The 56,436-nt window shown below is 74.6% G+C and carries 56 protein-coding genes, 1 tRNA gene and 1 pseudogene (1 of these 58 running past the window's edge); 33 read left to right on the top strand and 25 right to left on the bottom strand.

Annotation, left to right across the window (positions count from 1 at the left end):
* Positions 1–116: 116 nt before the first annotated feature.
* Both mscL and ND486_RS05810 read right to left on the bottom strand, forming a co-directional pair.
* A pseudogene (gene mscL / locus ND486_RS30000) lies at positions 117–494 on the bottom strand (large conductance mechanosensitive channel protein MscL); the annotation flags it as partial.
* A 162-nt stretch (positions 495–656) separates the two neighbouring features.
* Positions 657–1,427 (bottom strand): FadR/GntR family transcriptional regulator, encoded by a 771-nt coding sequence (locus ND486_RS05810; RefSeq protein ID WP_208823789.1) that lies wholly within the window; start codon positions 1,425–1,427, stop codon positions 657–659.
* A 49-nt stretch (positions 1,428–1,476) separates the two neighbouring features.
* On the opposite strand from ND486_RS05810, the gene ND486_RS05805 reads away from it, so the two are divergent.
* From ND486_RS05805 to ND486_RS29580, 9 genes are all read left to right on the top strand, one after another.
* Positions 1,477–2,718 carry an MFS transporter gene (locus ND486_RS05805; RefSeq protein ID WP_307799602.1) on the top strand — a complete coding sequence of 414 codons (1,242 nt, stop codon included), beginning with the start codon at positions 1,477–1,479 and terminating at the stop codon, positions 2,716–2,718.
* Between the two features lie 159 nt (positions 2,719–2,877).
* A complete protein-coding gene (trpB, locus tag ND486_RS05800) occupies positions 2,878–4,140 on the top strand; it encodes a tryptophan synthase subunit beta (protein ID WP_208823786.1) in 1,263 nt (420 codons plus the stop codon).
* Positions 4,140–4,934: a tryptophan synthase subunit alpha gene (gene trpA, locus ND486_RS05795; protein ID WP_208823784.1), complete on the top strand. Its 795-nt coding sequence runs from the start codon at positions 4,140–4,142 to the stop codon at positions 4,932–4,934. The genes trpB and trpA overlap by 1 nt, the downstream gene beginning before the upstream one ends.
* Before the next feature lie 630 nt (positions 4,935–5,564).
* Positions 5,565–6,941: a ferric reductase-like transmembrane domain-containing protein gene (locus tag ND486_RS05790; RefSeq protein WP_083658629.1), complete on the top strand. Its 1,377-nt coding sequence runs from the start codon at positions 5,565–5,567 to the stop codon at positions 6,939–6,941.
* Between the two features lie 17 nt (positions 6,942–6,958).
* Positions 6,959–7,933: a DUF4142 domain-containing protein gene (locus ND486_RS05785; protein ID WP_251783153.1), complete on the top strand. Its 975-nt coding sequence runs from the start codon at positions 6,959–6,961 to the stop codon at positions 7,931–7,933.
* Complete coding sequence (locus tag ND486_RS05780; protein WP_251783152.1) at positions 7,930–8,862, top strand: hypothetical protein; 933 nt, start codon at positions 7,930–7,932, stop codon at positions 8,860–8,862. The genes ND486_RS05785 and ND486_RS05780 overlap by 4 nt, the downstream gene beginning before the upstream one ends.
* 1 nt (position 8,863) lies before the next feature.
* A complete protein-coding gene (locus tag ND486_RS05775) occupies positions 8,864–9,418 on the top strand; it encodes a hypothetical protein (RefSeq protein WP_251783151.1) in 555 nt (184 codons plus the stop codon).
* Positions 9,418–10,764 (top strand): DUF6529 family protein, encoded by a 1,347-nt coding sequence (locus ND486_RS05770; RefSeq protein WP_251783150.1) that lies wholly within the window; start codon positions 9,418–9,420, stop codon positions 10,762–10,764. Before ND486_RS05775 ends, ND486_RS05770 begins: the two co-directional genes overlap by 1 nt.
* Positions 10,765–10,801: 37 nt before the next feature.
* Positions 10,802–11,260 (top strand): Rieske (2Fe-2S) protein, encoded by a 459-nt coding sequence (locus ND486_RS29580; RefSeq protein ID WP_251783149.1) that lies wholly within the window; start codon positions 10,802–10,804, stop codon positions 11,258–11,260.
* A gap of 63 nt (positions 11,261–11,323) precedes the next feature.
* Here the strand turns inward: ND486_RS29580 and ND486_RS05760 are convergent, their stop codons facing one another.
* Positions 11,324–12,049, bottom strand: a complete 726-nt coding sequence (locus ND486_RS05760; protein ID WP_251783148.1) for a hypothetical protein — start codon at positions 12,047–12,049, stop codon at positions 11,324–11,326.
* A gap of 158 nt (positions 12,050–12,207) precedes the next feature.
* Here ND486_RS05760 and ND486_RS05755 point away from each other — a divergent pair, with 158 nt between their 5' ends.
* The 3 genes from ND486_RS05755 (at position 12,208) to ND486_RS05745 (ending at position 14,440) form a co-directional block, all read left to right on the top strand.
* Positions 12,208–13,344, top strand: a complete 1,137-nt coding sequence (locus tag ND486_RS05755) for a sensor histidine kinase (RefSeq protein ID WP_251783147.1) — start codon at positions 12,208–12,210, stop codon at positions 13,342–13,344.
* On the top strand, positions 13,341–13,991 hold the full coding sequence (locus ND486_RS05750; RefSeq protein ID WP_251783146.1) for a response regulator transcription factor: 651 nt from the start codon (positions 13,341–13,343) through the stop codon (positions 13,989–13,991). The genes ND486_RS05755 and ND486_RS05750 overlap by 4 nt, the downstream gene beginning before the upstream one ends.
* 308 nt (positions 13,992–14,299) lie before the next feature.
* The gene (locus ND486_RS05745) at positions 14,300–14,440 is read left to right on the top strand and encodes a hypothetical protein (RefSeq protein ID WP_208826422.1); all 141 of its coding nucleotides are present in this window, start codon (positions 14,300–14,302) and stop codon (positions 14,438–14,440) included.
* On the opposite strand, the gene ND486_RS05740 is transcribed toward ND486_RS05745, so the two are convergent.
* Entirely contained in the window at positions 14,427–15,902 is a 1,476-nt protein-coding gene (locus tag ND486_RS05740) for an aldehyde dehydrogenase (protein ID WP_251783145.1), read from the bottom strand. The two genes, ND486_RS05745 and ND486_RS05740, sit on opposite strands and share 14 nt — an antisense overlap.
* A gap of 95 nt (positions 15,903–15,997) precedes the next feature.
* Here ND486_RS05740 and pcaD point away from each other — a divergent pair, with 95 nt between their 5' ends.
* The gene (gene pcaD / locus ND486_RS05735; RefSeq protein WP_251783144.1) at positions 15,998–16,765 is read left to right on the top strand and encodes a 3-oxoadipate enol-lactonase; all 768 of its coding nucleotides are present in this window, start codon (positions 15,998–16,000) and stop codon (positions 16,763–16,765) included.
* Positions 16,766–16,843: 78 nt separating this feature from the next.
* Here pcaD and ND486_RS05730 read toward each other — a convergent pair whose 3' ends face one another.
* Positions 16,844–17,413: a CGNR zinc finger domain-containing protein gene (locus tag ND486_RS05730; protein WP_178376746.1), complete on the bottom strand. Its 570-nt coding sequence runs from the start codon at positions 17,411–17,413 to the stop codon at positions 16,844–16,846.
* 55 nt (positions 17,414–17,468) lie between these two features.
* On the opposite strand from ND486_RS05730, the gene ND486_RS05725 reads away from it, so the two are divergent.
* Both ND486_RS05725 and ND486_RS28855 read left to right on the top strand, forming a co-directional pair.
* Positions 17,469–18,413 carry a DMT family transporter gene (locus ND486_RS05725; protein WP_251783143.1) on the top strand — a complete coding sequence of 315 codons (945 nt, stop codon included), beginning with the start codon at positions 17,469–17,471 and terminating at the stop codon, positions 18,411–18,413.
* Between the two features lie 138 nt (positions 18,414–18,551).
* Positions 18,552–18,815, top strand: a complete 264-nt coding sequence (locus tag ND486_RS28855) for a DUF397 domain-containing protein (protein WP_308215811.1) — start codon at positions 18,552–18,554, stop codon at positions 18,813–18,815.
* On the opposite strand, the gene ND486_RS05715 is transcribed toward ND486_RS28855, so the two are convergent.
* Entirely contained in the window at positions 18,812–19,678 is an 867-nt protein-coding gene (locus tag ND486_RS05715; protein WP_251783141.1) for a helix-turn-helix transcriptional regulator, read from the bottom strand. The genes ND486_RS28855 and ND486_RS05715 overlap by 4 nt on opposite strands.
* Before the next feature lie 239 nt (positions 19,679–19,917).
* On the opposite strand from ND486_RS05715, the gene ND486_RS05710 reads away from it, so the two are divergent.
* Positions 19,918–20,118, top strand: a complete 201-nt coding sequence (locus tag ND486_RS05710) for a hypothetical protein (protein WP_251783140.1) — start codon at positions 19,918–19,920, stop codon at positions 20,116–20,118.
* Positions 20,119–20,166: 48 nt separating this feature from the next.
* A complete protein-coding gene (locus ND486_RS05705) occupies positions 20,167–20,484 on the top strand; it encodes a hypothetical protein (protein ID WP_251783139.1) in 318 nt (105 codons plus the stop codon).
* A 37-nt stretch (positions 20,485–20,521) separates the two neighbouring features.
* Here the strand turns inward: ND486_RS05705 and ND486_RS05700 are convergent, their stop codons facing one another.
* Positions 20,522–21,208: a thioredoxin domain-containing protein gene (locus ND486_RS05700; RefSeq protein ID WP_251783138.1), complete on the bottom strand. Its 687-nt coding sequence runs from the start codon at positions 21,206–21,208 to the stop codon at positions 20,522–20,524.
* Positions 21,209–21,357: 149 nt separating this feature from the next.
* Between ND486_RS05700 and ND486_RS05695 the strand changes: the two genes are divergently transcribed.
* Complete coding sequence (locus ND486_RS05695) at positions 21,358–23,667, top strand: heavy metal translocating P-type ATPase (protein WP_251783137.1); 2,310 nt, start codon at positions 21,358–21,360, stop codon at positions 23,665–23,667.
* Between the two features lie 101 nt (positions 23,668–23,768).
* Positions 23,769–24,647, top strand: coding sequence for an AraC family transcriptional regulator (locus tag ND486_RS29575; protein ID WP_251783136.1), 879 nt, complete (start codon positions 23,769–23,771; stop codon positions 24,645–24,647).
* Here the strand turns inward: ND486_RS29575 and ND486_RS05685 are convergent.
* Positions 24,548–25,822 (bottom strand): MFS transporter, encoded by a 1,275-nt coding sequence (locus tag ND486_RS05685; protein ID WP_251783135.1) that lies wholly within the window; start codon positions 25,820–25,822, stop codon positions 24,548–24,550. The two genes, ND486_RS29575 and ND486_RS05685, sit on opposite strands and share 100 nt — an antisense overlap.
* Before the next feature lie 90 nt (positions 25,823–25,912).
* Here ND486_RS05685 and ND486_RS05680 point away from each other — a divergent pair, with 90 nt between their 5' ends.
* On the top strand, positions 25,913–26,371 hold the full coding sequence (locus ND486_RS05680; protein WP_251783134.1) for an SRPBCC family protein: 459 nt from the start codon (positions 25,913–25,915) through the stop codon (positions 26,369–26,371).
* Positions 26,372–26,384: 13 nt separating this feature from the next.
* On the opposite strand, the gene ND486_RS05675 is transcribed toward ND486_RS05680, so the two are convergent.
* From ND486_RS05675 to ND486_RS05625, 11 genes are all read right to left on the bottom strand, one after another.
* Positions 26,385–28,421, bottom strand: a complete 2,037-nt coding sequence (locus ND486_RS05675) for a cytochrome c oxidase assembly protein (protein WP_251783133.1) — start codon at positions 28,419–28,421, stop codon at positions 26,385–26,387.
* 105 nt (positions 28,422–28,526) lie between these two features.
* Positions 28,527–30,116: a serine/threonine-protein kinase gene (locus ND486_RS05670; RefSeq protein WP_251783132.1), complete on the bottom strand. Its 1,590-nt coding sequence runs from the start codon at positions 30,114–30,116 to the stop codon at positions 28,527–28,529.
* Between the two features lie 158 nt (positions 30,117–30,274).
* Positions 30,275–31,558 carry a geranylgeranyl reductase family protein gene (locus ND486_RS05665; protein WP_251783131.1) on the bottom strand — a complete coding sequence of 428 codons (1,284 nt, stop codon included), beginning with the start codon at positions 31,556–31,558 and terminating at the stop codon, positions 30,275–30,277.
* 51 nt (positions 31,559–31,609) lie between these two features.
* A complete protein-coding gene (locus tag ND486_RS05660) occupies positions 31,610–31,978 on the bottom strand; it encodes a hypothetical protein (RefSeq protein ID WP_062399487.1) in 369 nt (122 codons plus the stop codon).
* Entirely contained in the window at positions 31,975–32,415 is a 441-nt protein-coding gene (locus tag ND486_RS05655) for a hypothetical protein (protein WP_062399489.1), read from the bottom strand. Before ND486_RS05655 ends, ND486_RS05660 begins: the two co-directional genes overlap by 4 nt.
* Positions 32,399–33,655 carry a molybdopterin-dependent oxidoreductase gene (locus ND486_RS05650; protein ID WP_251783130.1) on the bottom strand — a complete coding sequence of 419 codons (1,257 nt, stop codon included), beginning with the start codon at positions 33,653–33,655 and terminating at the stop codon, positions 32,399–32,401. The genes ND486_RS05655 and ND486_RS05650 overlap by 17 nt, the downstream gene beginning before the upstream one ends.
* Positions 33,652–34,275 (bottom strand): class I SAM-dependent methyltransferase, encoded by a 624-nt coding sequence (locus ND486_RS05645; RefSeq protein ID WP_224403837.1) that lies wholly within the window; start codon positions 34,273–34,275, stop codon positions 33,652–33,654. Before ND486_RS05645 ends, ND486_RS05650 begins: the two co-directional genes overlap by 4 nt.
* A complete protein-coding gene (locus ND486_RS05640; RefSeq protein WP_251783129.1) occupies positions 34,272–34,961 on the bottom strand; it encodes a DUF2064 domain-containing protein in 690 nt (229 codons plus the stop codon). The genes ND486_RS05645 and ND486_RS05640 overlap by 4 nt, the downstream gene beginning before the upstream one ends.
* Positions 34,958–35,605, bottom strand: coding sequence for a glycosyltransferase family 2 protein (locus ND486_RS05635; protein ID WP_308215810.1), 648 nt, complete (start codon positions 35,603–35,605; stop codon positions 34,958–34,960). Before ND486_RS05635 ends, ND486_RS05640 begins: the two co-directional genes overlap by 4 nt.
* Positions 35,606–35,683: 78 nt before the next feature.
* Entirely contained in the window at positions 35,684–36,742 is a 1,059-nt protein-coding gene (locus ND486_RS05630) for an NAD(P)-dependent oxidoreductase (protein ID WP_224403835.1), read from the bottom strand.
* A gap of 11 nt (positions 36,743–36,753) precedes the next feature.
* Complete coding sequence (locus tag ND486_RS05625) at positions 36,754–37,605, bottom strand: nucleoside phosphorylase (protein ID WP_251783128.1); 852 nt, start codon at positions 37,603–37,605, stop codon at positions 36,754–36,756.
* Between the two features lie 149 nt (positions 37,606–37,754).
* Between ND486_RS05625 and ND486_RS05620 the strand changes: the two genes are divergently transcribed.
* Complete coding sequence (locus tag ND486_RS05620) at positions 37,755–39,101, top strand: LCP family protein (protein ID WP_251783127.1); 1,347 nt, start codon at positions 37,755–37,757, stop codon at positions 39,099–39,101.
* A 9-nt stretch (positions 39,102–39,110) separates the two neighbouring features.
* Here ND486_RS05620 and ND486_RS05615 read toward each other — a convergent pair whose 3' ends face one another.
* Positions 39,111–40,064: a Ku protein gene (locus ND486_RS05615; protein WP_251783126.1), complete on the bottom strand. Its 954-nt coding sequence runs from the start codon at positions 40,062–40,064 to the stop codon at positions 39,111–39,113.
* 52 nt (positions 40,065–40,116) lie between these two features.
* Here ND486_RS05615 and ligD point away from each other — a divergent pair, with 52 nt between their 5' ends.
* On the top strand, positions 40,117–41,031 hold the full coding sequence (gene ligD, locus ND486_RS05610) for a non-homologous end-joining DNA ligase (RefSeq protein WP_251783681.1): 915 nt from the start codon (positions 40,117–40,119) through the stop codon (positions 41,029–41,031).
* Between the two features lie 52 nt (positions 41,032–41,083).
* Positions 41,084–41,707: a putative glycolipid-binding domain-containing protein gene (locus tag ND486_RS05605; protein WP_251783125.1), complete on the top strand. Its 624-nt coding sequence runs from the start codon at positions 41,084–41,086 to the stop codon at positions 41,705–41,707.
* On the opposite strand, the gene ND486_RS05600 is transcribed toward ND486_RS05605, so the two are convergent.
* The 4 genes from ND486_RS05600 to ND486_RS05585 all read right to left on the bottom strand — a co-directional run bounded on the left by ND486_RS05600 (position 41,704) and on the right by ND486_RS05585 (position 46,029).
* The gene (locus tag ND486_RS05600) at positions 41,704–42,648 is read right to left on the bottom strand and encodes a prephenate dehydrogenase (protein WP_208826053.1); all 945 of its coding nucleotides are present in this window, start codon (positions 42,646–42,648) and stop codon (positions 41,704–41,706) included. The genes ND486_RS05605 and ND486_RS05600 overlap by 4 nt on opposite strands.
* A 130-nt stretch (positions 42,649–42,778) precedes the next feature.
* Positions 42,779–43,342 carry a hypothetical protein gene (locus ND486_RS05595; protein ID WP_073575728.1) on the bottom strand — a complete coding sequence of 188 codons (564 nt, stop codon included), beginning with the start codon at positions 43,340–43,342 and terminating at the stop codon, positions 42,779–42,781.
* Positions 43,339–44,637, bottom strand: coding sequence for an amidase (locus ND486_RS05590; protein WP_251783124.1), 1,299 nt, complete (start codon positions 44,635–44,637; stop codon positions 43,339–43,341). The genes ND486_RS05595 and ND486_RS05590 overlap by 4 nt, the downstream gene beginning before the upstream one ends.
* A 42-nt stretch (positions 44,638–44,679) precedes the next feature.
* A complete protein-coding gene (locus ND486_RS05585; RefSeq protein ID WP_251783679.1) occupies positions 44,680–46,029 on the bottom strand; it encodes an MFS transporter in 1,350 nt (449 codons plus the stop codon).
* A 380-nt stretch (positions 46,030–46,409) separates the two neighbouring features.
* On the opposite strand from ND486_RS05585, the gene ND486_RS05580 reads away from it, so the two are divergent.
* Positions 46,410–46,559 carry a hypothetical protein gene (locus ND486_RS05580; RefSeq protein ID WP_157818417.1) on the top strand — a complete coding sequence of 50 codons (150 nt, stop codon included), beginning with the start codon at positions 46,410–46,412 and terminating at the stop codon, positions 46,557–46,559.
* Positions 46,560–46,620: 61 nt separating this feature from the next.
* On the opposite strand, the gene ND486_RS05575 is transcribed toward ND486_RS05580, so the two are convergent.
* Positions 46,621–47,832 (bottom strand): M20 family metallopeptidase, encoded by a 1,212-nt coding sequence (locus ND486_RS05575; RefSeq protein ID WP_178373168.1) that lies wholly within the window; start codon positions 47,830–47,832, stop codon positions 46,621–46,623.
* A 109-nt stretch (positions 47,833–47,941) separates the two neighbouring features.
* Between ND486_RS05575 and ND486_RS05570 the strand changes: the two genes are divergently transcribed.
* From ND486_RS05570 to ND486_RS05530, 9 genes are all read left to right on the top strand, one after another.
* Complete coding sequence (locus ND486_RS05570; protein WP_174525539.1) at positions 47,942–48,457, top strand: tRNA adenosine deaminase-associated protein; 516 nt, start codon at positions 47,942–47,944, stop codon at positions 48,455–48,457.
* Between the two features lies 1 nt (position 48,458).
* The gene (locus ND486_RS05565; protein ID WP_208826060.1) at positions 48,459–48,932 is read left to right on the top strand and encodes a nucleoside deaminase; all 474 of its coding nucleotides are present in this window, start codon (positions 48,459–48,461) and stop codon (positions 48,930–48,932) included.
* Positions 48,933–48,953: 21 nt separating this feature from the next.
* Positions 48,954–49,038: transfer RNA gene (locus ND486_RS05560), tRNA-Ser, on the top strand.
* 124 nt (positions 49,039–49,162) lie between these two features.
* On the top strand, positions 49,163–49,786 hold the full coding sequence (locus ND486_RS05555; RefSeq protein WP_251783123.1) for a maleylpyruvate isomerase family mycothiol-dependent enzyme: 624 nt from the start codon (positions 49,163–49,165) through the stop codon (positions 49,784–49,786).
* 112 nt (positions 49,787–49,898) lie between these two features.
* The gene (locus ND486_RS05550; protein WP_251783122.1) at positions 49,899–50,285 is read left to right on the top strand and encodes a hypothetical protein; all 387 of its coding nucleotides are present in this window, start codon (positions 49,899–49,901) and stop codon (positions 50,283–50,285) included.
* A gap of 250 nt (positions 50,286–50,535) precedes the next feature.
* Positions 50,536–52,860, top strand: a complete 2,325-nt coding sequence (locus ND486_RS05545) for a molybdopterin cofactor-binding domain-containing protein (RefSeq protein ID WP_251783121.1) — start codon at positions 50,536–50,538, stop codon at positions 52,858–52,860.
* 10 nt (positions 52,861–52,870) lie between these two features.
* Entirely contained in the window at positions 52,871–53,341 is a 471-nt protein-coding gene (locus ND486_RS05540) for a (2Fe-2S)-binding protein (protein WP_251783120.1), read from the top strand.
* A gap of 392 nt (positions 53,342–53,733) precedes the next feature.
* A complete protein-coding gene (locus ND486_RS05535; protein ID WP_251783119.1) occupies positions 53,734–56,085 on the top strand; it encodes a molybdopterin cofactor-binding domain-containing protein in 2,352 nt (783 codons plus the stop codon).
* Positions 56,086–56,095: 10 nt separating this feature from the next.
* Positions 56,096–56,436: the 5' portion of a (2Fe-2S)-binding protein gene (locus ND486_RS05530; RefSeq protein ID WP_251783118.1), read on the top strand. Its footprint extends 130 nt past the window's final position; 341 of the gene's 471 nt are visible here — the first part of the coding sequence; it begins with the start codon at positions 56,096–56,098; its stop codon lies beyond the right edge, outside the window.

The raw sequence follows: 56,436 nt of genomic DNA, 5'->3' as shown, positions 1-56,436 counted from the left end.
GACGGGGGCGCCGGACGGCCCTGCGGCGGGCCGGGCGGCATCGGCGGCGCCGGTGCCGGCGGCTGTCCGACGGCGCGGGGTGCCGGGGCGAGGGCCCGCTCGCGGTCCCGCTCGGCCTGGTCGCGGAGCAGGTCGCGGATGTCCTTCAGCAGGTCGAGGTCGGTCTCCAGGGCCGGGTCCTCGGCGTCGCGCTTGCGGCGCTCCTGGAGCCACTTCATCGGGAAGACGACCAGGAAGTAGATGACCGCGGCGGTGATCAGGAACGTGATGACGGCGTTGAGGAAGCTCGCGTAGTCGAGCTGCACCTCGTCGGTCAGGGGGATCGTGCCCGGGGGCACGGCGTTCTCCCCGCCGGAGAACAGCCGGAGCAGCGGCTCCAGGAACGCCTTCGTGAAGGCGGTGACCACGGCCGTGAACGCCGCACCGATGACGACGGCGACCGCCAGGTCGATCACGTTGCCACGCAGCAGGAATTCCTTGAAGCCCTTCAGCACGCCGGAGCACTCCTCGAGATCGGGTCGGGGGCGGGGGGTGGGTCCGGCGAAGGAGGCTAACCGGACCGTGACCTCCGTGCCGGGCCTGCGCCCGCACGGTGCGGCCCGGCGCGGCGGACGGGACGCGCCGGTCGACGGGCGGCCCGGGTGGGGGATCGCGGGTCAGGCGGTGGGCCCGGCCCCGGCGTCCGGGCCGCGCTCCCCGGCGGGGCCCTGCGGGGTGACCGGGCGGGCCGCGATGAGCCGGTCCAGGAAGTCCCCCGCCTCGCGGGCGGCACGGTCCACGTCGCCGTCGGCGATGGCCTCGACGATCCCGGTGTGGGAGATGTCGTCCTCGGTGCCCGCGGTGCCGGGCATCGTGGTCTTCACACTGTCCGCGACCGCCTCCACCACACCCCGGTAGAGCTCGACGAGCAGGTCGTTGCCCGCACACCGGACGACGGCCACGTGGAAGTCGGTGTCCGCACGGGCCGCGCGCTCCAGGTCCGCGGTGTCCGGCTCCTCCCCGCGACGGCCGTACGCCGCGACGGCCGCGACGGCCCGGTCGCGCCCGGCCAGCGCCGCCCGCAGGACGGTCAGGTCGGCGTCGGTCCGGCGGGCGGCCGCCATCCGGGCCGCCTCGACCTCCAGGGTGCGGCGGACCTCCAGCACCTCGCGCAGCTCCGGGCCGCACAGCGTGCGCAGCGCCCCGGACAGCTCGGTGGTGGCCCGCACGTAGGTGCCGTCGCCCTGGCGCACCTCCAGCAGGCCGCCGTGGGCGAGGGCGCGGACGGCCTCGCGGACGGTGTTGCGGCCGACCTCCAACGACGAGGCCAGCTCCGACTCCGGCGGTATCCGGGCACCGACCGGCCACTCCCCGCCGGTGATGGCGGAACGGAGCTGGTCGATGACCTGGTCGACCAGGCCACCGCGGCGCGCTGTGACGAGAGGCACCGGATCATCCTTCCATCCGAACATCCTACGTCTGTAACAATACTGTTTCGTGAGCATTGCTGAGCAGGAGACACGCGCGGAGGAGACCATCGCCACCGGACGGGCCGAGGAGACCGGGCCGTCGCGCCGCGGTGCGCTCGTCGGGACCCCGCTGCTCGTCGTGGGGGTGGCACTGGCCGCCTCCAACCTCCGCCCGGCCGTGACCTCGATGTCCTCGGTGCTCGGCGAGGTCCGTGACGGCCTCGGCGCCTCCGCGGTCTGGACCAGTGTGCTCACCGCGGTGCCCACCATCTGCTTCGGCCTCGCCGCGATCGCCGCCCCGCTGCTCTCCCGCCGGCTCGGCATGGCCCGCGCGATCGGCCTCGCGATGGCGGTGCTGACCGCCGGGCTCGTGCTGCGCGTCGTCGACGGCCCGTGGGTCGTGCTCGGCGGCACCTTCGTCGCCGCGGCGGGCATCGCGATCGGCAACGTGCTGATCCCGGTCGTGGTGAAGCAGTCCTTCCCGCACGCCGTCGGCCGGGTCACCGGCGTCTACACCGCCGCGCTGGCCGCGGGCGGTGGGATCGGCGCCGCGTTCACGCCGCCGCTGGAGCCGCTGCTCGGCGGCTGGCGCGGTGCGGTCGGGGCGTGGGCGCTGCTGTCGCTGGCCGCGCTGGTCGTCTGGACGATCGGGGCCCGGCACGGCGAGCCGGAGCCGGTCGTGCGCACCGACGCGGGGGAGCGGCGCCCGATGGTGCGCCGCCCGCTGGCCTGGGTGGTCACCGCGTTCTTCGGGCTCCAGGCCTGTGTCGCCTACGTCGCGATGGGGTGGCTCGCGGAGCTGTTCGTCTCGGTCGGGGTCACCCGCACCGACGCCGGGCTGATGCTCGCCCTGATCAACCTGATCGGTATCCCGCTCAGCTTCGTCATCCCGCCGATCGCGCTGAACCGGGCGTCCCAGTCGGGCTGGATCGTCGGGCTCGCCTGCTGCTCGCTGGCCGCCGTCGCCGGGCTCGCGATCGCCCCGGCCGCCGCGCCCTGGCTGTGGACGGTCCTGCTCGGCGTCGGCATGGCGGTCTTCCCGCTGGGGCTCGGCGTGATCGCGCTGCGCACCCGCGAGGCCGCCGAGACCACCGACCTGTCGGCGATGGCGCAGGGCTTCGGCTACCTCATCGGCGCGACCGGCCCGTTCCTGTTCGGGATCCTGCACGGGCTCACCGGGTCCTGGACGCCATCGCTGGTGCTGCTCGGCGCGGTGATCGTCGCCGAGATGGTGCTGGGCTGGGTCGCGGGACGCCCGCGCTACGTCTGAGTCCCGCCCGCGCGGCGCCGGGCCGCTGATATATGAGAGCCCCCGGTGCCGCGTCCGTCGTCGTGGGCCCGGTGTACCGTCGTGACCGCCCGATCTCCCGGCGCATCCCCGCCCGGCGGCGGCCCGAGATCGGGGTCCTCGATCCGTCAGGGAGTACTCGTGACCGACACCGCCCTTCCCCCGGCCGGGGACACGGCGCGGCTGGTCGACCAGACCGGCCCGTACTTCGGCCGCTTCGGCGGCCGCTACGTCCCGGAGGCGCTGGTCGCCGCGCTGGACGAGCTCGAGCAGGCCTATCACACGGCCATGTCCGACGAGGCCTTCCAGGCCGAGCTCGCCGAGCTGCACCGCACCTACTCGGGCCGCCCGAGCCTGGTCACCGAGGCGCCGCGGTTCGCCGCGCACGCCGGCGGCGCGCGCATCCTGCTCAAGCGCGAGGACCTGAACCACACCGGCTCGCACAAGATCAACAATGTGCTGGGGCAGGCGCTGCTCACCAAGCGCATGGGCAAGACCCGGGTCATCGCCGAGACCGGTGCGGGCCAGCACGGCGTCGCCTCGGCCACGGCCGCCGCCCTGATGGGCCTGGAGTGCGTCGTCTACATGGGCGAGGTCGACACCGAGCGCCAGGCGCTCAACGTCGCCCGGATGCGCATGCTCGGAGCGGAGGTCCGCCCGGTCACCTCGGGCACGCGGACCCTCAAGGACGCGATGAACGAGGCCATGCGCGACTGGGTGACCAACGTGGCCGACACGCACTACCTCATCGGCTCGGTCGCCGGGCCGCACCCGTTCCCGGCGATGGTGCGCGACTTCCAGCGGATCATCGGCGTCGAGGCGCGGCAGCAGGTCCAGGACCTCACCGGTGCCCTGCCCGACCTGGTCTGCGCCTGCGTCGGCGGCGGCTCCAACGCGATGGGCATCTTCCACGCGTTCCTCGACGACACCTCCGTCGAGCTGGTCGGCTTCGAGGCCGGCGGCGACGGCGTCGACACCCCGCGGCACGCGTCGTCGATCGGCGGCGGTGACGTCGGCGTCCTGCACGGCTCGCGCAGCTTCATCCTCCAGGACGAGGACGGCCAGACCCGCGACTCGCACTCCATCTCCGCGGGCCTGGACTACCCGGGCGTCGGCCCGGAGCACTCGTGGCTGCACGACATGAGGCGCGCCCGCTACGAGTCGGTCACCGACGCCGAGGCGATGGAGGCATTCCGCCTGCTCTGCCGCACCGAGGGCATCATCCCGGCCATCGAGAGCGCGCACGCGCTGGCCGGTGCGCTGCGCGAGGCGACGCGCCTGGGCGAGGGCAAGGTCGTGCTGGTCAACCTGTCCGGCCGCGGCGACAAGGACGTCGACACCGCCGCGAAGTACTTCCAGCTGATCGACGACGAGGGCAACGCCGTGACGGACGGAGCGGTCTGATGGGCAGCGTGGCGCAGCGGATCGAGCAGGTCCGCGCCGAGGGCCGGGCCGCGCTGGTCGGCTACCTGCCGGTCGGCTACCCGACCGTCGAGGGCTCGGTCGAGGCGATGCGGGCGATGGTCGCGGGCGGCGTCGACGTCGTCGAGATCGGCCTGCCCTACTCCGACCCGCTGATGGACGGCCCGGTCATCCAGCGCGCCACCCAGCAGGCGCTGGACAACGGCGCCCGCAGCCGGGACGCGTTCACCGCCGTGCGCGCGGTCGTCGACGCCGGCGCCCCGGCGCTGGTCATGACCTACTGGAACCTGATCGACCGCTACGGCGTCGAGCGGTTCGCCGCCGAGCTCGCCGAGGCCGGCGGCTCCGGGCTCATCACCCCGGACCTGCTGCCCGACGACTGCGAGGACTGGCTGACCGCTTCGGAGTCCCACGACCTGGACCGCGTGTTCCTCGTCGCGCAGACGACCACCCCCGAGCGGATGCGGATGACCGTCGAGGCCAGCCGCGGGTTCGTCTACGCGGCGTCGCTGATGGGCGTCACCGGCGTCCGCTCGGTCGGCGTCGAGGCCCGCGACCTGGTCGCCCGGACCCGTGAGGTCGCGACCCTGCCGGTGTGCGTCGGCCTCGGCGTCCGCACCGCCGAACAGGCGGCCGACGTCGCCGGCTACGCCGACGGCGTCATCGTCGGGACGGCGTTCGTGCAGGCGCTGGAGTCCGGCGGGCCGTCCGCGGTCGAGTCGCTCGCCCGCGAGCTCGCCGAGGGCGTCCGCGCCGCGGAGCGCGTCTCCGCCTGACCCTCCTCCACCGGCCGCGTCCGCCCCGCGTGGGCGGGCGCGGCCGTCGGGTGTCTCCGGGCCGTCGGTCGCAGCTCCCGACCGTCCACCGGCCGATCGACCGGCCGTCCGCAGCGGTCCCGCCGGGCTCCGGGGTGCCCGGGGCTGCCGTCTCCGGCTGTGCCGGCGTGCGCGATCGCGCCGCCGGAGGCCGACTGCGCGGGACCAGCGGTGGTCGCGCGCGGTGAACGTCGTGTCCCTGAGAGTCATCGCGCCGGTCGGTCGTACGTCCGTACTCCGACCGGAGCGATCGGTCCCCGCCCGCCGGACACCGACGACCGGACGGCGGTGCGCGCTCTCAGGAACGCAACCCCGTCCCGGTGGGGTTCCTATGTTCGTGTCACCGCACCGCGGCCCGCTCCCCCTGGATGCCGCGGCGGTGGCCGGGGCTCCCCACCCGGCCGGTTCCACGAACCGGAGTGATCCGATGACCCGCCCCGCCCTGCGCGGACGCGCCCCCGGCGTCCGCCCGACCGTAGCGTCGCACCCGCGACCGGCCCGAGGCCGGTCCGTGACGGTCCACCGCTCGCGCACCCACCACCCCCGCCCGCTGCGGGCACCCTCACCGGCCGGGCGCACGCCCGGTGACCGGTGACCCGCCCGGTTCCGCATCCGGTCACCGCACCCCTGCGGCGGGACACCCCGCCGCCCGCCGACGCCTGGCTGGCGCACCGCCGCGCCCGCACGGTGTGGGGATCCGTGCTGGTCACGGTCCTCGTCGGCCCGTCGTTGATCTGGATGCTCCGTTCCGGACCGCAGCCGCTGCTGCACCAGCTCTCGGTGCTGACCGGGCTGCTCGCGCTGTCGGCGATGGTGATCGTCGCGGTGCTGCCGTCCCGGGTGCGCGGGCTCTCCGGCGCCCTCGGCCTGGAGACCCTGCTCGGCCTGCACCGCAGGCTCGGCGTGCTCGCCGGGGTACTGGTCGCGCTGCACCTCGCCTGCGTGGTGGCCGACCACCCCGAACGTGTCGGGCTACTCGTGCCGCTCGCCGCACCGGCCCGCGGCCAGGCCGCCACCCTCGCGACGATCGCGGTCGTCGTGCTGCTGGTGCTCGCACTGCGCGGTGTCCGGTCCGGCTCGCACGAGGTGTGGCGCTGGCTGCACCTGAGCCTGGCCGCGGTCGTCGTCGGCGCGTCGTCGCTGCACGTGCTGTGGCTGAACAACCTGGTCGGCGACGCCGTCATGGGGCCCGTGCTGGGCGGGCTCGGCCTGCTGCTCGTCGCGGTGCTGGTGCTGCGCTGGGGCGCCCGCGCGGCGACCGGCGAGTTCCGGGTGCACGTCGTGCGCCCGGAGAGCCCGACCGTGTCGACGCTCGTTCTCGCCCGGCCCGGCCGGCACGCCGGGCCGTGGTTCCGGCCCGGCCAGTTCGCCTGGCTGCGGCTGGAGCGGATGTCGGTCGAGGAGCACCCGTTCACCATCGCGTCGTCGGCGTCGGACCGCGGGCGGGTCGAGTTCACCGTGCGACACACCGGTGACTTCGCCGGGCGGCTGCGCGAGCTGCGCCGCGGCGACCCGGTCTGGGTGGACGGCCCGTACGGCTCGTTCACCCCGGACTCGGTGCCGTCCACCGGGCTCGTGCTGATCGCGGGCGGCGTCGGGATCACCCCGATGATGAGCATGCTGCGCACCGCCGCCGACCGCGGCGACCGGCGGCCGTACCGGCTGGTCGTGCACGCCCGCGACCGCGCCGACCTGCTGTTCCGGGCCGAGCTCGCGCACCTGCGCACGCTGATCGACCTGCAGGTCACCGAGGTGCTGCGCCGCCCGTCGGCGGACTGGTCCGGGGCGACCGGGCCGATCGACACCGCGCTGCTCGCCGCCGTCCTGACCGACCTCGACGACCCGGCCCGCCGGCTCGACTACTTCGTCTGCGGCCGACCGCAGCTCGTCGGCGACGTCCTCGCCACCCTCACCGCGCTCGGTGTCCCGGACGACCGGGTGCACACCGAGCAGTTCGCCCAGGTCTGAGAAGGGGAGGAGAACCCATGTCCCGCCGGATCCCCGGCCCGCTCCGCTGGTCGGTGCTCGCCGCACTGGCCGCGGTCGCCGCCGTCGTGCTCGCCCAGTACTGGGTGGCGACGTCGGCCGCCACCGACCAGCAGCAGGGATGGACGCAGACCCGGTGGGGTCCGCTCGGCCCCGCCGACCGCGACCTGCTGCAGAAGGTGCGCCTCGCCGGTCTCTGGGAGGCCCCGACCGGGCAGCAGGGCGAGCAGCAGGCCACCTCGCCCGCCGTCCGCGAGGTCGCCCGCAAGCTCGGCGTCGAGCACCACGACCTGGACGAGCTGGTCCGCTCCACCGCCGAACAGCTCGGGGTCCTGCTGCCCAGCAGGCCCAACGACCAGCAGATCGGCTGGATGAACGACCTGACCGCCCGCACCGGGACCGACTACGACCGCCAGTTCGTGCAGATCCTGCGCGCCGCGCACGGCTCGGTCCTACCGGTGATCACCGACGTCAAGGTCGGCACCCGCAACGAGCTCATGCGGCAGTTCGCGAACGAGGCGTCGGTGTACGTCACCCGGCACATCGGCTATCTGGAGTCGACCGGTCTGGTCGACTACGCGGCGCTGCCCGCCCCGCCCGACCCGGTGCCGACCGGGACCCGCACCGCGTCCGACGTCGTCGTGCCGGCGCTGGTGGTCGGGGTCGCGCTGCTCGCCGCGGGCGGGCTGCTCATGACCCTGCACCGGCGCGGCCGCCCGGCCCCCGGCCCGGCCGCCGCCCTCGTCCCCGCCCCGCGCCACCCCCGCGACGGCGCCCGGCGGGCCCTGCCGGTCGGCCCACCCGACCCCTGGGACGAGCTGGCGCACGTGCCACCCGTCCGGCCGCAGCCCGATCCCGGGCCCGGCCTCACCGACGCCACCCCCCACGACCTCGACCTGGACACCGACACCGGAGCGCCGCCCTCCCGCACCACCGGAGCGCACCGCACCGCCCCGAGGAGCCGATACCGATGAGATCCACCACCAGCCGCAGCAGGACGATCGCGGTCACCGCGCTCGCCCTGGGCCTGCTCGTCGCCGGGCCCGCCGCGTACGCCGCCGGGGCCGCCTCCGCCGACCGGAGCGACCGGCCGGCGAACGTCGCCTCCGGGCCGTCCGACTCGACCGGCTCGTCCGGAGGGTCCGGCTCCTCCGGCTCCTCCGAGGGTGCCTCCGGATCCGGGAGTTCCTCCGGGGGCGGGGAGCACGACCACGCCGGGCACACGGGCTCCGGCTCATCGGGCTCCGGCTCATCGGGCTCCGGTGACGGGGCCGGTGACAGCGCCGGGGCCGGTGGCGGCTCGGCCGACCAGGGTGCCGGCGGCGCGGGCGACGGGGAGAAGAAGGGCGCGCAGTCGGCGCTCGACATCCTCGCCGTCGACTGCTCCGGCAGCCGGCTCACCGCCCACGACGGCTTCCAGAAGGCGCCCCGCTGCGTGTCCACCGCGTTCGGCGAGGTCGCCGACGCCGACCGCAGCCCGTCGCTGCTCATCACCCAGGCCCCGACGAAGGTCCGGCCCGGGGAGTCGTTCCGCCTGACCGTCAGCACCCGGAACCTGGTCCGCGACCGGTTCCTCCCCGCGGCCCAGGGCGGCTACTACGCCGAGGCGTCCCTGCTCGACGGCCAGGGACTCCAGCGCGGCCACTTCCACACCGCCTGCCGGATCCTGCCCGACCCGGGCGAGGCACCGGACTCGTCGCCCGATCCGCTGTTCTTCCAGGCCACCGAGGACGGCGGTGGAGCCGCACGGCCGGACAGCGTCACGATCGACGTGCCCGGGGTCGAGCAGACCGGCGAGCTGCAGTGCTCGTCGTGGGCGGGGGACGGGTCGCACCGCACCCCGATGATGCAGCGGGCCAACCAGACGCCCGCGTTCGACTCGGTCCGGATCGAGGTGGGCTGACATGCGACTCTCCGGACCCCTCCTGACCATGGTCGCCGTGGGCGCGGTCGCCGCCGGGGCCGCGACGGCCAACGTCGTGCTCACCGCGGAACCGGAACCGCTGCCCGCCGCCGTCGAACAGGCCGCCGGCTCGTCCGCCCTCCCGGCGGCGCCCGCTCCGACGGCCGCCCCGGCACCGGCCGCGACCGGCGAGGTCGTCTACAAGGGCCGGTCGACGAACGGGAAGGTCACCGTCGACATCTGGGTCACCGACGGCGCCGTGAAGGCCTACGTCTGCGACAACCGCGGCATCGAGTCCTGGACGAAGGGCACCGCGACCCCCGGCGGCACCACCCGCCTGACCGGAGAGGACGGCGCGGAGGTCGAGTACACCGTCGCCGACGGCGTCGCCACCGGCACCGCCCGCGCCGACGGGAGGTCCTGGGACTTCACCGCGACCCGGACCGACGCCTCCGACCCGGCCCCGGCCGCGACGCCGGCCCCCGCACCCGCCGATGCCCCGGCCGAGGCGCCGGCCCCGTCCACCGGCGGCAGCGGCTACGGCGGTGGGTACTGATGTCCCCCCGCGCGCGGCACGCGGACCGCGAGCTCACCGACCCGGTCGGGTTCGCCCCGGTCTCCGCGGACATCCCGAGCCCCCGCGGCCCCGGGCACAGCGGGGGCTGGGCCGCCGTCCCGGAGCCGTCCTGGGCACCCGACCACGACCCCGACGGCGGCGCGGACCGGTGGGCGGGCACCGCCGACCGTCGCCGTGACGCCGTCGCCGGGGACCTGTTCACCCCGACCGGCCCGCTCACCCCGCCCCCGGGCGGCGGCTCGGGCGCCCACGGGGTCACCACGCCGCGCCGCCCGGCGCCCGCCGCCGGGGCCGCGCGTCCCGGCCGCCCGCGCCGGGCCGCCGGTGACGACCCGCCCTCCGGATGGTCCGAGGGCGCCGACGACACGGCCTGGTCCGGGAGCACCCCCGGCCGCTCCCGGCCCGCCGGCGCGGCCCGGCTGCACTGGTCCGACCACGCCGACCACGCCGACCACCGTGGCCGGCCGGCAGGCACGGCCGACCACCCCGACGCCTACGAACCGCTCGCCGGCTACGCCGAACCCGGCCGCTACGACCGGACGGGCTACGGGACGGGCGACGGGGCGACCGCCGGCGCCGACGTCCGTACCGGCGCCCCGGCCGAGGACCCGGCCGCCGCGTACCGCGAGCGCCCCGCACGCCCCGCCGTCCGCGACCGGGCCGACGGCGACGACGGCCCCGCCCGCAGGCCCGGTCGGCGCGGCCCCGGCCGTCGACGGTCCCGCGCGACGGCACCCGACCCGGCGCGCGCCCGTCGCCGCCCCGACGCCGAGGCGGCCCACGACGTCGCGGTCCCGGCGGAGGGCCTGTCGTGGCGAGTCGTGGCAGTCCCCGTCGTGGTCGGGTCGCTGATCGCGGTCGCGCTCGGCGTCTGGGCCCGCCAGCACGTCGGCACCGGCGTCGCGGTCAACCTCGCCGGCTTCTCCAGCGGCGCCGCGGCCAAGGCGTGGCTCGGTTCGGCCGCCCTGGTCCTCGCGATCGTACAGGGCGTCACCGGCCGGATGATGATGCGCGGCTACGCCGACCCGGTCACCGCGGTCGCGCACCGCTGGTCGGGCCGCGCCGCGGTGCTGGTGACCGTGCCCGTCGCCGTGCAGTGCCTCTACGCGTTCGGCTGGTCCGGCGCGACGACGTCGGCGCTGCTGCACTCCGCGCTCGGCTGCCTGTTCTACGGCGCGTTCGTCACCAAGATGCTGCTCCTGCGCCGCCCCGGCGTGCCGGGGTGGCTGCTCGCCGTCGCGGGCGGGGTGCTGCTCGCCGTCCTCGCCGGGGTCTGGCTGACCTCGGCGCTGTGGTTCTTCGCCGGCCACGGCCTGTCGTTCTGACCCCCCGACCGCTCCCACCGTCCCCCGGAGGTCCCCCGTGTCCCCGATCCCGCGCCGCCGGCTCCTCGCCGGCGCCGGTGCCGCCGTGGCCTGCTGCGCCGCGGGCTGCGCCACCTACGGAACCCCGCGCGACACGGCACCCGCCGCGCCCGCACCGACCACCCCCGCCCCCGCGGCGGCCGCCCCGAGCAGCAGCGCCGCCGCGGCACCGGCCGGCATCGCCGCCGTCGACGACGTCCCGGTCGGCGGCGGCCGGGTCTTCGCCGAGCAGAAGGTCGTCGTGACCCGCCCGGACGCGGACACCGTCCTGGCGTTCGACGCGACCTGCCCGCACCAGGGCTGCCTCGTCGACCAGGTCTCCCCGGCCGGCATCTCCTGTCCCTGCCACGGCAGCCTGTTCGCCGTCTCCGACGGGGCCCCGCTCGACGGCCCCGCCCGGGCCCCGCTCACCTCGCGACCGGTGCGGGTCGAGGGAGGACAGGTGGTCCTGGCCTGACGGTCCCGGCGTGACGCCGGGCCCGCACACCCCCCCGGTGTGCGGGCCCGCCGTCGAATGCGGTCAGACCGCCCGGCCCGCCGCGACGACGTCCGGGGACCCGCGCCGGATCATCCGCACACCGAGCACCACCAGCGGGGCGCCGCACAACACGGTCAGCGCGGCCGTCGCGACGACGCCGACCATCGAGCCCAGCATCGGCGCGAGGAACCACATCGCGAGCCAGCCCGGCACCGCCCACCAGCCGATGACGCCCGCCCGCGCCAGCCCGGCCATCAGCACGGCCGGCCCGAGCAGGCCGAACACCTTCCCGGTGAGCAGCCAGACCTGCACCCAGGGGACGCCCGCGTCGAGGCTCTCCAGCACCGCACCCGCGACGTCGGGTCCGACCCGGTTCGACATCGACGCCAGGTAGTGGTCGCTCAGCAGGAGCCCGGACATCTGCACCGCGCCGAAGGCCGTCGCCGCCGCACCGACGGTCGTCAGGCCCCGGCCCCGGCGACCCCGCACCATCGCCACCGCGGCGAACGCCCCGAACACCAGGGCGACCCACCCGTAGTGCAGGAAGGCCGCGGAGATCCCGGTGATCACCGGGTCCGCGCCGAGCGAGGCGGCGTAGTCGGACCCGGAGTCGCTCGCCTGCGGCGGTGAGGTCGCGAACCCGCCCGCCACGAGCAGCGGGGTGAGCACGAGCAGGCCACCCGCGATCCGGAGCGGCCACACGGAGGCCGCGGCCCGGTCGGTGGCGGCGTCGGCCGGAACGGCGGTGGCGGGCGTGGTGGTGGACATCGGTGGACTCCCCGTCCTCGGCGGGCCCGCCGGTCGCGGCGCCCTGAGCAGCGACGACGATGCCGCCGGACCCTGCCCCGGCGGATCGTCCCGGCCGGCCGACCCGGCGGGCCCCGGAGAGGATCCGCAGGGCCCGGATCGCCGCTAGCGTCGCGGGCGTGCGCCTGCCGAAGCCGTCGATGCCGTGGGCGTTCGCCGTGCCCGCGGCCGGGCTGTGCGCGGGCGCCGTGCTGGCCGAGGCCGGCGGCGACCCCGAGGGCGTGGGTCTGGTGCCGTCGACGTGGGGGCTGGCCGCGTTCGTCGCCGCGGTGTTCCTGCTGGCCGCCCGCGTCCCGGTCGCCGGGCCGCCGCTGATGCTGGTGCCGTTCGCGTGGCCGCCGCTGTTCGGTGGCGGCGCGGGCGGTGCGCAGCTGATCGCGCTGATGCTGCTGCTGGGCCACCTCGGCTACCGGTGCACCGCACGGATCGCGCTGGGCGTCTACGCCGCCACCGCCGGATCCGCCGGGCTCTACGTCGGCATCTGGCTCGGCTCGCCCTGGGAGATCGCGTTCTACCCGTTCGTCCTCGGCGCGGCCACGGCGATGGGGGTGCTGCTGCGCCGCGAGGAGCTGCGGTCGGTGCAGCTGCGGGCGATGACCGCCGAGCTCGCCGCGCAGCGCGACGCGCTGGCCGAGGCCGCCGTCGCCCAGGAACGGGTGCGGATCTCCCGGGAGCTGCACGACGCCGTCGCCCACACCGTGTCGGTGATGACTCTGCAGGCCGGGGTGGTGCGCCGGCGGATGCCCGACGGGTCGGCCGAGCGCACCGCGCTGGAGTCGGTGGAGCAGCTGGGCCGCCGGTCGGTCGACGAGCTGCGCCGCGTCGTCGGGCTGCTGCGCGAGGAGGCGCCCGGTGCGGCCGAGCCCGCGCCGTCGCTGGCCCGGCTCGAGGAGCTCGCCGCCGACGTGCGGGCGGCCGGGACCCCGGTCGTCGTCGACGTCCGCGGGCGGCTGCGGGACCTGCCCGACGACCTGGACCGGTCGGCGTTCCGGATCGTGCAGGAGGCCCTCAGCAACACCGTCCGGCACGCGGGGACGGCGACCGCGCACGTCGTCGTCGACCATTCCGACGGCACGCTCGTCGTCTCCGTCCACGACGACGGCACCGGCGCCCCGGGACCGGACCGGGCCGGGTACGGGCTGGTCGGGATGCGGGAGCGGGTCGAGCTGTTCGGCGGCGAGCTGACGACCGGGCCGCGCCCGGGCGGCGGGTTCGCCGTCCACGCCCGCTTCCCGCTGGAACGGGGGACACCGTGATCCGGGTCGTGCTCTGCGACGACGAGGCGCTGGTCCGCGCGGGCCTGCGGATGCTGCTCGACGGGGAGACCGACGTCGACGTCGTCGGGGAGGCCGACGACACCGCCTCCGCGGTCCGGGGGGTGCGGGCCCTCGACCCGGACGTCGTGCTGATGGACGTCCGGATGCCCGGCGGGGGTGGGCTCGCCGCCGCCGCGGAGCTCGCCGCGGCGGGCTCGACCGCCCGGGTACTGGTGCTCACCACCTTCGACGACGACGCCGTCGTCGACGCGGCACTGCACGCGCGGGTCGCCGGGTTCCTGCTCAAGACCTCCCCGCCGGAGCAGCTGCTCGACGCGGTCCGCCGGATCGCCGCCGGCGGGGGACAGCTCGACCCGGCCGTCGTGCCGCGGGTGATCGCCCGCTACGCCGAGGCCCCCGCCCCGTCGGCCCGGGCCGAGGAGCTGTCCCGGCTGACCCCGCGGGAGACCGACGTGCTGCGCGAGGTCGGGCGGGGCCTGTCGAACGCCGAGGTCGCCGCCGCCCTGCACCTGGGCGAGACGACGGTGAAGACCCACCTGGGGCGGGTGCTCGACAAGCTCGGCCTCCGCGACCGCGCCCGGGCGATCGCCTTCGCCCACGAGAGCGGGCTGCTCGGCGACCGCTGAGAACCCTGCGCGCGAACGGCGGGTGCGACTGATCCGGACGGCCGAACGCATTCCCATCCGTCGCGCTCGCGGGTACGTCCGCCGGTCGGGGTCTCAGCTCGCGAACTGCGGCCCCCGGCGGTCCGTAGCGTGCGGTCCGCACCGGTTCCGTGGTCGCTCCCCGACTTCCGCGCCGCGCGACACGCCGCCGGATCCGGCGACGCTCCCCGTCGCCGGACCCGCGCGTCCTGGCCGCGGTGCCGGAGGACCGCCGTGCCCGGGACCTCGACCCCGGGCACGGCGGTGCACACCGCCGACGGAAGGTCCCCATGAGCACGTCCGAGACCCGTACCGACACCCCCGCCGCCCGCGTGCCCGCCCCGCGTCGTGCCGACCGCGGCGAGCGCTGGACCGAACGGCTGGGCTGGGAGGAGTCCCCGGACCGGGGGTCCCGGGTCAGCCGAGGGTGAACGGGTCGCGGGTGCCGCCGGACAGCTCCACCCACACCGACTTGTTCTCCAGGTACTCCTCGACGGCCGCGACGCCGTTCTCCCGGCCGAGCCCGGAGTGCCCGAACCCGCCGAACGGGACGCTCGGCGCCACCACCCGGTAGGCGTTGATCCACACCGTGCCGGCCCGGATCCGTCCGGCGACGCGGTGCGCGCGGTGCACGTCCTTCGTCCACACCGCGCCGGCCAGGCCGTACGGGGTGTCGTTGGCCAGCTTCACGGCCTCGTCCTCGTCGGTGAAGGTGAGCGCCGCGAGCACCGGGCCGAACACCTCCTCCCGGTAGACCGTGGACTCGGGCGTCACCCCGGTGATCACCGTCGGCTGCACGAAGTAGCCGCCCAGCCCGGACTCCGCGGCACCGCCGTAGGCGATGGTGTTGCCCTCCGCCTTCGCCGTCTCCAGGTAGCCGAGGACCTTCTCGTACTGCGGCCCGTTCGCGACGGGGCCCATCTCGGTCTCCTCGGCGTTCGGGTCGCCGAGCGCGATCGTCGCCGCGCGCTCGGCGACGAGCCGGACGAGCTCGTCGTGGACGTCGGCGTGCACGATCAGCCGCGACCCCGCCATGCAGGTCTGGCCGGTCGCGGCGAACACGCCGGCGATGATCCCGTTCGCGGCCGACTCCAGGTCGGCGTCGGGGAACACGACCTGTGGCGACTTGCCGCCGAGCTCCAGGGTGACCTTGTTCAGGTTCGCAGCGGCCGCCTTCGCGATCGACCGCCCGGTCGCGGTGGAGCCGGTGAACGCGACCTTGTCGACGCCCGGGTGACCGGCCAGGTGCGCGGCGGTGTCCCGGTCGTTCGTGGTGACGACGTTGACCACACCGGCCGGGATCCCGGCCTTCTCGACCAGCTCGGCCCACCTGAGCGTCGAGGCGGGCGAGTGCTCCGACGGCTTCACGACGATCGTGCAGCCCGCGGCCAGCGCGGGCGCGACCTTCCAGGTCATCAGCAGCAGCGGGGAGTTCCACGGCGTGATCGCCGCGACGACGCCGACCGGCTCCTTGCGCGTGTAGACCAGGTAGTTCGGGTTCGGCGCCGGGATCTGGCGGCCCTCGATGGTCGGGGCGATCCCGGCGTAGTAGTGGTACCAGCCGCCGAGTCCACCCAGCTGGCCGATCATCTCCCGGTACAGCTTCCCGGAGTCGTTGACCTCGGTCCGGGCCAGCGCCTCGGCGTTCTCGGTGATCAGGTCGCCCAGCCGGCGCAGGCAGGCGGCGCGGGCGAACGGGGTCATCGCGCCCCACTCGCCGTCGAGCGCGGTGCGGGCGGCGGCGACGGCGGTGTCGACGTCGTCGGGGCCGCAGTCCGGCACGGTCGCCCACGGCGCTCCGGTGAACGGGTTCTGCGTCTCGAAGGTGCGGCCGGACGCCGCGTCGGACGGCTTCCCGCCGATGAGCATCCTGAAGGTCTCGAGCTCGGCCATGGACGGTCCTCTCTCCAGCGGCTCCGATGGCGCACGTCCTCGCCGGTGACCCTACGAACCCGGGCCGCGATCCGCAGCCGGTGCAGGATGGGCACATGGCACTCGATCTGCACCATGTCGTGGACGGTCCGGCCGACGGACCGGCCGTGCTGTTCGGCCCGTCGCTGGGGACCGACCTGCACCTGTTCGACGCCCAGGTGGCGGCCCTGTCCGACCGCTTCCGCTGCGTCCGGTTCGACCTGCCCGGCCACGGCGACTCGGCCCCCGTCACCGGTGACCTCACGATCTCCGAGCTCGGCCGCGGCGCGCTCGCCGCCGCCGACGCCGCCGGGATCGGGGACTTCCACTACGTCGGCGTCTCGATCGGCGGGGCGATCGGCCAGTGGCTCGGCGTGCACGGCGGGGAGCGGGTGCGCAGCATCGCGGTCCTGGCGACGGCGGCGCGCTTCCCGAACCCGGACTCGTGGCCGCAGCGCGCGGCGACCGTGCGGGCCGACGGCACGGCCGCGATGGTCGGTTCCCGGCCCGGGACCTGGTACGTCGAGACCTGGGCGCAGCGAGACCCGGCCGGTGAGCAGAGCCTGCTGGACATGCTGCGCGCCGCGGACGACGAGAGCTACGCCGCCTGCTGCGCCGCCATCGGCGCCTTCGACATCCGCGCCGAGCTGGGTGCGGTGTCGGTGCCGGCGCTCGTCGTGGCGGGGGCGGACGACCCGGCGACGCCGCCGTCGTCGCTGCACGAGATCGCCGACGCGATCCCCGGCGCCCGCTACGCCGAGGTCGCCGACTCGGCACACCTGCTGAACTACGAGCGCCCCGACGAGGTGAACGCCCTGCTCACCGAGCACCTGACCGGCAGCTGACGTCGATCAGTACCTGAGCGCGGTCCCGACCGGGGCGCACCGCTCTCAGGTACTGATCGACACGGCGAGGCCGGGGTGTCAGGGCGTCCGGGTGGCGCGGCGGGCGCGGTAGGCGGCGACGTGCGCGCGGTTCGCGCAGTTGCCGGTGTCGCAGAACCGCTTGGACCGGTTGCGGGACAGGTCGACCAGCACGGCGTCGCAGTCCTCGGCGGCGCAGCGACGCAGCCGGGACAGGTCGTCGCCGCGCACCAGGTCGACGACCGACATTGCGATCTCCGCGCCCATCCGGTCCGCGAGCGGCGCGTCCTGGGGCGTGACGTGCAGGTGCCAGTCCCAGCCGTCGTGCCGCGCGAGGTGGGGGCGCGCGTCGGTCTCGGCGAGGATCGCGTTGACCAGCGTGACGGTGCCGTCGCGATCGGGGCCGTCGTCGTCGCCGTGGGCGGGCCACAGTCCGGCCAACCGCTCGCGGAGCGTACGCACGGCCCGGCGCTCGTCGTCGGAGCCGGCGCGGCGCCCCGAGTACGGCTGCTCGGCCAGCCACGCCGCGAAGCCCGGCACGTCGTCGAGCGGGTCCGGCTCGGCCCGACGGGTGTTCACCAGCGCCGCGGCCGCCGCGAGCAGCACCTGGGTGTCATGGGCGAATTCCATGTTGACCCCTGACATGGTCGGTTCCTAGTGTCAGGAGTCTATGGGTACTTCGGTCGTGACACGGGATCACATGGTCCGCGGGCTGATGTGGGCGCTGGTCTCGGCCGCCGCGTACGGCTTCTCCGGACCGCTCGGCGCGGCGTTCCTGGAGGCGGGCTGGTCGCCCGGACTCACGACGCTGCTGCGCATCGCGGGCGCCGCCGTCCTGCTGCTCCCGGTCACGGTCGTGATGCTGCGCCGGTACCCGCTCAGCGCGCCGAACGCCCGCAAGGTCCTGCTCTACGGCCTGGCCGCCGTCGCCGGTGTCCAGCTGTGCTTCTTCCAGGCGCTGCAGCACCTGTCGGTGGGCGTCGCGCTGCTGCTGGAGTTCCTCGCACCCGTGCTGCTCGTCGGCTGGACCTGGGCGCGGACCCGGCGCACCCCGGCCGTGGTGACGCTCGTCGGCTGCCTGGTCTCGCTCGCCGGGCTCGTGCTGGTCGTCGACCCGTTCGGACCCCAGCGCGTCGACCTGACGGGAATCCTGTGGGGCCTCGGCGCGGCGGTGTGCGTCTGCGTCTACTTCCTGCTGCCCGGCGGCGACGACGAGGGCGGTGTCCCGCCGCTGCTGATGATCTCCGGGGCGATGGTCGTGGGCGCGGTGACGCTCACCGTGACCGGTCTGCTGGGCATCACGCCGTGGCGGGTGGGGGAGTCCAGCGGCCGGCTGGCGGGCGTCGACGTGCCCTGGCCGGTGCTGCTGGGGATGCTCGTCGTGCTCGCGACGGCGCTGCCGTACCTCACGGGGATCATCGCCATCCGCCGGCTCGACACGCGCGTCGCGTCGTTCGTGGGGCTGTCCGAGGTGATGTTCGGGGTGCTGGCGGCCTGGGTGCTGATCGCGCAGGTGCCGACCCTGGTCCAGGTGGGTGGTGGGGTGCTGATCCTCGGGGGGATCGTGCTGATCCGGCGGGCGGAGAACCGGGTGGCGGCGACGCCGAGTGAGATCGCCACCCAGGGCTGAACCCCGTGTCGTCCGACTGCCGCTGTCGGTCCTGTGTCACGGGCGGGCGACGGCTGCGGAATGCCGCTAACGGACCGAGCGCCCGGAACGAACGAGTGAACAACTCGCCCGGCCCCCCACTCGTTGTGCGAGACGTCGGTGTTGCTCCCCCTCGCCGACAGTGCTGCCGGCCCCGACCGGCGAGATGCGAAGCCGAGGTCGAGAGTGTCCGACGGTCAGTTCGTCACCAGTTCCTTCTGTGCAAAGGGTGAATGCGTGGCAGTCGCGGCCGACGCGATCGGCGTGCGCGTCCGGTCGACGACCGCGGAGGCGGTCGTCGTCGGATTCACCGACGACGAGTGGTCGGCCTTCGTCCGTGGGGTCAAGAACGGCGAGTTCGACCTCGACCGCCTGCGCGGTTAGGACCGTCCCGCGAATCTCCGATCCAGCATCCTCCGGCTGTCGTCCGGGGACATGGCCCGGTCGAGGAGCCGCTGCCAGATCTGCTGGTAGTCGGCGACGGCCTGTGGAGTGTCGATGAAGACGTCGTTCTCCGTGCCCTCGACGTTGACCATCGGCCAGTCCGTCTCGGGGTGGCGAGGTGTGAAGACGGAGAACGTGCTGGTCGCGCTGGTCCAGCCGGCGCGGAACGGCAGGATCTGCAGCGTGATGTTGGGCTGGTCGCCCCGGCGGATCAGCTCGCCGATCTGTGCCCGCAGCACCTCCTCGTCGGCGCACCGGTGCAGGGCGACCTCGTCGAGCAGGACGTGCAGCTCGAGGGGTGGTGCCTCTGTCCGGTCCGGTTCGATCACATTCTGACGACCCATCCGGATCTCCACCATGCGTTCGATCTCGACGTGCTCCTGCCCGGCGAACACCTCGGTCAGGAGCAATCGTGCATAGTCCTCGGTCTGCAGCAGTCCGGAGATCGGGATGCTGAAGGTGCTCTTGGCGCGCGACTCGGCTTCCAACGAGATGAGCATGTTGAGGTCCACCCCGGACGGAGCAGGACCCAACGGCTCCCACCAGCCCGGAGCCTTCGCGTCGTTCGCCCATCCGAGAATGCGATCGCGTTCGGTGTCCGAGGCCTCGTAGATCTCCAGCAGATCGCGGACGTCACGGAACTTCGGTTCCACCTGACCCGTCTCGATGCGGGACAACTTCGAGGCCGACACCTCGAGGAGTTTCGCGATCTCCGAGAGCTGCCGATGGCGCGCCACGCGGAGCTGCTTCAGGGCCCAGCCCAGACGTTTGCGGATGACGAGTGGGCCGTGTGCCGCGGTCATGACCACGCGTCCTCCGGTGATTCCTGCGGATGGTCCCTGGCGATGCTAGTCCGGATGCAATTGCAGACCGGATGTTGCTTTCAGTCTGGTGCATCCGGGCGTTCGCACCGCATACTCGACTCCCAGATCCTGGACAGCGGTCACCACCGCTGAAGGGGGTGCGCCATGCACGACCATGACGGCACCACACACGGTCCCGAGATCCCCACCCCGCTGCACCGGAGCGGAGGTGGCACACCATGACCACCTCGCTGATCCTCGTCGGCGGAGTCCTCGCCCTCGTCTGGTTCTCCGTGCTCATCGGCATGTCGATGGACACCGAGAGCCAGCGACGTCAGTGGAAGCGGGTCGCCGCCGAACGCCGGGACCGCTGGGAGGAACGGCAGCTGCTCCTCCGCAGCTGTCCCCGGTTGGACTGCCCGCTGCGTCGGCCCGGCTGACCTGCCGACAGGCGTTCCGGGCCGACCGGGTCCCCTACGCTGCGGGGCGTGATGGAGGTCGTCGACCACGAGCCGCACTGGTGGTTCCTGCTCCGCGACGGCGACCGGCACTACCTCGATGTGAACTGCGAGCACAGCTTCATCGGCTACGCGATGCTCGTCGAGCTCGACGACGGCGAGCGCCGTGCACACGAGGCGGGCGGGCACGCCTACCTCGGCCGCCTCGCCGAGGACATCAACGCGGACGCGCCGGTACTGCGCGACAGCCGCTCGCCGTATCGCGACCGGAACCTGTCGCGGTCGCTCGGTCCCGCGGTGACCGACGCCGTCCGTCGGTGGCGTGCGGCGGGCGGCACCGCTCCCTGACCCGCGTCCCGTCGTCGCACCCCGGCGGCCCCGGGCCTCAGCCCGCGGCCACCGCCTGCGCGACGGCCTGCGGGGTCGCGTCGACCTGGGTGCCGTCGACCTTCACGGTCGGGGTGCCGGACACGCCGTCGCGCAGCGACTGCTGGGTGATCTGGGTGACCCACGGCGCGTAGCGCTGGTCGTCGACGCACTGGGCGAAGTCGCCGCCCGCGCCGGCCTTCTGCCCGAGCGCGACCAGCTGCTCGTTCGGGAGCCCGGCGCCGCCCTCGGCGGGCTGGTTGTCGTAGAGCTCCTTCTCGAACTGCGGGAACACCCCGGCCGCGGCGGCGCATCCGGCCGCGGCGCCCGCACGGGTCGAGTACCGGGTCGACGACGCCCGGTCCAGGATGGCGATCGGGTGGTAGACGATCTTCGCCTGTCCGGAGGACACGATCCGGTCGAGCGTCTGCCCGGCCTGTGCCTCGAACTGCCTGCAGATCGGGCACTGGAAGTCGAGGTAGACGTCGATCGTCTTCGGGGCCGCCTCGTTGCCGACGGTCACGCCCTGCGCGGACGCGTTCGGCGGGACCGCGATCCCGCCGCCGGAGTTCTTCCAGTAGACGCCGACACCGACGACCGCGGCGAAGGCCACCACGACGATCAGCGCGATCACCGTGAACTGCGACGGTCCCTTCCTCGCGGTGAGCGGGTTCTTCGCCGCCGCCTTCCGCTTCCCGGTGGCCATCAGGGTTCCTCCTCGGACGTCCGCGTACCCCCACTCCCGACGACCAGTTGTACGCCCTGTCGCCCCGCAACGGTTCAGTGGGGCGCCGGTCCGCCGCAGGTCAGGGGCCCGGGTGGCGGATCTTCGATCGCGTGTAGAACCATGGGGTCGTGAGTACCGACAGCGCCGTGGACCGGACCGTGGGGGAGACGGACGTCCGTACGGTCGAGCTCAAGATCGACGGCATGACCTGCGCGGCCTGCGTCGGACGGGTCGAGCGCAAGCTCGGCAAGCTCGACGGCGTCGACGCGACCGTCAACCTCGCCACCGAGCGCGCGCTGGTCCGGTACCCGTCGGCGACCCCGGTCGCGACCCTGGTCGAGACGGTCCGCAAGGCCGGTTACGGCGCCACCGAGATCCGCCCGACCGACACCGGCGACGAGGCCACCTCCGACGACTCCGCGCTGCGACGGCTGCGGACCCGGATGGCCGTCGCGCTCATCCTGTTCATCCCGCTGGCCGACCTGTCGCTGGCGATGTCGCTGGTCCCGTCGCTGCGCTTCCCGTACTGGCAGTGGGTGGTCGTCGCGCTGGCGCTGCCCGTCGTCGGCTGGGCGGCGTGGCCGTTCCACCGCACCGCCGTGCTGAACCTGCGCCACGGGACGACGTCGATGGACACCCTCGTCTCGCTCGGCGTGATCTCGGCGTCGGCCTGGTCGCTGGGGGAGATGGCCTTCCTCGACACCCGCCAGACCCTCACCGGGTGGGACGCGGTGCTGCACCCCTCCGGCCCGCTCTACCTCGAGGTCGCCGCCGGGGTCACGACGTTCGTGCTGGCCGGGCGGTACTTCGAGGCCCGCGCCCGCCGTACCGCCGGGCGTGTCATGCGCTCGCTCGCCGCACTGGAGACCGACGAGGTCACCGTCCTGTCCGGGGGGACGGAGTCCCGCATCCCCGTGCGACGGCTGCGGGTCGGCGACCGCTTCCTGGTGCGGCCGGGCGAGCGGGTCGCCGCCGACGGCGTCGTCGAGACCGGGCGGGCCGCCGTCGACACGAGTGCGATGACCGGCGAGCCGGTCCCGGTCGAGGTCGGGCCGGGCGACGCCGTCACCGGCGGCACGATCGCCTCGGGCGGGCGGCTGGTCGTCGTCGCCGAGCAGGTCGGCGCGGACACCCGGCTCGCGCGGATGATCGCGGCCGTCGAGCGGGCGCAGACCGAGAAGTCCGCGACGCAGCGGCTGGTCGACCGGGTGTCGTCGGTGTTCGTGCCGGTGGTGCTGGCACTGGCGCTGCTCACCCTCGGGGGCTGGCTGCTGGCCGGCGCCGGCTGGGCCGGCGCGCTGGCGCCCGCGATCGCCGTGGTGATCATCGCCTGCCCCTGCGCGCTGGGGCTGGCGACGCCGACCGCGCTGATGGTCGCGACCGGCCGCGGCGCCGAGCTGGGGATCTTCGTGAAGGGGCACCGGGCGCTGGAGACCACCCGGGCCGCCGACACCGTCGTCCTGGACAAGACCGGCACGCTGACGACCGGGCGGATGGCCGTGGTCGAGGTCGCCGCCCTCCCGGGTACGGACGCGGCGCAGGTGCTGGCCCGCGCCGCCGCGGTCGAGAGCGGCTCCGAACACGCCATCGCCGCCGCGATCCGGGCCCACGCCGGGCCGGACGTCCCGGCGGTGGAGGACTTCGTCGCGCTGCCCGGGCTCGGTGCCCGCGGCACCGTCGACGGCCGCACCGTCTCCGTCGGGCGACCCCCGGAGGACACGGGCGCGCTCGCGCCGCGGCTCGCGGAGTGGGAGGCGGCCGGGCACACCGTCGTCGCCGTGCACGTCGACGACGCCCTCGCCGGGCTGGTCGCGCTGGCCGACCCGGTGAAGGAGTCCGCACCGGTCGCGGTGGCCGAGCTCGTCGCGATGGGGCTGCACCCGGTGCTGCTGACCGGTGACCGGCCCGCCGCGGCGCACGCCGTCGCCCGGGCCTGCGGGATCACCGAGGTCGTCGCCGGGGCGCTGCCCGACCGCAAGGTCGACCAGGTCCGTGCGCTGCAGGCGCAGGGCCGCACCGTCGCCATGGTCGGCGACGGCGTGAACGACGCCGCCGCGCTCGCCGCGGCCGACCTGGGCATCGCCGTCGGCTCGGGCACCGACGTCGCCCTGGAGGCCGCCGACGTCGTGCTCGTGCGCGACGACCTGCGCGTGCTCCCGGCGACCGTCGAGCTCGCCCGCGCCACGATGGGCACCATCCGCGGGAACCTGTGGTGGGCGTTCGGCTACAACACCGCGGCGATCCCCATCGCGATGGCGGGCCTGCTGAACCCCCTGCTCGCCGGGGCCGCGATGGCGCTGTCGTCGTTCCTGGTGGTCACCAACAGCCTGCGGCTGCGGAAGGCGGCGAGCTGGGCCGACGGCACCCTCGGCGGGACGCGCACCCCGGTCGGCGAGGAGTCGACCGACTACGTGGAGCCCACGGTCCACACCCCCTGACCGGTCCCCACACCCGTCGCAGCGGGTGTGGACGGCCGCCGGAGGGTGTGGACGGGCGTGGTCGCCGGAATACGGCGCCCCGTCCCGCGGCTGATCCGGGGGTGACCGCACCCCTGCCCGATGCGATCGACACCCGTCTCGACCGGATGCTGGCCGGCATGGAGTGGGAGCTGCAACGGTCCCGCCGGTCCCGGGTGACCGACGGCGCGACGGCCACGCTGCTCCGCGACGCCGCCGGGTTCGTCTTCCTGCACGACGGCCGCGCCTCGGTCCGCACGACGACCGGCTGCTGGACGGCCGTCGCGGCGGGGGACCTCGTCCTGGTCCCGCGGCCGGGGGACCTGACGGTCCGCGGCGAGGACGGGGCGGACCTCACCGCCGTCGTGTTCGCCGGTGCCCCGGCCCGCCCCCGCGACGACGGCACGCTCCCGCCCGCACTCGTCGCCCGCGCGTTCGGGCCCGCCGAGCCCGGCATGGCGACGCTCGTCCGCGGGATGGAGTGCGGGTGGAGCACCGTCGGCGGGCGGGTCCGCAGCGGCGACACCGTGATCTGCAGCCGGATCGCCACCACGATCGCCGTGACCGCGGTGCGGATGTGGGTCGAGCAGCAGCCGGCCGGTACCGACCGGTGGCTCGCCTCGGCGCTCGACCCCCGGATCGCCCGCGCCCTGCACGCCATCCACACCGACCCGGCCCGCCCCTGGACGGTCGCCGAGATGGCCCGGGAGGCGACCATGTCGCGGGCGGTCTTCGCGGCCCGCTTCGCCGAGGTCGTCGGCCGGACCCCGGCGGACTACCTGGCCGCCACCCGGGTCGACGCCGGCCGGGCGCTGCTGGCCGACGGCAGCGCCACGGTCGCCGAGGTCGCCCACCGGGTGGGCTACCGCTCCGAGCTCGGGTTCGCCCGGGCGTTCCGCCGGGAGTCCGGGATGTCGCCGTCCCGGTGGCGCTCGTCGGTCCGGTCCTCGCCCGCGCCGTAGGGCGGGTCCTGCGGGGCGGAGCCGAAGGTCAGGCCGCCGACCGCGGCCGCGACGGCCGCACCGGCGAGGGTCGCGCGCACCCCGAGGCCGTCCACGAGGAGCCCGCCGGCGGCGGCCCCGATCGTGATGGCGAGCTGGAACCCGGCGACGAGCAGGCCGCCCCCGGCCTCCATGCGGGTCGGCGCGACACGGGCGATCCAGGTCGTGACCACCGTCAGCCACGCCCCGAACGACAGCCCCCAGACGGCCACGCCGACGACGACCACCGGCAGCGCCGCCGGGAACGCGGCGACCGCGGCGACGCCGGCCGCGAGCGTCGCCGGGACCGCGAAGCGCACGACCCGCAGGTGGCGGTCGACGACCAGCCCGACGAGGACGTTCCCCACCACGCCGCCCGCGCCGAACACCGCCAGCAGCACGGCCACCCCGCCGGCGTCGAGACCCGGAACGGTGCCGAGTGCCGGGCGGATGTAGGTGAACGCGGCGAAGTGCCCCAGGACGGTGAGCACGTGGCCGGTGAGCCCGCGCCCGATGCCGGGCGCCCGCAGGGTGTCGAGCAGCGGACGGAGACCGTCCGAGGCGTCCGGGGCCACGGCCGGGAGCGCCGACCGGATCGCGACCGCGGTGACCGCGGACAGCACGGCGACGCCGACGAACACGGCCCGCCACCCGGCCACCGACCCGAGCAGGACGGCCAGCGGCACACCCGCGACCGTCGCGACGGTCGTCCCGGTGTTCACGAGCATCACCGCGCGGCCGAGCCGCCCGGGCGTGCTCAGCCGGGCCGCGACGGCCAGCGACATCGCCCAGAACCCGCCGATCGCGGCACCGAGGAGCAGCCGCGCCAGGAGCAGCACGACGAAGTTCGGCGCCACCGCGACCGCCAGGTTGGAGGCCGCGGCGGCCACGGCGAGCGCGGTCAGCAGGGCCCGGCGGTCGAGCCGGGGCAGCAGCACCCCGATCGTCGGGGCGACGAGGAGCCCGACGAACGCCGTCGCCGACACGGCCTGCCCGGCCTGGCCCTCGGTGATCCCGAGCGCGGCGGCCATCGGGGTCAGCAGGCCGGGCGGGAGGAACTCGGCGAGGACGAGCACGAAGCTCGTCATCGCCATCACGGCGACCGCGCCCCAGGCGGTGCGTCCGGGGCGGGTCGTCGGTACGAGGGTGTCGGTCATGCCCCCAGGTTTCGCTTCGGAACGGTCGTCGGCCCATCGGATCGTCCGGCGGAGCAGACCGAGCGTCCGGATCCCGCTACGGTCGACGCCGTGAGCAGCTACGTCGTCGAGCGCCGGACCGTCGTCGACGCCCCCGCGGACCGGATCCACGACCTGGTCGCCGACCTCCACGCCTGGCGGTCCTGGTCGCCGTGGGAGGACCTCGACCCGGCCCTGGAACGCCGCTACGACGGTGCCGAGCGCGGCACCGGCGCCCGCTACTCCTGGTCGGGGAACCGGAAGGCCGGCCGCGGCACGATGGAGGTCGTCACCGACACCCCGGAGCGGATCGAGATCCTCGTGAGCTTCGAGAAGCCGTTCCGTTCCACCAGTACCTCCGCGTTCCTGCTGGCCCCGGCCGGTGCCGGGACCGAGGTCGTCTGGCGGATGACGGGTGAGCAGTCCGGGGTGGCCGCGCTGGTCGGCCGGATCGTGCCGATGGACCGGCTGCTCGGCGGGGACCTCGAGAAGGGCCTGACCCGGCTGAGGGCGACCGCCGCGACGGCGTGAGCGCGACCGGCGCTCAGCCGCCCCGGCGCATCTGCTCCAGCATCGCGTTGTAGGCCTTCAGCTCGGCGTCGTCGTCCCGCTCGGCCTGCCGGTCCTTGCGGGCCGCCTCCCGGGAGTCGTCGCGCGACCACTGCACCACCAGCGTGACCATCACCAGCAGCATCGGGATCTCGCCCGTCGCCCAGGCGATGCCGCCGCCGGTGCGCTGGTCGTCGAGCAGGTCCAGCCACGGCAGCCCGACCTGGCGGTAGAAGTTCTCCCCGAGCACCGTCGAGGAGCTCATCACCGCGACGCCGAAGAACGCGTGGAACGGCATCGTCGCGAGCATGACCGCGAGCCGCCCCAGGTGCGGCAGCCGGTGCGGGGCGGCGTCGACGCCGATCAGCGGCCAGAAGAACAGGTAGCCGACCAGCACGAAGTGCAGGTTCATCAGCTGGTGGGTCCAGTGGAACCGCAGCGCCCCGTCGAACAGCGGGGTGAAGTACAGGACGTAGAACGAGCCGACGAACAGCACCGCCGCGAACGCCGGGTGGGTCATGACCTTCGCGACGCGCGAGTGCACCGCGGCGAGCAGCCACTCACGCGGGCCGGGCGGGTTGCCGCGGCCCGCCGGGCGCAGCACCCGCAGCGCGAGCGTGACCGCCCCGCCGAGGCTCAGCAGGATCGGCGCGAGCATGTTCAGGGTCATGTGGCTGATCATGTGGACGCTGAACATGGACGGGGAGTAGAAGCCCAGCCCCGACGACGTCGCCAGCAGCAGCGTCGCGCAGCCCAGCAGCCAGGCGACGGTGCGCCCGACCGGCCACACCACCCCGCGGGACGCGAGCCGGCGCACGGCCACCAGGTACAGCCCGGCCAGCACCAGCGCACCGGTGCCGAACAGCAGGTTCCAGCGCCAGTCGGTCAGTACCGCGAGCGCGGAGAACGGCCGGTCGACGTCCCAGCCGATCAGGGTCTGCAGCGCCGAGTCGTCGGCGACGACGAACCGCGGCGGCACCAGCCGGATGCTCGCGACGCCCAGCGTCGCCACCACCGCCCCCAGCACCGCGACCACCGGCAGCAGCCGGCCCGGCGCCGGTCCGTCCGGGGCGGTGACGAGCCCGCGGACCAGCAGCGCGGTCAGCGGGACCAGGGCCGCGAGCAGGACCGCGACGACCACGGCGACCTGCACGTAGGCCGACCCGCCGAGCGGACCGGCGTCGGTCACCACCAGCTGGAAGACGATCTCGCCGGCCAGGTACACGACCCCGCCGACGGCGAGCAGCCCGCGGACCCGGCCCGCGGTCCGTCCCTCGACGACGCCGCCGTGCGCGCGGAACGCGACCAGCGCGGCGACCAGCCCGAGCCAGGCGGTCCCGGCGACGGCGCGCAGCACGTTCGCATCGCCGCTCCAGTCGTGCCCGGCCCCGGTCGCGGCCGGGTGGACCGCGGCGGGCACCGCCATCGCGCACGCGGCGACCAGCCCGAGCGCGGCGACGGCCTTCCAGCTCAGCGAGAACGCCGACCCGAGGGCGACGAGCAGCAGCAGTGCTCCGGCGAGCGCCCAGCCCAGCGGCTCCTCGATCGTCGCGGCGGCGCCGAGCCACCCGAACGGGCCCACCGACGCCAGGACGCCGGGGGAGTTGCCGGTCATGTCGGCCACCGACAGCCAGCCCGCGGCGATCGCCGACACCCCGGCGACGGTGGCGGCCAGGGTGCCCCGGCGCAGCGCGCGGTAGCCGTGGACGTCGACCGTCCCGGACCCCTGTGGCGCCGCGACCAGGCCGCCGACCAGCAGCGACCCGGCGGCGAGCGCGGTCGCGGCGACGGCCAGGACCTTCGCGACGACCGTCGCGGCCTTCAGGCCCGGCTCGGGCACCGGCAGCCCGCTCTGCCGCCAGAAGCCGTCGTCGCCGATCGAGACGGCGACCGCGACGCCGGCGCACAGCAGCACCAGGGCGACCGTGAGCGCGGTCAGGAGGGCACGACGGTCGCGCCGCGCCGGCACCGCCGGTGCGGGCTGCGCACCACCGGCCGCATCGGTCGTCGCCTGCTCCGTGCTCGCGCTCACCGAGAACCCCTCCGCAGGTGGTCACCGGGCACGTACCGCGCCCGTGTCACCTCCGATGGTCCCCGTCCGGCCCGGCGCGCGCCGCACCGGGTCGGACGGGTCACGTCAGTTCCCGGTGATCCCGGACCACCAGCGCTGGATCGACTCCCAGAAACCCTGCGCGTCCTGACCGATCTGGCCGGGATCGGGCAGGTTCGACGGCAGCGACGGCAGCTCGCTCGGCAGCGACGGCAGGTTCGACGGGAGAGAGGGCAGACCCGACGGCAGACCCGGGATGTTGCTCGGCAGCTGGATGCCGCCGTCGTTCTCGCTGGTCGGGGCCTCGGTCGTCGTCTCGGTGGTGGGCGGTGCGCTGGTCTCGGTGGTCGGCGGGGCCTGGGTGTCGGAGTCGCCGTTGCCGAACAGCAGGAACCCGAGGAGCAGCACCAGCAGCGCGACGACGAGCGCGCCGATCGCGATCCACTTGCCGATCCCCGACGAGCCGAGGTCACGCGGTTCGGGCTCCGGCGGCGCGACGACCGGCGGAGCGACGGCGGCCGGCTCGGAGAGGATCTCGGCGACGCGGCGGGCGTCCGGGCGTCGCTGCGGGTCGGTCGCGGTGGACCGGTCGATCGCCGTCCGCACCGGTTCGGGCACGTCCGCGGGCACCACCGGGGCGCGGTTCACGCGCTCGGCGGCGCCCTGCAGCCCCTGGCCCTGGTACTCCTGCCGCCCGGTCCAGGCCTCCAGCAGCACGAGGCCGAGCGCGTACACGTCGGTCGGCGGCCCGACCGGTCGGCCCTGGACCTGCTCCGGCGACAGGTACGCCGGCGTCCCGATGATCTCGCCGGCCGCGGTGTGGCCGTCGGCGCCGAGCAGGGCGGCGATGCCGAAGTCGGCGAGCCGGGCCCGGCCGTCGGAGTCGACGAGGATGTTCGACGGCTTGATGTCGCGGTGCGTGACGCCCTGCGAGTGGACGTAGGCCAGGGTCTGGGCGACCTCGGTGCCGATCCGGCGGATGTCCTCGGGTGGCAGGTCCTCGCGGGCGATGACGTCCTTGAGCGTGGGCCCGTCGACGAGCTCCATGACCAGGTAGGCGCGGTCGGCCTCGACGGCGAAGTCGTGCACCGCGACCAGCCCCGGGTGGCGCAGGTTCGCCATGACCTGCGCCTCCTGCTCGAAGCGCTGGTCCGCGCTCGGGTCGTCGGCCGCACCGAAGATCTTCACCGCGACCGGCCGGTTGAGCCGGGTGTCGGTGGCCCGGTGCACGTCGGACATCCCGCCCTGGCCGAGCAGCCCCTCCAGCCGGTACCGGCCGCCGAGCAGCTCGGGCTCGGTGATGGGGGCGGGCATCATCCGGGTCGCGTCCGGGCGCGACGGGCGCGGCGCGCCGTGGGCGGCGGTCGGCGGGGCGCCGAGGTGGTGGGTCGGGGCCTCTCCGGGCCCGAGGCGCCGGGTGCCGTCCGCGGGGGCACCCGGTCCACCGGGGCCCGGGCGGCCGGGGCCGGGGGGCGGGCCGACCCGGCGGGTGGCGTCCGGCGCGTTGCTGCGGGTCGCCGGGTCGTCGTCGGCGCGGCGCGGCGCGGGCCGGGCCCCGCCGACGCGACGGGTGGGGTCGGGCCCGGGGCCGCCCGGCGGCCGCTGCCGGCGGTTCCCCGTCCGCCACGGGTCGGACGCATCCCTGCGGGTGCGCTCCGGATCGTCGCCGCGGGTCACGGGCCCTCCCGGTCTGCTGGTACAGCCGGGCCGCGGGTGCGTGCACCGGCCGTCCGCCGTCGTGGCGGACCTCCTGGCGGCGACCGTACCGTCCGGAACCGGTCACCCCGGTGGACGGCACGCTGCCACCACCCGGTGATCCTCCCGCCCCGGAGCCCTCAGCGCGCCGTGACCGGTGTGCGCAGGTCGGCCGCGGGGAACGGGGGCCGGTCGTCGAGACGGACCGACAGCTTCCCGGCGGCCCGCCAGGCACGGGCGGTCAGGTCGCGGTCCTCGTCGGTCACGAGGTTGCCCATCACCCGCAGCGCGACGGTCATCAGGGCCCGCGACCGCATCCCGACCGGCCCGGCCAGCGGCAGCAGCCGCGGGATCGTGATGAGCCCGGCGAGCCGCCGCGCGATCGAGAACGCCAGGCCGTAGTGCGAGCGCAGGGTCGCGGGCCAGGCGCGGTCCAGGTCGGCGCCCGACGCGAGCAGCTCCGCGACCAGCCGGCCGGTCTCCAGGCCGTAGTCGATGCCCTCCCCGTTGAGCGGGTTCACGCAGCCCGCCGCGTCGCCGACCAGCGCCCAGTTCGGCCCGGCGACGCCGGACACCGCCCCGCCCATCGGCAGGAGCGCGGAGCGGACCAGCTCGACCTCCGGGCCGAGCTCCCACTCGGCGCGGCGCGCGTTCGCGTAGTGGTCGATCAGGCCGCGCAGCTTGATGTTCGCCGGGCGCCGGTCGGTGGCCAGGGTGCCGACGCCGATGTTGACCCGGCCGTCGTTCAGCGGGAACAGCCAGCCGTACCCGGCCAGGACCTCGTCGGCCTCGCCACGCAGCTCCAGGTGCGAGCTGATCCACGGGTCGTCGTGCCGGCCGGAGCTGACGTAGCCGCGGGCGGCGACGCCGTAGGCGGTGTCCTGGTGCCACTCCCGGCCCAGCACCCGCCCGAGCGTGGAGCGCGCCCCGTCGGCGACGACGAGCCTGCGGCACCGGACGGAGCGGCCGTCGTCGAACAGCACGGAGTCGACCCGGCCCCCGGCGAACGTCACGTCGACGGCCTTGGCGCCCTCCATCGGGGTCGCGCCGGCCTCCAGGGCGACCCGGCGGATGCCCGCGTCGAGCTCGGTGCGCGGGATCGCCGAGCCGTGCGCCGGCAGCGACCCGCCCGGCCACGGCAGCTCCAGGACCTGCCCGAACCCGTGCGCGCGCAGCCCCTGGTTGGTGCCGTGCGAGTCGACCCAGCCACCGAGGCCCAGGTGCCCCAGCTCGGCGATCGCGCGCGGGGTCAGCCCGTCACCGCAGGCCTTGTCGCGGGGGAAGGTGGCGGAGTCGGCGAGGACGACGTCGAGCCCGTGCCGTGCCGCCCACGCCGCCGCCGCCGACCCGGCCGGTCCCGCCCCGACGACGAGCACGTCGGTGGAGTCCGGAGTGGTGGCGGGCGGGACGGGGCCGGTGCTCATGACCCCAGTGTCGCAACCCGGCCGGGCGGCCGCCGCCGAGCGTGCCCCCGGTCACGACCGGGTCAGGTGCCAGAGGATCACGTCGTGGGCGTGGCGGGCCTTGTCGTCGCCGCGGAAGGCCACCTCGTGCACGGCCGCCCCGACGGTGATCGCGATCTGGCTGGAGCTCGCGAACCGGCCCAGCAGGTTCCGATCGGCGACGAACGACACCGAGGAGATCCGGCCGTAGGGGATCGAGGTGATCGCGGTGCGCTTGCCGACGAAGGAGTTGTCCTGCAGGACCGCCCGCAGGTCGGTGAGTCCGAGGAAGCCGGTGCCGGCGCCGATCGCGTCGTAGACGGCGATGATCCGCTCGCCCTCCAGCAGGCCGGCGGCGACCTTGTCGAGCTGGTCGCGCTTGTCGAAGACGGGTTCGCTCATGGCTCCGATACTGCCCGGCGGGCGAGCAGTGTCCGCACCGTCCAGACCAGCGCGGAGACGGCGAACAGCACGACGGTCAGCCACACCCACCGCATCCGGTAGGGCTCCTGGTCCAGCCCGGTCGCGTTCAGCGTGCTCAGCGCGCCCTGCCGGATGATCCCGGGCAGGAACATCAGCAGCGCGAGCCCGGAGCCGAGCACCGGGATCCGCACGTGGTTGACCAGCGGCACCCGGGTGCGGGGCAGCGCGAGCAGCAGCAGCCGGTCCCCGGCGGCGTAGAGCGGGAACAGCACGAGGTCGTGCAGCAGGACCGCGCCGGCGAACCACCAGGCCATCGTGACCAGGTCCGGGGACCCGCCGACGATCGCGTACACCGCCCACCCGGCGAGCGCGAAGCAGCCGAGGGCGGCGAGCAGGCGGCTACCGAGGAGCAGCACGGGAGAACCCGATCGTCGCGACCCACTTGGTGTTGTGCACCCCGGGGAGCGCCGGGACGATCAGCCGCGCCGGGTACCCGTGGTCGGGTGACAGCTCGGCGCCGTTGACCCGCAGCGCGAGCAGCGAGTCCGGCGACAGTGTCTGGCCGCGGTTGAGCAGCGAGCGGGCGAACGGGCCCCCCACCTCGACCGACCGCACCTCCGCGGTCTCCGGGTCGGTCACGCCCGCGGCGCGGGCCAGGTCGGTCAGCCGCACCCCCGTCCACACCTGCGAGGTCGACCAGCCCTCGACGCAGGCGATCGGCAGCTCCGCGGTGTGCTGCGGCAGCGCGGCCAGCGCCGCCCGGTCGAGCACCACCGGTGCCGTGCCGCCGGTCAGGGTCAGCGTCCAGGCGCTCCCGACCGCGGCCGGGGCGATGCCGGACGCGACGAACGTGCGGTTGACCGGGAAGTCGTTCGGGCCGCCCCGCTCGGTGCTGTCGGGCGCCGTCGTCCGGCCCCGGGGCAGCAGCAGCGCCGTCGACCGGAGCCGGTCGGTGAACTGTCCGACGGTCAGCGCCGCGACGAACAGCATCCCGCCGCCGACCAGGGTGAGCGCGCCGCGCCGCGACATCGTCGGGGGGTCCGGGTCCGGCGCGACCAGCGGGTGTGCCGGCTCGGGCCGGGTGGCGGCGAGCGGCGTGGCCAGCTCGGTGCGCAGCGATCGGCCCCGCAGCGAGCGGACCATCGTCGGGAGCTTCGTGACCACGTGCAGCGTGAACGAGGCCAGGAACACCCAGGCCGCGGCGTAGTGGCCGTCGTAGAAGGAGAAGCCGAAGACGTAGTCGTACTGGACGTTCAGCAGGCCGGTGACGATCAGGAACAGGATCGAGCCGACCAGCAGCACCAGCGACAGCCGTTCCAGGAACGTCACCGGGTTGCGTTCGGGTGCGGTGAACAGCTTCGGGATGACCGACCACAGCTTCGCCAGGACCAGCGGCACCAGCACGATCCCGAGCCCGACGTGCAGGCCCTCGGTGAGCCGGAACAGCCAGGCCGGTGACGCGGGCCAGTCCCACCACGGCAGCTGCAGCCCGCCGACGGCGTCGGCGGCCGGGATGGCCTGTTCCCGGCCGTAGGCGAGCCGGTCGAGCAGCCCGGTGAACGCCACGACGGGGAGCCCGACCAGCAGCGGCAGCGCGAACATCGAGGTCAGCCAGGGGCCCCGGATCGGGCTGCGCCACCGCACCACGCGCCTCACGGCCCGGTCAGCTCCAGGAACACCCGGGCGCCGAGGTGCACGTCGGTCACCCGCAGACCGGCACGCCCGGCCGTCACGGCGAGGGGCACCGCGCCCTGGGCGGCCCACGGGATCGGCTCGCCCGCACCGCTGCCGCACAGCACCCGGGCGGTACCGCGCCACGCGTGTTCGGGGCGCGGGTCGGCCTCCACCAGCACCGTCCCGCCGTGGGTGAGCAGCCGCGCGGCGCGGGTGAGCAGGGCGACCGGGTCGCCGCCGATGCCGATGTTGCCGTCGGCGAGCAGCACGTGGGACCAGCTGCCCTCGCCGGGCAGCGGGCCGAACAGGTCGGCCTGGACCATCGCGACGCTGCGGCGGCGGCACAGCACCCGGGAGACGGCGGAACCGTCGACGCCGAGGGCGGCGATCCCGCGCGCGGCGAGCGCGACGAGCAGCCGGCCGGGTCCGCAGCCGAGGTCGAGGGTGGGGCCCGCGCAGTGGCGCAGCAGCCAGTCGTCGCAGCCACCGGCGGCGTCGGCCCAGCGGTCGACGTCCAGCGCGATCTCGGTGCCGTCGTCGCAGAGCAGACGGGAGGGGGCGCCGGACAGCGGCATGTCGAAGCCCTCGGCGGTCACGGTCACACCGACACCTCCGGACATCGCAGCCTGAGCTCGGCGACGGCGCGGGCGAAGCGGCTCCCCGGGACCTGCGCGGACACGGCGACGGCCTCCGCGGCCGTGTCGACGTCGGTCAGCGGCTCGGCGAGGGCCACCCGCAGACCGGCGGCCCGCAGCGCGTCCAGCGTCCGGCCGCCGGTCTCGGCGCTCGACATCGGCACGCCGTGCAGCGCGGCGGCGGCGAGCGGGTCGCGCAGGCCCAGCACCCACCAGCCGCCGTCGGTCGCGGGGCCGAGGACGGCGTCCACACCCGGTTCGGCGAGCCGGTCCGCACACTGGGACAGCAGCTCGGCGGTGGCCTGCGGGGTGTCCATCCCGACCTGCAGGGTCGGGCGGCCCGGGTGCAGCGCGGCGGCGTCGGCGTGCGCGGCGGCGATCCGCGCGGCCAGTCCCTCCCCGCGCTGCGCGACGACGGCGAGCCCGTCCAGCGCGGCGGCCAGATCGGCCGCACCGACGGCGGCGGCCCGGTCCCCGGTCAGCGCGACGACGGTGTCGCCGGCCACCCCGGCGGCGGCGTCGAGGGTGTCGAGCAGCGCCGCCGAGGCGATCGCCGCGGCGAGCTCGGGCGTCGCGGGCGGGCACAGCCGGGTCTTGACCCGGCCCGGCACCGGGGCCTTGGCCAGGACGACGGTGGTGACGGGGCCGGTCATCGCAGCAGCCGGATCATGTCGCGCCCGGCCCGGACGGTGCCCTTGACCGAGCCGGAGACCTTGGACCGCCCGCCGGCCCGCCGGGAGTAGGCGACCGGGATCTCGTCGAACCGCCAGCCCGCCCGGCCCGCCCGCAGCAGCAGCTCCAGCGGGTAGCCGAACGCCCGGTCCTCGATCCGCAGGTCCAGCAGCGCCTGCCGGCGTGCGACCCGGATCGGGGCGATGTCGTGCACCGGGACCCCCCGGGCCCGCAGCATCCCGGCGATCACCGCGTTCGCCGCGCGGGCGTGCCAGGGCCACACCCCGACCGTGTCGGGGACCCGCCGTCCGACGGCGATGTCGGCGCGGCCGGACGCGACGGTCTCGGCCATGCCGGGCAGCACGTCGGCGTCGAGGGAGCCGTCGCCGTCGAGGAAGGCCACGAGCTCACCGGTGGCCGCCTCCAGCCCGGCGTGCACGGCCGCGCCGTAGCCGCGACGCGGTTCGACGACCACCCGCGCCCCGTGCCCGCGCGCGACCGCCGCGGTGTCGTCGGTCGACCCGTTGTCGACGACGATCACCGGCCAGTCGTCGGGCATCCGCTTCAGGACATACGGCAGCGCCTCCGCCTCGTCGAGGCACGGCAGCACGATCTCCGGGTGCACGTCGCGATCTTCACCTCTCCGCCGGTCCGCCGCCCGCCGAATGCGGGAGGGTCCCGCGAGAGGTTCGAACGGCGCCCCTCAGCGGTTCGTGGTGATCGGTGAACGGAGCGGGTCGGTCGCGAACGCCGTCACCCCGTCGGTGAAGGTGGTCCGGGCGCGGAAGCCCAGCCGGGCCGCCGCGTAGGCCGGATCGGCGACGACGTGGCGCACGTCGCCGGGCCGGGCGCCGCCGACGATCTCGGGCTCGGGTCCGTCCATCGCGCGGGCCAGCTCGGCGGCGAGGTCGCCGATGGTGTGCGGCTCGCCGGAGCAGACGTTCGCGGCGCCGAAGCCGGTCGGCTCCGGGTCGGCGACGAGTGCGGCGGCGTTGGCGGCCGCGACGTCGGTGACGTGCACGAAGTCCCGGCGCTGCCGGCCGTCCTCCATCACCCGCGGTGCCTCACCGCGCTCCAGCGAGGACCGGAAGATCGACGCGACGCCCGCGTACGGGGTGTCGCGGGGCATCCGCGGGCCGTAGACGTTGTGGTAGCGCAGCGACCACACCGTCCCGCCGGTCTGGCGGGCCCAGGCGCTCGCGAGGTGCTCCTGGGCGAGCTTGGTGGCGGCGTAGGTGCTGCGCGGGTCGACCGGCGCGGACTCCGGGACGAGGCCGGACTCGAGGTCCTTGCCGCACTCCGGGCAGCGGGGCTCGTAGCGGCCGGCGTCGATGTCGTCGAGCGCACGCGGCCCGGGCCGGACGACGCCGTGGTCGGGGCAGTCGTAGCGGCCCTCCCCGTAGACGACCATCGACCCGGCCAGCACGAGCCGGTCCACCTTCGCGGCGTGCATCTGCGCCAGCAGCACCGCGGTGCCGAGGTCGTTGTGGGAGGCGTAGTCGGGGGCGTCGGCGGGGGAGACACCGTGCCCGACCATGGCGGCCTGGTGGCAGACCGCGTCCACCCCCGGCAGGAGCCGGGACAGGGTGTCGGCGTCGCGCACGTCGCCGCGGACCAGCTCGTGGTCCAGCTCCGGTGCCTCGCCGCCGTGCGCCTGCGGCAGCAGCGCGTCGAGCAGGACGACCTCGTGGCCGTCCGCGACGAAGCGGTCGGCGACGTGGGACCCGATGAATCCGGCACCGCCGGTGACGAGGACGCGCATGCCCGCAGACGCTAGGGCGTACCGGTCCCGCCCGCCCACCGCCCGTCCCCCTCCGCGGCGCCGGCCGGGTCGTCGCGCGGTCCGGCCCCGGGGCCGCGGCTCCCGTCCCAGGTCTCGGCCGCGGCCAGCGCCAGGCCGAACAGCCCCGCCCGGGCCTCGCGGGCACTGGTCCAGCCACGGTGCTCCCACTCCGGCCCGGCGAGCGAGTCCGCGGCGAGGAACACCTGGCCGTAGCCGACCCCGATCCGGCGCGCGGCCGCGACCAGCGCGGACGCCTCCATGTCGACCACCGCGCAGCCCTCGTCGCGGCGCCGCGCGACCCGCGCCGGGGTCTCCCGGAACACGGCGTCGGTGGTCCAGCACCGTCCGACGACGTGCGGCACCCCGGCGCCGTCGAGCACCCGGACCACCGCGTCGACGCCGTCCGGGTCGGCGTCGATCGTCCGCGACGGCGGCTGGTAGTGGAACGAGGTGCCCTCGTCGCGCAGCGCGCTGCCCAGGACGACGGCGTGCCCCAGCGTCAGCTCGTGCCGCAGCGCCCCGGCCCCACCGACCCCGACGACGGTGCGGACGCCCAGCGCCGCGAGGTGCTCCAGGAACATCGCCGCCAGCGGCGCGCCGACGCCGGGGTGCAGCACCGCGACCGGTGTCCCGCCGGGCCCGGTCGTGCGCCACACCGGGCTGCGGCCGAGCTCGCTGCGCAGCACGGTCACCGTCTCGGAGCGGGTCCCGAGGTCCTCGACGACCTCGGGGAACCAGCACAGCACCGCCGCGGCCGGCATGTCCGGGCGGAGCGGGGTGATCGCCGACGCCCGGATCACGCCCTCGGCGTCCAGGTCGTCCTCGTGCAGGGGGAGGTCCATCGTCGACGATCATCCCCCGCGCACCCGGTCGGGTGTAACACCGCAGGTGGGCGGGGTGACCCTCTCGCCCGGCGTCCCGGGGACGACGGCGCGCAGTATCGTCGGCCACGGATGCCCAGGATCCGGGCCGATCGGAGGGTGGCACAGGCATGGCCGGAGACTTCCGCGGCCCGCCCCCCGCGGGCGGGCGTCCGCCGCAGGGCGAGCCGCCGCGCGGCGGCCGTCCCGCGCGGCCCGGCAGCCCCGGCTGGACGAACCAGCCCCGCAACCCGCTTCCCGGACACGGTGGCCGTCCGCTCCCGCCGCCGTCCCCGCCGCAGCAGCCGCCCGGGACCCCGCCGTCGCGCGGGGGCCGCGGACCGCTGCGCAAGCCGCCGCCCGGCCGGGCCGCCGGGGCGCCGCCACCGACCCGGGCCGCCGCGCCGCCGCGTGGTCCGGTCATGCCGCGTCCCGCCGGTGCCGGTTCCGGAGCCGGGGGAGCGGGGGCCGGGGTGCATCCCGCGTCGCAGGCCCCCCGCGACGGCCGGGTCACCCGCGGCCCGTCGATGCCGGACTGGCGCCGCGTCCGCCGTGCCACCCGCGGGCGCTGGAAGGCCGTGCTGATCCTGCTGCTGGTCGCGTTCGTCGGGTTCGGCGTCTACCTCGACCAGAACATGACCCGGGTGCAGGCACTGCCCGCGGACTCCCAGGCGTCGTCGTCGGGGACGAACTACCTGATCGTGGGCTCGGACAGCCGCGAGGGCCTCTCCGCCGAGGACGAGGAACGGCTCGCCACCGGCGACGCGGCGGGCCAGCGCACCGACACGATCATGCTGCTGCACACGGGCAGCTCCGGCAGCGTGCTCGTCTCCATCCCGCGCGACTCGTACCTCCCGATCCCCGGGAGGGGCAGCAACAAGGTGAACGCGGCGTTCGCGTTCGGCGGCCCGGAGCTGCTCGTCGAGACCGTCGAGGCCGCGACCGGCCTGCGCATCGACCACTACGTCGAGGTCGGCTTCGGCGGGTTCGTCGGCGCGGTCGACGCGGTCGGGGGAGTGGACATGTGCGTCCCCCGCGCCATCGACGACCCGAAGGCGGGCCTCGACATCCAGGCGGGCTGCCAGGAGCTCGACGGCACGACCGCGCTCGGCTACGTCCGCACCCGCGCGACGCCCGGCTCGGACTTCGACCGCGTCCAGCGCCAGCGCGAGTTCCTCTCCGCGCTGCTCGGCAAGGCCACCAGCCCGCTCACGCTGATCAACCCGTTCCGGATGGTCCCGCTGGCGTCCGCGGTGACCGGCACGATCACCGTCGACGACTCCGACCACATCTGGAACCTCGCCGGCCTGGCCTGGGGGATGAAGGGCGTCTCCGGCGGCGACGGCGTGCAGACGACCGTCCCGATCGGGGGCAGCGCGGGCGGGTCGAACCTGCGCTGGGACCGCACCCGGGCCCAGGCGCTGTTCGGCGCCCTGCAGAACGACCAGGCGCCGCCGGAGTCCAGCTTCGGCCCCTGAGGGCGCCGGTCAGGCGGTCTTCTTCGTCGACCGCCGACGTGTGGTGGCCGGCTTCGCGGGCTTCGCGTCGTCGGTGCCGGTCCCGGCGTCCTTCTCCTCGGTCTTCTTCGTCCGGGAGGACGACCGCCGGGCCGGGGTCTTCTTCTCCGCCGAACCGGACCCCGACCCGGAGTCCGACTTCGTCGACCGGGCCGCGTCCACACTGGCCTGCAGCGCCGACAGCAGGTCGCTCATCGAGTCCCCGCCGTCGTCGGCGGCCTCCGCGGCGGGCGCCGGGCGGGCGTCGCCGTCGGAGCGCTTCGCCTCGATGAGGTCGGCCATCGCGTCGCGGTACTCGTCGTGGAACTCCGACGGGTCGAAGTCCGCGCCCATGCTCTCGACCAGCGACGACGCCATCTTCAGTTCCTGCGGCTTGAGGTCGACCTCGTTGTCGAGGATGTCGAACTCCGGCTCGCGGATCTCGTCCTGCCAGATGAGGGTCTGGAGCACGATCGCCTTGCCGCGCACCCGCAGCAGCGCGAGGGTCTCGCGCTGGCGCAGCGCCACCTTCACCACGGCGGTGCGGTCGGTCTCCTCGAGTGCCTCGCGCAGCAGCGCGTAGGGCTTGGCGGCCTTGGTCTCCGGCTCGAGGTAGTAGCTCTTGTCGAACAGCATCGGGTCGATCTGGTCGTTCGGCACGAACTCGATGACGTCGATCTCGTGCCCCGTCCGCACGGGCAGCGACGCGAGGTCGGAGTCGTCGAGGGTGATCAGCTCGCCGTCGGGGGTCTCGAAGCCCTTCACGATGTCGGCGTAGGTGACCTCCTCGCCGCACACCTCGCAGGTCCGCTTGTAGCGGATGCGGCCGCCGTCCTCACCGTGCACCTGGTGGAACCGGACGTCGTGGTTGGACGTCGCCGAATAGACCTTGATCGGCACGCTGACCAGCCCGAAGGACACGGCCCCGCTCCAGATCGCGCGCATGCGGTTCCCCCTCGCGTGCCGTCCGAAGTGACAGCATGACGGTGTGCAGCCCATGCTCGCCACCCCCGGACCCCTGCCGACCGGGGCCGGCTGGTCGTTCGAGGTCAAGTGGGACGGCATGCGCGTGCTGGCCGAGGTCACCGACGGCGGTGGCGAGCCGGCTCTGCGCCTGCGTACCCGTTCCGGCCGCGATGTCACCGCGAACTTCCCCGAACTCGCCGGTCTGGTGGACCTGGCCCCCGACGTGCTCCTCGACGGCGAGGTGGTGCTGCTCGACGGTGGTGTCCCCAGCTTCGCCGCGCTCGCCCACCGGATCCACGGCCCCGCGGGCGGCCGCCCGGTCACCTTCATGGTGTTCGACGTGCTGCGCCTGTACGGGGTGCCGCTGCTCGACCGCCCGCTGGCCGAGCGCCGGGCCACCCTGGAACGGCTCGACCTGTCCGCGACCCCGCACGTCGAGACCTCGCCGCTCTACCCGGACGGGGCCGCACTGCTGGAGGTGACGGCGTCGCGGGGGCTGGAGGGCGTCGTCGCCAAGCGGGCGGACTCGCGGTACCGGCCGGGCCGGCGCAGCCCGGACTGGGTGAAGGTCGCCCACCGGCACTCGCAGTCCTGTGTGGTGGGCGGCTGGAGACCCGAGAGGTCCGGTGGTGCGGGACGGATCGGGGCGCTGCTGCTCGGCGTCCCCGGGCCGGACGGGCTGGAGTTCGCCGGCCGGGTCGGATCCGGGCTGGCCGGGGCGGCGGTGCAGGAGCTGCTCACCGCCCGGCTGACCGGGGCACCGGCGTCGCCGTTCGCGCGGGTCCTGCCCCGGGTCGACGCCGCGGGCGCACGCTGGTGCTCCCCGACGGTCGTCGCCGAGGTCGCCCACCTCGGGTGGACGGCGGCCGGCCGGCTGCGGCAGCCGGTCTTCCGCGGGATCCGCGACGACGTCGACGCCGCCGACGTCCGCCGGGAGCCCCGCTGAGGACGGCTGATCATCACCCGTTCGCGTGGTCCGCGCGGCGATGTGGTTCGGTGTGCCCGACATCGACGACCCGGAGGTGACGCGCGTGGCGGTCATGCTGACCTGGCGGTCCGACCCCGAGACCGACGGCGCCGCGGGCATGGAGTCGGCGCGCATCACGACCAACGGCGGCGGGTTCCGTGCCGTCGGCCGGATCATCCGCGGCGGGGAGGGCGGGGTGCTCACCGCGTCCTACCGGCTCGTCGTCGCCGGCGACGGGACGCTGTCGCGGCTCGCCGTCGACGTCGCCACCGCCGAGGGGGAGCAGCAGCTCACGCTGTCGCGCAGCACCGACGGCGTCTGGCTGGTCGACGACGGCTCCGGCGGCAGCCGCGGCCACTTCGGCGGCGCCCGCGACGTCGACCTCGCCTTCAGCCCGGTGTTCAACGCGCTCCCGGTCCGGCGCCTCGCCCTGCACCGTGAGCCCGCCGAGCACGTGCTGCCGATGCTGTTCGTCGACCTCCCGACACTGACCGTGGAGAACACCGAGCAGACCTACCGCACGGTGACGGCCGGGTCGCCCGGCACGCCCGCGGTCGTCGGCTTCGCCGCGGGTTCGTTCGCCGCCGACATGACCGTCGACGACGACGGCTTCGTCCTCGACTACCCCGGCATCGCGTCCCGGGTGACGCTCTAGCGCTTCACCGGCTCGACGACGTCGCCGCGGCGGCCGAGCTCGCGCAGCTCGGCGAACACGTCCGGTGCGCCGAGGTCGACCGGCACCTCCAGCGGCTCGCGGGTCGAGGCCCACCGCATCCGCGCCTCGTGCCCGGAGCGCACGGTCGCGGCCAGCCCACCGGTGGAGGCCAGCGCCCCGCGCATCGCGCCGAGCCTGCCCAGGGCGTCGTCGACGGCGGCGAGCAGCGCGCCCCGGTTGCCCTCGCACATCGCCAGGACCAGCTCGGGGCGGGTCCCGGCGACCCGGGTGCCGTCGGCGAACGAGCTCGCGGAGAGGGCGAGGGCGAGGTCGTCGCCCTGCTCACCGGCGCCGACGGAGGCGAGCACCGCGGCGAACAGGTGCGGCAGGTGCGAGATCCGGGCGACGGCGACGTCGTGCTCGTCGACGGCCGCGGGCACCACCCGGGACCCGCAGTCCCAGGCCAGCTCGGCGACGTCGCGCCACACCTCGACGTCGAGGCCGTCGTCGGCGGCGACCACCCAGGCGGCGCCGGCGAACAGGTCCGCGGATCCGGCGGGCCAGCCGGACTCGGCGGTGCCGGCCATCGGGTGCCCGCCGACGAACCGGGTGCGCGGTGCGAACTGGGCGACCGCGTCGGCGACCGGCACCTTCACGCTCACCGCGTCGGTGAGCCGGCAGGTGGGGGCGACCGCGTCGACGCGGCGCAGCACCGCCTCCAGCGCGGTCAGCGGGACGCACACGACGACCAGCGCGTCGGCCTCGGCGGCCCGGGCAAGCGCGGCGTCGGTGTCGGTGGTGACGTCGAACCCGTCGGCGACGGCGGCAGCCGCGGTGGGCTCGGACGCGGCGGTGCCCCACACCTCACGCCCGGCGCGGGCCGCGGCCCGCATCAGCGACCCGCCGATCAGTCCGGTCCCCAGCACGCACACCGCTCGCATGCGTCACGAGGGTAGAGACCGCGGTTCCCGGCCCCGCGCGGACTCCGCTCGTCGCACCGCCCGACCCGGTGATCACCGGTTGTGGAGCGCAGAGGCACGGACAGCGCACTCCGGACCCCACAACCGGTGATCATGGTCCGGCGAGCAGCGCGGCCCCGCGGGGGGAGAGCCGGTAGCCGACCTCCAGGCTCTCGGTCAGGCCCAGCTCCTTGAGCGCGCGGACGTCGCGCTTGAACGCCGGGGTGTCCCGCCCGGCCCGCTCCGCGAGCTCGGCGGCCCGTACCCCGGGCAGCTCGGCGACCAGCCGCAGCGTCGGCCGGGTCCAGGGCCCCCGGCGCGACCGGCGGTCCATCCGGTCCAGGGCCGCGACGACGTCGTCGAGGTCCCCGGTCGCGTCCCGCAGCGACTCCCGCGGGTCGGCCCCGGCGAAGCGCAGCCCGATGCGGAACACCGGGTCGGACCGCGTTCCGCGGAACGCGCGGCGCACCCGGTCGGCGGAGGGCTCGCCCGCGGCGCGGGCGTCGTCGTCGGTGATGCGGTCCGGGTCCACCTCGTCGACGGCGACGACCTCGACCACCCCGGCGGCGGTGCGCAGCGTCGAGCCCACGGCCACCCGCGACCGTGCCCAGCGGCGGTACACGCGGTCGACCTCGCCCGCGGCGACCCCGCGCGCCACCGCCACCGGGAGGATCACCGCAACGCCCTCTCCAGCGCCCGCGCCAGCCCCAGCAGCACGTCCTCACCGACGGTGACCCCCACCAGCTGCACCCCCGCGGGCAGCCCCGGCACCGGGACCGGCAGCGCGACGACGGGCCGGTCGAGCAGGTTGAACGGCGAGGTCAGCTGCAGCATCGACGGCAGCACCGGCACCCCGTCGTGCTCGGTCGCGCCGATCGGCGTGGCACGCAGCCGGGTGGTGGCGCAGAGCAGCACGTCGCAGGAGGCCCCGAGCCGGTCGAGCAGGGCGCGCCCGACCCGGCGGCGCTCGCGCCGGGCGTCGACGTACAGGTGCGCCGGCGCCTCCGCGTGCGGGGCGAGCCGGGCGGCCGTCGCGGGCTGGTACTCGTCGCGGCGCTCGGCGAACCAGCGCCGGTGGGTCGCGTAGGCCTCCGCGCCGGTGATCACCGGGTAGGTGGCGGCGAGCTCGGCCACGCCGGGGGTGTCCTGGGCGGCGACGGGTGCGCCGAGCGCGGTGAGCGCGTCCGCCGCGGCCCGGACGGCGTCGGCGATCGCCGGGTCGTGCGGACGCCACCAGTCGTCGTCGGCGACGCCGATCCGGGGCAGCACCGCCGCGGCCGACGCGCCGGGCTCCCCGAGCGCGGTGCGTGCGACGGCGAGCGAGGCGGCGTCGGCGGCCAGCAGCCCGACCGTGTCGAACGACTCGGCCAGCGGGAACACCCGCTCGCCCGGGATGGCACCGCGCCGCGGCTTCAGCCCGGCGACGCCGCACAGCGCGGCCGGGGTCCGCACGCTCGCCCCGGTGTCGGTCCCGACGGCCAGCGCGAGGTGCCCGGCGGCGACGGCCGCGGCGGACCCGGACGACGAGCCGCCCGTGATCCGGGCCGGGTCGTGCGGGTTGCGGGCCGCGCCGGTGGCGGCGACGTCGCCGGTGGGGCCGTAGGCGAACTCGTGGGTGTGGAGCTTCGCGACGACCACGGCCCCCGCGGCCCGCAGCATCGTCACCACCGGTGCGTCGGCGGTCGCGGGAGCGGCGTCGGCCAGCAGCCGCGAGCCGCACCGGGTCGGCAGCCCGGTGACGTCGACCAGGTCCTTGATCCCGACGGCGACGCCGTGCAGCGGGCCCAGCCGTCGTCCCGCGGCGGACAGCGCGGTCAGCTCGGCGGCGCGCTCGCGGGCGCGGTCGGCGTCGAGGGCGACCACGCAGTTCGTGGTGTCGGACCCGAGCCGGGACAGCACGTCGTCGACGTGTTCGGAGGGGGAGAGCTCCCCGGAGTCGAGGGCCCGCAACAGATCGGGGAGCGGCAGCACGCGCTCAGCGTGCCGTCGCTCCCCGACTCCGACAACCGGTGGTCAGCGCGCGGCGGACATCGTCGCCGCGATCTCGCGCGCCTCCTCCGCCGACCCCGCCGACGGCTGCGAGTCCCGCAGCGGCCGGTTCGCCGTCTCGGGGAGGAACAGCAGCGTCACGACGCCGATGACCCCCGCCGCGATCAGATAGTACCCGGGCCACAGCAGGTCGCCCGTGGACAGGACGAGCGCCGACATCACCAGCGACACGGTCCCGGCGAACGCCGACACGAAGATGTTGAACGCGATCGACAGTCCGCCGTAGCGGATCTGTGTCGGGAACAGCGCGGGCAGCGTCGACGGCCCGGTGGCCGAGAAGCAGATCAGCAGCAGCCCCATGACCAGCAGGCCGAGGAACACCGCGGGCACCGACCCGTTCTGCATCAGCAGGATCATCGGGATCCCGAGCACGATCAGCCCGCCCGCACCGACCCACATGATCGGCTTGCGCCCGGTGCGGTCGGAGAGCCGCCCGAGCAGCGGGATGATGAACACCGCCAGCCACAGCACCGCGATCTGCAGCCACGACGACGTCGTGGAGTCGATCGAGGTGCCGCCGTGCTGGTCGACCGTGGTCTCCAGGTAGGTCGGCATGTAGCTGGTCAACATGTAGTTCGTGACGTTCCAGGCGACGACGACGCCACCGACCATGACGAAGGTCGGCAGGTACTTCGTGAAGATCAGCTTGAGACCGTCCTTCACCTGGGTGCCCTCGCGCTCCTCGGACTCCGAGAGCAGGGTCTGGAAGGCCGGGGTCTCCTCCAGCTTGACCCGCAGATACACCCCGACGATGCCCAGCGGCAGCGCGACGAAGAACGGGATCCGCCAGCCCCAGCTCGACATGGACTCGGGGCTGAGGACCAGCGGCAGCACCGAGGCGATGGTGGCGCCGAGCGCGTAGCCGACGAACGTGCCGAGCTCCAGGAAGCTGCCGAAGTACCCGCGACGACGGTCGGGGGCGTACTCGGCGATGAAGGTCATGGCGCCGGCGTACTCACCGCCGGTGGAGAAGCCCTGCAGGACGCGGGCGGCGACGAGCAGGATCGGCGCGGCCAGCCCGATCGAGGCGTAGGACGGGATGAGGCCGATCAGGAACGTGCCCAGCGCCATCAGGATGACCGTGATCGACAGGACCTTGGTCCGGCCGATGCGGTCGCCCAGCGGACCGAAGAACAGCCCGCCCAGCGGACGGAAGAAGAACGCGATCGCGAACGTCGCGAACACCGCTACCTGGGACAGCGGCCCGGGTGGGAAGAATTCGGCCTCGATGGTCGTGGCCAGATAACCGTAGACACCGAAGTCGAACCATTCGGTGATATTGCCGACCGCGGCCGCCGCAACAGCGCGCCGCATGGTCGCGGGATCGGTGACGGTGACGCCGTCGACCGTCCCCTCTGCTGTGTCGTCCACGCGTTCCCCCTGGCGACAGTGCACGCCACGGATGAAGCTTTCGTCGGGAAACTGTCAATCCGTGTCGTTCTGTCCGTTTCGTTGAATAGTTCTCCCCGACGTTAACGAGACGTCGCCCCCGGTGCCGGATGAGGCACCGATGTGTCTGTGAGCGGAGTCATTCGATTCGGTGGTTCCGCAGGCGGGACAGCGCTTTTCCGACGTGGGACCGTGGTCGGCGGGCGCAGGTAGCGCCCGTGGGACTCGCAAGCGTCGCGACTCCGCCCGGGTCATCCGGACCCGGTCACCGGACCCGGCGCGTGCCCGTGTGAGGAGGAGCCGTCATGGCTGTGTCGAACGCCGTCTTCCTGTCGATCATCGCGAGCACGGGGGTGGGCCTGGCGGTCACCTCCGCGCTGGCCGCCTACGCCCAGCGCACCTGGAAGGGCTACGGCCGCGTGGCCCCGGCCGAGCAGGTCGAGGAGACCGTCTGAGCGTCCGCGTCCGCGTTCACGGCGCCGCGTCCCCGTCCGGGGGTGCGGCGCCGTCGCGCGTTCAGCCCGTCGCGGCCAGGGCGAGTCCCGCGTACACGGCGACCCCCGCCGGGAACGCGGCCTCGTCGAACACCACCCGGTTCGAGTGGTTCGGCGGGGCGAGGGCCGGGTCGACCGACGGCGGCCGGGCCCCCAGGAACGCCAGCGAGCCCGGCACCCGGTCCAGCACGTAGGAGAAGTCCTCCGACCCCATCAGCGGGTCCGGCATCGCCACGCAGGCGCCGCGGCCGAGCACCTTCTCCGCGACGCGCACCAGCCCGGCGGTCGCGCGGTCGTCGTTGCGGGTGACGGGGTAGCCCGGGACGATCTCGGCCTCGGCCGTGCAGCCGTAGGCCAGCGCGGTGTGCCGGCAGTGCTCGGTGACCGCCCGGTGCAGCAGCGTGCGCACCGGCTGCGACAACGTCCGCAGTGTCCCGGTCAGCTCCGCGGTCTCCGGGATGACGTTGTCGGTGGTGCCCGCCTCGATCCGGGACACCGTGAGGACCGCGGACTCCTGCGGCCCGACCCGGCGGGTCAGCAGGGTCTGCAGGCCGCCGACCATCGCCGCGGCGGCCGGGACCGGGTCGCAGGCGTCCTGCGGGGCCGAGGCGTGCCCGCCGCGGCCGGTCACCCGGACCCGCAGCACGTCCGCGGCCGCCATGATCGGGCCCGGCCGGTGGTGGAGCTGCCCCGTCGGCACCGTCGAGGTGATGTGCAGGGCGTAGGCCAGCTCGGGGTCCTCGTCCAGCACGCCCTCGTCGATCATGTGCCGGGCGCCGTGGAACCCCTCCTCGCCCGGCTGGAACATGAACACCACCCGGCCGGCGATCCGGTCCCGCCGGTCCGCGAGCAGGCGCGCGGCCGAGGCGAGCATGGCGGTGTGGGTGTCGTGCCCGCAGGCGTGCATGACGCCGTCGGTGCCCGAGGCGAAGTCCAGTCCGCTGTCCTCGGGCAGCGGCAGCGCGTCCATGTCGCCCCGCAGGAGCACCGTCGGCCCGGGACGGTCGCCGTCGAGGACGGCGGTCACCGAGGTGCAGGACCCGCCCGTGCGGATCCGCAGCGGCAGCCCGTCGAGGGCCCGCAGGACCGCGTCCCGGGTGCGGGGCAGGTGCAGTCCGAGCTCCGGTGCCCGGTGCAGCTCCCGGCGCAGCGCGACCGTCCGCGGCTGCAGGACGCGCGCGGCCTCGAGCAGGCCGCCGGGGAGCCCCGCGACCGAGGCGGGCGTGATGGGCATGGACCGATCGTCGCTGACCGGAGCCCGTCCGGCGCCCGCGGGCCCGGTGTGACCACGCGTACCTGGTCGTGGCGTGACTCACAGCCCCGGAGCGACGTACCGTTGGTGCGTGGCCACACAGAGCGTCGAGGCAGCCCCGGACACCCGGGGCGCCGCCCTGCCCGGATTCGCGGTCGCCGCGATCCGGGAGGAGGGCCGTTGGCGCTGTGTCCGGCTGGACTCCGAAGCGCTCGTGGACCTCGACGCGGCGATCACCGCGTTGCGCGCGCAGCGCTCCACCGGTGCGGTGCTCGGCCTCCTCGACGTCGACGACGAGTTCTTCGTCCTCCTCCGCCCGTCCGCGGGCGGGGTGCGGCTGCTGATCTCCGACGCCGTCGCCGCGCTGGACTACGACATCGCGGCGGACGTGCTCGACCTGCTCCGCGTCGAGCTCCCCCCGGACGACGACGCCCTCGACGACGCCTGGCCGGAGGGCGACCTCGGCATCCTGGCCGACCTCGGCCTGCCCGCCGACGAGCTGGAGATCCTCGTCTCCGACCTCGAGCTGTACCCCGACGAGCAGCTGGACACCATCGCCCGCCGCTGCGGGTTCGCCGCCGCGCTGGACGAGCTCGTCGGCTCCTGAGTTGTTCCGCCCGGCCGATCGGCTCGCGCTGGGCCGTGCCCTCGACGTCGCGCGCGACGCCGAGGCGACCGGGGACGTCCCGATCGGCGCGGTCGTGTTCGCCGCCGACGGCACCGAGCTCGCCGCGGCCTGCAACGCCCGTGAGGCCACCGGTGACCCGACCGCGCACGCCGAGGTGCTCGCCCTGCGCGCCGCCGCGGCCGTCGTGGGGGAGTGGCGGCTGACCGGGACGACCCTCGCCGTCACCGTCGAACCGTGCACGATGTGCGCCGGCGCGATCGGGCTGGCCCGGGTCGAGCGCGTCGTGTTCGGGGCGTGGGAGCCCAAGACCGGTGCCGCGGGCTCGCTGTGGGACGTGCTGCGCGACCGGCGGCTCGCGCACCGGCCCGAGGTCGTCGGCGGGGTCCGCGCAGGTGAGGCGGCCGCCCTGATGCGCGAGTTCTTCGGCCGGACCCCGTGCGCCGACCGCGACTGAGCTTCTTGTAGCCTTGTCGGCGGTAGCGTGTCCGAGCGGCCGAAGGAGCGCGCCTCGAAAGCGCGTGAGGTTCACGCCTCCGTGGGTTCAAATCCCACCGCTACCGCTGGTCAGAGGGCCGGATCCCCGAGTCGGGGATCCGGCCCTCTGTCGTCGGGCCGATGAGTCCACGGCCGCCGGGTGGTCCCCAGGAGCAGCCGACCATCCGCGCGACGCCCGGGAGGACCACCGTGACCGAGGTCTGGAAGCTCGTCCACTCCGAGCGCGCGGCGCTCGTCGCCGACCTGCGGGACGTGTCCGGCGACCGGTGGGACACCCCGTCGCTCTGTCCCGGGTGGACCGTCCACGACGTGCTGGCCCACCTCGTCGACACCGCCCGGACGACCCGGGGCCGTTTCGTCGTCGGCATGCTGCGGGCGCGCATGGACTTCGACCGGCAGAACGAGCACGGGATCGCCCGCGCACGCGGTGCGACGCCGGAGGAGACCCTGCGCCGGTTCGCGGAGTGCGTGCCGATGACCGCCACACCGCCGGCCCCGCTCGCGACCCGGCTGGTCGAGATGGTCGTGCACGGGGAGGACGTCCGTCGACCGCTCGGGATCGTCCGGACCTACGCCCCCGCGGCGGTGGCCGGCGCGCTCGCGCTGCAGGTCCGGACCTCCACCTCGTTCGGGGGTGCCCGCGAGACCGTCGCCGGCCTCCGCCTCTCGGCCACCGACACCGGCCTGGTGGTCGGCAGCGGCCCCGAGGTGCGGGGGACCGCGCTGGCCCTGCTCCTCGCGGTCTCGGGCCGACCGCCGGGGGACGACGCGCTCACCGGTCCCGGGGCGGAGGCACTCGCGCGGGCGGAGTGAGCGCGTCCCGTCTCCGACCGTGGTCCGACGCCGTGGATCATTCCCGGCTCCGATGTGGCCGACCCCCGTCCGGCGCGACAGTGGGTGCACACCCCGACACGAGGAGCTGGAGATGACCACGATGACCACCACCCCGCACGACCACGCGACCCCGGAGCCCGCCCGCCCCGGCGACCCGGACGCCTACCCCGTCCTCACCGTCCTGATGCTGATGCTCGGCGGCTTCGTGCTGCCCGTCGTCGGCTGGCTCGCCGGTGTCGTGATGCTGTGGACCGGTCGCTCCTGGACGGTCGGGGAGAAGTGGCTCGGCACTCTGGTGTGGCCGGGGATCGTGGCCGTCCCGGCGCTGGTGCTGGTCGCCGGCCTCGTGGCGACGCCGGAGCCGGGTGCCGGGCACTGGGCGATCGTCGTCACCGGGATCGTCGGTGTCCTGGGTGCGCTGGTCGTCCTGCCCTGGACCTTCGTGAAGCTGCTGCGCGCCGGTCGGCGTACCCACTGAAGTTGGTAGTGACGCTCGCTCGAACAGGTGAACGGATTATCCGGCGCACAACCTCCTGATTCGGACCTGTGAGACACAACATATCCGCATTTGCGGATACGTTCTGGCCGATCGTCAGCGGTGTGCGGATCTCACCGGGTTCCGTGCGTCACAGCGCCGAGCGCATCACGACCACTGCCCTCTCGTTCCGCTCTCCAACGGACTCCGCCGGCCGCTCCCCCCGGGCCACGGAGCGAAGGAGAGGACAACGATGTCTGCCCCGACACGTGCACGCACCGAACGCCGCGATGTCAGCCGTCGCCGATTCCTCGGCTACCTGGTCGCCGCCCCCACCCTCGTCGTCGCGGCGGAGGTCGGCCGCCAGCAGCTGTTCGCCCCGCCGGGGGCCTCGGCGGCCGCGATCCCGTCGCCGCCCCAGGTGGCCGACGCCTACGACCTGCTCGACGCCATCCGCGACTCCTCCCGGCCGACCTCGGCCCTGATCCGGGTGGAGGTGAACCGGGACGGCACGGTGTCGTTCCAGCTCCCGCGGTCGGACAACGGGCAGGGGATCATCACCTCGACCGCGATGATCATCGCCGAGGAGATGGACCTCGACCCGGACCAGGTGACGGTCACGCTGGCCGACTCGCGTCCGGAGCTGGTCTTCAACCAGCTCACCGGCGGCTCCAGCACGACGTTCTCGACCTACACCCCGATCCGGGTCGCCGCGGCGATCGCGAAGGGCCGGCTGCTCGACGCGGCCGCCGCCCTCCTCCAGCAGGACGTGGGCACCCTCACCAGCCGCGCCGGGCTCATCACCGGTGCCGGGGGCAGCGCGATCCCGTTCGGGGAGCTCACCGAGGCCGCGGCCGTCGACGCCACCCGCTCGGTGGAGGTGGTGCTCAAGCCGCGCGAGGAGTTCACGGTCATCGGGACCGACCGGCGCAACGCGCAGGCCCGCGACATCGTCACCGGCCGCAAGCAGTTCATCGCCGACATGAGGATCCCCGACGCGCTGCCGACGGTGATCTGCCGCGGCCCGAACCTGAACTGCGCCCCGGTCTCGGTCGCCAACGCCGACGAGGTGCGCTCCATGCCGGGCGTCACCGACGTCGTCGAGTGCGCGACCGGCGTCGCCGTGCGGGCACACACCTACGGTCAGGCCGTCGACGGCGTGAACGCGCTGCGCGTGCGCTGGGACGCGGGCACCGTCGAGGGCGAGAACGACGAGTCCGTGCTGCAGAAGGTGCGGGCGGCCGAGCTGCCGCTGGCGGTCCCGTCGGTGCCGGGGGAGACGGTCGAGGGCGATTTCACCTTCTACTTCCGCAGCAGCTCGGCGCTGGAGACCAACACCGCGATCGCCGACGTCCGGGACGGCCGCTGCGAGATCTGGACCTCGCTGAAGATCCCGATCACCGTGCAGCACGACATCGCCGAGCAGCTCGGGCTGCCGGTCAACGCGGTCACCATCCACATCGTCCCGGGCGGCGGCTCGTTCGGCCGCCGTCTCTTCGGTGACGCGGCCAAGGAGGCCGCCGAGATCTCCCAGAAGCTCGGCAAGCCGGTCAAGCTGATCTGGTCACGCGCCGACGACTCCCGCCAGGGCCGGGTGCACCCGATGGCCACCTCCCGGATCCGGGCGGTCGTCTCCGGCGAGTCCGTCGTCAGCTTCGAGCAGCGGCACACCGGTGTGAGCTGCGACTTCGGGCACGGCTTCGGCGACGCCGTCACCGCCGCCGCCGCGAAGGCCCCGCTCGGCCAGTTCTCGGTAGCGGAGTCGATCTGGGAGCTGACCCAGGCCACGCCCTACGACTTCGGTGCCCAGACCCGGGTGCTCAGCGAGGTCGACATGCGGTTCAACACCGGCTCGATGCGCAACGTGTACTCGCCCGACGTCTGCACCGCCCGCGACCTGATCGTCGACCGCATCGCGGAGAAGATGGGCAAGGACTCCTACGAGTTCCGCCGCGAGTTCCTCCGCAACGACGCGATGCGCGCCGTGCTCGACAAGGTCGCCGAGGAGGGCGACTGGGGCCGGTCGATGCCCGACGGCACGGCGCAGGGGATCGGGTTCCACGTCGAGTACAAGGGCTTCGCAGCCTGCCTGGTCGAGATCGACTGCCGCCCGCAGACCGTGGACCGTGAGGTCCGCCAGGCGCGGACCGGCCCGCGGGTGACCAAGGCGGTCTTCGCCGTCGACGGCGGTCTGGTCATCAACCCGCTCGGCTTCAAGGCCCAGATCATGGGCGGGATCAACGACGCGATCGCGATGACGCTGACCGCGGGCCTGCACCTGGTCGACGGTCACTTCGTCGAGGCGAGCTGGGACAACTACTTCTACACCCGGCAGTGGAACACCCCGCTCGACCTGCAGGTCCACCTGGTCGACAACGGGCGGCCGGAGCCCGGTGGGGCCGGCGAGTTCGGCGTCGCCCCGACCTGCGGGGCGATCGCGAACGCCTACGCGCGCGCCACCGGCCGGGTGCCGGACCACTTCCCGATCCTGCACCACGAGCCGCTGCCGTTCGAGCCGTACCCGACCGTGCCGCCGATCCCGCCGTCGCCGACCAACGGCCTCGACTTCGTCCGCTGAGGAGCCCCCCATGTCTTCCCACACCTTCACGGTCAACGGCGAGAAGGTCACCGTTGACGTCGAGGACGACGTCCGGGTCCTGTGGGTCCTGCGGGACCTGCTGGGCGTGACGGGGCCGAAGTACGGCTGCGGGATCAACGTCTGCAAGGCCTGCACCAGCCACATCAACGGCAAGGCGTTCAACCCGTGCTCGGTGCCGGTGGGCGCCCTCTCGGAGTCGGACGAGATCACGACGATCGAGGGTCTGGCGAAGGGCGAGGAGCTGCACCCGATGCAGCAGGCCTGGATCGACAACGACGTCGCGCAGTGCGGTTACTGCCAGCCGGGTCAGATCATGGCGGCGGTCGACCTGGTCGAGCGGTGTGCGGCCGAGGGCCGCTCGATCGACGACGACGCCCTGGACGAGATCCGCAACATCTGCCGATGCGGCACCTACAACCGCATCCGCGAGGCGATCAGGGCCGGCGCCGACGCCATGTGACGGCGCGCGCCCGCCGCACCGGGACCCGGGCGGCGGGCGGCGGGCGCGGGACCCTTCGGTCGACACCCGGTCCCGGTTCGGGTGCTCTCCACCGGCTCACCCGTACGAGTGGTCTGTTCGGCGGTAGGGCAACCCCATCCTGCGGAGTATGCGACGGCGAGTCATCCGCATCTGCGGGTAAGGGGACCCTGAATGGCAACTCGTTGACCTGCGAATCATTGGATCTCCGACAGTGTGACCAGCGGATTTCGCTCTACGCGTGCCGCGCGTACCGACGCGTATCCGTCGAATCAGGCACGTCGTTGATCGCCCGAATGCCCTGCAGTCGTCCCCGCTCCCCGCACCGGACGTCGCATCGGGCGCGCACCGCAGCACATTCCGAGAGGACAACGATGCCCGCTCACAGCGCCACCGCCCCCGAGCGCCCGGCGTCCGGAGACGACCGCAAGAACGTCAGCCGCCGGCGGTTCCTCGGCTACCTGGTCGCCGCCCCGACGCTGGTCGTCGCGGCCGAGATCGGGCGCCAGACCTACTTCCCCGGCGTCCCGCAGGCCAACGCGGCCGCGATCCCGTCGCCGCCCCTGCCGGCCGAGCTCTACGACCTCCTCGACGTCATCCGGGACTCCGCGCGCCCGACCGCGAACCTCATCCGCATCGAGGTCAACCGCGACGGCACCGTCTCGTTCGCGCTGCCGCGATCGGACAACGGCCAGGGCATCATCACGTCGACGCAGATGATCATCGCCGAGGAGATGAACCTCGACCCCGACCAGGTGATCGTCACCCTGGCCGACGCCCGCCCGGAGCTGGTGTTCAACCAGCTCACCGGCGGCTCGACGACCACGTTCTCCACCTACACCCCGATCCGGGTCGCGGCGGCGCTCGCGCAGAAGCGGCTGCTCGACGCGGCCGCGAACGAGCTGCGCCAGGACGTGAACGTGCTGCGCAGCCGTCAGGGGCTCATCACCGGCAACAACGGCGAGCAGCTGCCCTTCGGCGAGCTCACCGAGCTGGCGTCCAGCTCGGTGAACGAGGCCGTCGACGTCGTCCTGAAGGACCGCGAGGAGTTCACCGTCATCGGGACGCCGCGGACCAAGTCCGACGCGCGCGCCATGGTGACCGGGAAGAAGAAGTTCCTCGCCGACCTGCAGATCCCGGACGCGCTGCCGACCGTCATCTGCCGCGGCCCGAACCTCAACTCGGCCCCGCAGGGTGTCCGCAACATCGACGAGGTCCGGAACATGCCGGGCGTCACCGACGTCGAGCAGGTCCCGACCGGCGTGGCGGTCCGCGCGAAGACGTTCGGGCAGGCCGTGGACGCGGTCAACGCGCTGCGCGTCGACTGGGACGGCGGCACGGTCGAGGGCGAGAACGACGAGTCCGTGCTGGCGGCCCTGCGCCGCGGCGAGCTGCCGCTGGCCGTGCCCCAGGTGCCGGGTGAGACCGTCGAGGGCGACTTCACGTTCTACTTCCGCAGCAACTCCGCGCTGGAGACCAACTGCGCCATCGCCGACGTCCGCGACGGCTCGGCGGAGATCTGGGGACCGTCCAAGTCGCCGATCGCCGCGCAGGCCGAGATCGCCAAGAAGCTCGGGATCGCGCAGAACGCGGTCACCGTGCACGTCACCGAGGGCGGCGGCTCGTTCGGGCGCCGGCTGTTCTTCGACGGCCTCGAGGAGGCCGCCGAGTGCTCGCAGGCGTTCGGCAAGCCGGTGAAGCTCATGTGGACCCGCGCCGACGACTCCCGCCAGGGGCGCACGCACCCGATGGCGACCACCCGGGTCCGGGCGCAGGTCTCCGGCGACGCGGTGTCCAGCTTCGAGATCCGCCACACCAGCGTCGCCACCGAGATCAACCCGGGTCTGTCCGAGGCGATCACCGCCGCGGCGAACAAGGCCCCGGGCGGCAACTACACGGTCTCGCAGAGCATCTACGTGACCACGCAGACCAACCCGTACAACGTCGGTGTCGCGACCTCGCTGCTCAACGAGGTCGACATGCGCTTCAACACGTGCTCGATGCGCAACATCTACTCGCCCGACACGGCCACCGCGCGCGAGCTGATGATCGACCAGGTCGCGGCCAAGATGGGCAAGGACCCCTATGAGTTCCGGTCGGAGTACACCAAGCTGACCCGCTGGAAGGACGTCGTCGACCGGGCCGCCAAGGAGGCGGACTGGGGCAAGTCGATGCCGGAGGGCACCGCCCAGGGCATCGCGATGCACGTCGAGTACAAGGGCGTGGCCTGCGCCGTCGTCGAGCTCGACTGCCGCCCCGAGACGGTGAACCGGAAGATCCGTTCCGCCCGCACCGGGCCGCGCGTCACCAAGGTCACCTACGTCGTCGACGTGGGGCTGATCATCAACCCGCGTGGTCTCGAGGCCCAGATGATGGGCGGGATCAACGACGGCATCGCGATGACGCTGACCGCGGGCCTGCACCTGGTCGACGGTCACTTCGTCGAGGCGAGCTGGGACAACTACTTCTACACCCGGCAGTGGAACACCCCGCCCGAGATGAACATCGTGCTCATCGAGGACTCCGAGGCCCCCGAGCCCGGCGGTGCCGGCGAGTTCGGCGTGGCGGCCACCTGCGGCGCGATCGCCTGCGCCTACGCCCGCGCAACGGGGAAGGTCCCGACCGAGTTCCCGATCCTGCACAACGAGCCGCTGCCGTTCGAGCCGTACCCGACCGTGCCGCCGATCCCGCCGTCGCCGACCAACGGCCTCGACTTCGTCCGCTGAGGAGACTGACATGCCTTCCCACACCTTCACGGTCAACGGCGAGAAGGTCACCGTCGACGTCGAGGACGACGTCCGCGTGCTCTGGGTCCTGCGCGACCTGCTCGGGGTGACCGGCCCGAAGTACGGCTGCGGGATCAACGTCTGCAAGGCCTGCACCAGCCACATCAACGGCAAGGCGTTCAACCCCTGCTCGGTGCCGGTCGGCGCCATCTCCGAGTCCGACGAGATCACCACCATCGAGGGGATCGCGAAGGGCGAGGAGCTGCACCCGATGCAGCAGGCCTGGATCGACAACGACGTCGCCCAGTGCGGCTACTGCCAGCCCGGCCAGATCATGGCCGCCATCGACCT

This window comes from Pseudonocardia sp. DR1-2 (assembly GCF_023717215.1).
GTDB classification, from domain to species: domain Bacteria; phylum Actinomycetota; class Actinomycetes; order Mycobacteriales; family Pseudonocardiaceae; genus Pseudonocardia; species Pseudonocardia alni.
This window is presented reverse-complemented; position numbering and strand designations above follow the sequence as displayed.

Bases quoted from the DNA above. Each gene is read 5' to 3' on its own strand.
- trpA (WP_208823784.1), top strand. From the start codon at position 4,140: ATGGGCAGCGTGGCGCAGCGGATCGAGCAGGTCCGCGCCGAGGGCCGG.
- ND486_RS05785 (WP_251783153.1), top strand. From the start codon at position 6,959: ATGTCCCGCCGGATCCCCGGCCCGCTCCGCTGGTCGGTGCTCGCCGCA.
- ND486_RS05780 (WP_251783152.1), top strand. From the start codon at position 7,930: ATGAGATCCACCACCAGCCGCAGCAGGACGATCGCGGTCACCGCGCTC.
- ND486_RS05775 (WP_251783151.1), top strand. From the start codon at position 8,864: ATGCGACTCTCCGGACCCCTCCTGACCATGGTCGCCGTGGGCGCGGTC.
- ND486_RS05770 (WP_251783150.1), top strand. From the start codon at position 9,418: ATGTCCCCCCGCGCGCGGCACGCGGACCGCGAGCTCACCGACCCGGTC.
- ND486_RS05760 (WP_251783148.1), bottom strand. From the start codon at position 12,049: ATGTCCACCACCACGCCCGCCACCGCCGTTCCGGCCGACGCCGCCACC.
- ND486_RS05745 (WP_208826422.1), top strand. From the start codon at position 14,300: ATGAGCACGTCCGAGACCCGTACCGACACCCCCGCCGCCCGCGTGCCC.
- ND486_RS05740 (WP_251783145.1), bottom strand. From the start codon at position 15,902: ATGGCCGAGCTCGAGACCTTCAGGATGCTCATCGGCGGGAAGCCGTCC.
- pcaD (WP_251783144.1), top strand. From the start codon at position 15,998: ATGGCACTCGATCTGCACCATGTCGTGGACGGTCCGGCCGACGGACCG.
- ND486_RS05730 (WP_178376746.1), bottom strand. From the start codon at position 17,413: ATGGAATTCGCCCATGACACCCAGGTGCTGCTCGCGGCGGCCGCGGCG.
- ND486_RS05715 (WP_251783141.1), bottom strand. From the start codon at position 19,678: ATGACCGCGGCACACGGCCCACTCGTCATCCGCAAACGTCTGGGCTGG.
- ND486_RS05710 (WP_251783140.1), top strand. From the start codon at position 19,918: ATGACCACCTCGCTGATCCTCGTCGGCGGAGTCCTCGCCCTCGTCTGG.
- ND486_RS05700 (WP_251783138.1), bottom strand. From the start codon at position 21,208: ATGGCCACCGGGAAGCGGAAGGCGGCGGCGAAGAACCCGCTCACCGCG.
- ND486_RS05685 (WP_251783135.1), bottom strand. From the start codon at position 25,822: ATGACCGACACCCTCGTACCGACGACCCGCCCCGGACGCACCGCCTGG.
- ND486_RS05665 (WP_251783131.1), bottom strand. From the start codon at position 31,558: ATGAGCACCGGCCCCGTCCCGCCCGCCACCACTCCGGACTCCACCGAC.
- ND486_RS05660 (WP_062399487.1), bottom strand. From the start codon at position 31,978: ATGAGCGAACCCGTCTTCGACAAGCGCGACCAGCTCGACAAGGTCGCC.
- ND486_RS05640 (WP_251783129.1), bottom strand. From the start codon at position 34,961: ATGACCGGCCCCGTCACCACCGTCGTCCTGGCCAAGGCCCCGGTGCCG.
- ND486_RS05630 (WP_224403835.1), bottom strand. From the start codon at position 36,742: ATGCGCGTCCTCGTCACCGGCGGTGCCGGATTCATCGGGTCCCACGTC.
- ND486_RS05625 (WP_251783128.1), bottom strand. From the start codon at position 37,605: ATGGACCTCCCCCTGCACGAGGACGACCTGGACGCCGAGGGCGTGATC.
- ND486_RS05620 (WP_251783127.1), top strand. From the start codon at position 37,755: ATGGCCGGAGACTTCCGCGGCCCGCCCCCCGCGGGCGGGCGTCCGCCG.
- ND486_RS05615 (WP_251783126.1), bottom strand. From the start codon at position 40,064: ATGCGCGCGATCTGGAGCGGGGCCGTGTCCTTCGGGCTGGTCAGCGTG.
- ligD (WP_251783681.1), top strand. From the start codon at position 40,117: ATGCTCGCCACCCCCGGACCCCTGCCGACCGGGGCCGGCTGGTCGTTC.
- ND486_RS05600 (WP_208826053.1), bottom strand. From the start codon at position 42,648: ATGCGAGCGGTGTGCGTGCTGGGGACCGGACTGATCGGCGGGTCGCTG.
- ND486_RS05585 (WP_251783679.1), bottom strand. From the start codon at position 46,029: ATGCGGCGCGCTGTTGCGGCGGCCGCGGTCGGCAATATCACCGAATGG.
- ND486_RS05580 (WP_157818417.1), top strand. From the start codon at position 46,410: ATGGCTGTGTCGAACGCCGTCTTCCTGTCGATCATCGCGAGCACGGGG.
- ND486_RS05575 (WP_178373168.1), bottom strand. From the start codon at position 47,832: ATGCCCATCACGCCCGCCTCGGTCGCGGGGCTCCCCGGCGGCCTGCTC.
- ND486_RS05550 (WP_251783122.1), top strand. From the start codon at position 49,899: ATGACCACGATGACCACCACCCCGCACGACCACGCGACCCCGGAGCCC.
- ND486_RS05545 (WP_251783121.1), top strand. From the start codon at position 50,536: ATGTCTGCCCCGACACGTGCACGCACCGAACGCCGCGATGTCAGCCGT.
- ND486_RS05540 (WP_251783120.1), top strand. From the start codon at position 52,871: ATGTCTTCCCACACCTTCACGGTCAACGGCGAGAAGGTCACCGTTGAC.
- ND486_RS05535 (WP_251783119.1), top strand. From the start codon at position 53,734: ATGCCCGCTCACAGCGCCACCGCCCCCGAGCGCCCGGCGTCCGGAGAC.